The 55,677-nt window shown below is 69.5% G+C and carries 54 protein-coding genes (2 of these 54 only partly in view); 30 read left to right on the plus strand and 24 right to left on the minus strand.

The annotated features are described in order from the left end of the window. On the minus strand, positions 1-3,444 hold the 5' portion of the coding sequence (locus ACXJJ3_RS33270; RefSeq protein WP_458165829.1) for a multifunctional oxoglutarate decarboxylase/oxoglutarate dehydrogenase thiamine pyrophosphate-binding subunit/dihydrolipoyllysine-residue succinyltransferase subunit. Its footprint begins 330 nt before the window's first position; only the first 3,444 of its 3,774 coding nucleotides appear in the window; the start codon lies at positions 3,442-3,444; its stop codon lies off the left edge, out of view. Between the two features lie 470 nt (positions 3,445-3,914). On the opposite strand from ACXJJ3_RS33270, the gene ACXJJ3_RS33275 reads away from it, so the two are divergent. The 4 genes from ACXJJ3_RS33275 (at position 3,915) to ACXJJ3_RS33290 (ending at position 9,198) form a co-directional block, all read left to right on the plus strand. Further along, entirely contained in the window at positions 3,915-4,586 is a 672-nt protein-coding gene (locus ACXJJ3_RS33275) for a FadR/GntR family transcriptional regulator (RefSeq protein WP_458165830.1), read from the plus strand. A 15-nt stretch (positions 4,587-4,601) separates the two neighbouring features. Beyond that, positions 4,602-4,808: a DUF6343 family protein gene (locus ACXJJ3_RS33280; RefSeq protein ID WP_458165832.1), complete on the plus strand. Its 207-nt coding sequence runs from the start codon at positions 4,602-4,604 to the stop codon at positions 4,806-4,808. A 149-nt stretch (positions 4,809-4,957) separates the two neighbouring features. Continuing rightward, on the plus strand, positions 4,958-6,538 hold the full coding sequence (locus tag ACXJJ3_RS33285) for an ABC-F family ATP-binding cassette domain-containing protein (protein WP_458165833.1): 1,581 nt from the start codon (positions 4,958-4,960) through the stop codon (positions 6,536-6,538). A 503-nt stretch (positions 6,539-7,041) separates the two neighbouring features. Next, entirely contained in the window at positions 7,042-9,198 is a 2,157-nt protein-coding gene (locus ACXJJ3_RS33290; RefSeq protein WP_458165834.1) for a heavy metal translocating P-type ATPase, read from the plus strand. Between the two features lie 71 nt (positions 9,199-9,269). Here ACXJJ3_RS33290 and ACXJJ3_RS33295 read toward each other — a convergent pair whose 3' ends face one another. Continuing rightward, positions 9,270-9,821, minus strand: coding sequence for a DUF305 domain-containing protein (locus ACXJJ3_RS33295; RefSeq protein WP_458165835.1), 552 nt, complete (start codon positions 9,819-9,821; stop codon positions 9,270-9,272). Between the two features lie 50 nt (positions 9,822-9,871). Next, positions 9,872-10,243: a DUF6153 family protein gene (locus ACXJJ3_RS33300; RefSeq protein WP_458165836.1), complete on the minus strand. Its 372-nt coding sequence runs from the start codon at positions 10,241-10,243 to the stop codon at positions 9,872-9,874. Between the two features lie 140 nt (positions 10,244-10,383). Between ACXJJ3_RS33300 and ACXJJ3_RS33305 the strand changes: the two genes are divergently transcribed. From ACXJJ3_RS33305 to ACXJJ3_RS33335, 7 genes are all read left to right on the plus strand, one after another. Further along, entirely contained in the window at positions 10,384-11,733 is a 1,350-nt protein-coding gene (locus tag ACXJJ3_RS33305; RefSeq protein WP_458165837.1) for a purine-cytosine permease family protein, read from the plus strand. A gap of 51 nt (positions 11,734-11,784) precedes the next feature. Beyond that, positions 11,785-13,356 (plus strand): hydantoinase/oxoprolinase N-terminal domain-containing protein, encoded by a 1,572-nt coding sequence (locus ACXJJ3_RS33310; RefSeq protein WP_458165838.1) that lies wholly within the window; start codon positions 11,785-11,787, stop codon positions 13,354-13,356. Next, positions 13,353-13,556: a hypothetical protein gene (locus tag ACXJJ3_RS33315; protein WP_458165839.1), complete on the plus strand. Its 204-nt coding sequence runs from the start codon at positions 13,353-13,355 to the stop codon at positions 13,554-13,556. The genes ACXJJ3_RS33310 and ACXJJ3_RS33315 overlap by 4 nt, the downstream gene beginning before the upstream one ends. Continuing rightward, entirely contained in the window at positions 13,553-14,626 is a 1,074-nt protein-coding gene (locus ACXJJ3_RS33320) for a DUF917 domain-containing protein (protein ID WP_458165840.1), read from the plus strand. The genes ACXJJ3_RS33315 and ACXJJ3_RS33320 overlap by 4 nt, the downstream gene beginning before the upstream one ends. A 76-nt stretch (positions 14,627-14,702) precedes the next feature. Then, positions 14,703-15,806 (plus strand): DUF917 domain-containing protein, encoded by a 1,104-nt coding sequence (locus ACXJJ3_RS33325; protein ID WP_458165841.1) that lies wholly within the window; start codon positions 14,703-14,705, stop codon positions 15,804-15,806. 171 nt (positions 15,807-15,977) lie between these two features. Continuing rightward, positions 15,978-17,048, plus strand: coding sequence for a DUF917 domain-containing protein (locus ACXJJ3_RS33330; protein WP_458165842.1), 1,071 nt, complete (start codon positions 15,978-15,980; stop codon positions 17,046-17,048). Between the two features lie 140 nt (positions 17,049-17,188). Next, positions 17,189-18,571 (plus strand): PucR family transcriptional regulator, encoded by a 1,383-nt coding sequence (locus ACXJJ3_RS33335; protein ID WP_458165843.1) that lies wholly within the window; start codon positions 17,189-17,191, stop codon positions 18,569-18,571. Here ACXJJ3_RS33335 and ACXJJ3_RS33340 read toward each other — a convergent pair. Genes ACXJJ3_RS33340 through ACXJJ3_RS33350 form a run of 3 tightly spaced genes read right to left on the minus strand, consistent with a single transcriptional unit; the run spans position 18,561 to position 21,585 of the window. Next, positions 18,561-19,523, minus strand: coding sequence for an aldo/keto reductase (locus ACXJJ3_RS33340; protein ID WP_458165844.1), 963 nt, complete (start codon positions 19,521-19,523; stop codon positions 18,561-18,563). The two genes, ACXJJ3_RS33335 and ACXJJ3_RS33340, sit on opposite strands and share 11 nt — an antisense overlap. Further along, positions 19,520-20,272, minus strand: coding sequence for an SDR family NAD(P)-dependent oxidoreductase (locus ACXJJ3_RS33345; protein WP_458165845.1), 753 nt, complete (start codon positions 20,270-20,272; stop codon positions 19,520-19,522). The genes ACXJJ3_RS33340 and ACXJJ3_RS33345 overlap by 4 nt, the downstream gene beginning before the upstream one ends. Continuing rightward, positions 20,269-21,585 (minus strand): L-fuconate dehydratase, encoded by a 1,317-nt coding sequence (locus ACXJJ3_RS33350; protein ID WP_458165846.1) that lies wholly within the window; start codon positions 21,583-21,585, stop codon positions 20,269-20,271. The genes ACXJJ3_RS33345 and ACXJJ3_RS33350 overlap by 4 nt, the downstream gene beginning before the upstream one ends. Before the next feature lie 90 nt (positions 21,586-21,675). Here ACXJJ3_RS33350 and folP point away from each other — a divergent pair, with 90 nt between their 5' ends. From folP to ACXJJ3_RS33365, 3 genes are read left to right on the plus strand one after another with little or no spacing between them, the layout of a single operon-like run. Then, positions 21,676-22,557 carry a dihydropteroate synthase gene (folP, locus tag ACXJJ3_RS33355; RefSeq protein ID WP_458165847.1) on the plus strand — a complete coding sequence of 294 codons (882 nt, stop codon included), beginning with the start codon at positions 21,676-21,678 and terminating at the stop codon, positions 22,555-22,557. Then, entirely contained in the window at positions 22,554-23,297 is a 744-nt protein-coding gene (locus ACXJJ3_RS33360) for a pyrimidine reductase family protein (protein ID WP_458165849.1), read from the plus strand. Before folP ends, ACXJJ3_RS33360 begins: the two co-directional genes overlap by 4 nt. Further along, complete coding sequence (locus tag ACXJJ3_RS33365; protein ID WP_458165850.1) at positions 23,297-23,977, plus strand: class III extradiol dioxygenase subunit B-like domain-containing protein; 681 nt, start codon at positions 23,297-23,299, stop codon at positions 23,975-23,977. Before ACXJJ3_RS33360 ends, ACXJJ3_RS33365 begins: the two co-directional genes overlap by 1 nt. Here ACXJJ3_RS33365 and ACXJJ3_RS33370 read toward each other — a convergent pair. Further along, positions 23,970-24,488 carry a PadR family transcriptional regulator gene (locus ACXJJ3_RS33370; protein ID WP_458165852.1) on the minus strand — a complete coding sequence of 173 codons (519 nt, stop codon included), beginning with the start codon at positions 24,486-24,488 and terminating at the stop codon, positions 23,970-23,972. The genes ACXJJ3_RS33365 and ACXJJ3_RS33370 overlap by 8 nt on opposite strands. Positions 24,489-24,571: 83 nt before the next feature. Here ACXJJ3_RS33370 and ACXJJ3_RS33375 point away from each other — a divergent pair, with 83 nt between their 5' ends. From ACXJJ3_RS33375 to ACXJJ3_RS33385, 3 genes are read left to right on the plus strand one after another with little or no spacing between them, the layout of a single operon-like run. Then, positions 24,572-26,011 carry an FAD-dependent monooxygenase gene (locus tag ACXJJ3_RS33375; RefSeq protein WP_458165853.1) on the plus strand — a complete coding sequence of 480 codons (1,440 nt, stop codon included), beginning with the start codon at positions 24,572-24,574 and terminating at the stop codon, positions 26,009-26,011. Further along, on the plus strand, positions 26,008-26,619 hold the full coding sequence (locus ACXJJ3_RS33380; protein ID WP_458165854.1) for a hypothetical protein: 612 nt from the start codon (positions 26,008-26,010) through the stop codon (positions 26,617-26,619). The genes ACXJJ3_RS33375 and ACXJJ3_RS33380 overlap by 4 nt, the downstream gene beginning before the upstream one ends. Positions 26,620-26,652: 33 nt before the next feature. Then, complete coding sequence (locus ACXJJ3_RS33385; RefSeq protein ID WP_458165856.1) at positions 26,653-27,588, plus strand: alpha/beta hydrolase; 936 nt, start codon at positions 26,653-26,655, stop codon at positions 27,586-27,588. Positions 27,589-27,698: 110 nt separating this feature from the next. Here ACXJJ3_RS33385 and ACXJJ3_RS33390 read toward each other — a convergent pair whose 3' ends face one another. Continuing rightward, positions 27,699-28,340, minus strand: coding sequence for a hypothetical protein (locus ACXJJ3_RS33390; protein WP_458165857.1), 642 nt, complete (start codon positions 28,338-28,340; stop codon positions 27,699-27,701). Positions 28,341-28,364: 24 nt separating this feature from the next. Further along, positions 28,365-29,345 carry an ABC transporter substrate-binding protein gene (locus ACXJJ3_RS33395; RefSeq protein WP_458165858.1) on the minus strand — a complete coding sequence of 327 codons (981 nt, stop codon included), beginning with the start codon at positions 29,343-29,345 and terminating at the stop codon, positions 28,365-28,367. 175 nt (positions 29,346-29,520) lie between these two features. Between ACXJJ3_RS33395 and ACXJJ3_RS33400 the strand changes: the two genes are divergently transcribed. From ACXJJ3_RS33400 to egtD, 8 genes are all read left to right on the plus strand, one after another. Further along, a complete protein-coding gene (locus ACXJJ3_RS33400; protein ID WP_458165859.1) occupies positions 29,521-30,471 on the plus strand; it encodes a FecCD family ABC transporter permease in 951 nt (316 codons plus the stop codon). Then, positions 30,468-31,496, plus strand: a complete 1,029-nt coding sequence (locus ACXJJ3_RS33405; protein ID WP_458165860.1) for a FecCD family ABC transporter permease — start codon at positions 30,468-30,470, stop codon at positions 31,494-31,496. Before ACXJJ3_RS33400 ends, ACXJJ3_RS33405 begins: the two co-directional genes overlap by 4 nt. Further along, complete coding sequence (locus ACXJJ3_RS33410) at positions 31,496-32,281, plus strand: ABC transporter ATP-binding protein (protein WP_458165861.1); 786 nt, start codon at positions 31,496-31,498, stop codon at positions 32,279-32,281. The genes ACXJJ3_RS33405 and ACXJJ3_RS33410 overlap by 1 nt, the downstream gene beginning before the upstream one ends. A 64-nt stretch (positions 32,282-32,345) precedes the next feature. Continuing rightward, entirely contained in the window at positions 32,346-35,867 is a 3,522-nt protein-coding gene (locus ACXJJ3_RS33415) for a glycoside hydrolase domain-containing protein (RefSeq protein ID WP_458165862.1), read from the plus strand. Positions 35,868-35,986: 119 nt separating this feature from the next. Then, entirely contained in the window at positions 35,987-37,225 is a 1,239-nt protein-coding gene (locus tag ACXJJ3_RS33420) for a glutamate-cysteine ligase family protein (RefSeq protein WP_458165863.1), read from the plus strand. Next, on the plus strand, positions 37,222-38,556 hold the full coding sequence (gene egtB, locus ACXJJ3_RS33425; protein ID WP_458165864.1) for an ergothioneine biosynthesis protein EgtB: 1,335 nt from the start codon (positions 37,222-37,224) through the stop codon (positions 38,554-38,556). The genes ACXJJ3_RS33420 and egtB overlap by 4 nt, the downstream gene beginning before the upstream one ends. Beyond that, a complete protein-coding gene (gene egtC, locus ACXJJ3_RS33430) occupies positions 38,556-39,317 on the plus strand; it encodes an ergothioneine biosynthesis protein EgtC (RefSeq protein ID WP_458165866.1) in 762 nt (253 codons plus the stop codon). The genes egtB and egtC overlap by 1 nt, the downstream gene beginning before the upstream one ends. Further along, on the plus strand, positions 39,314-40,279 hold the full coding sequence (gene egtD, locus ACXJJ3_RS33435; protein ID WP_458165867.1) for an L-histidine N(alpha)-methyltransferase: 966 nt from the start codon (positions 39,314-39,316) through the stop codon (positions 40,277-40,279). Before egtC ends, egtD begins: the two co-directional genes overlap by 4 nt. A 371-nt stretch (positions 40,280-40,650) precedes the next feature. Here the strand turns inward: egtD and ACXJJ3_RS33440 are convergent, their stop codons facing one another. The 8 genes from ACXJJ3_RS33440 to ACXJJ3_RS33475 form a co-directional block, all read right to left on the minus strand. Beyond that, a complete protein-coding gene (locus ACXJJ3_RS33440) occupies positions 40,651-41,085 on the minus strand; it encodes an Imm1 family immunity protein (protein WP_458165868.1) in 435 nt (144 codons plus the stop codon). Next, positions 41,082-41,897: a DddA-like double-stranded DNA deaminase toxin gene (locus tag ACXJJ3_RS33445; RefSeq protein WP_458165869.1), complete on the minus strand. Its 816-nt coding sequence runs from the start codon at positions 41,895-41,897 to the stop codon at positions 41,082-41,084. The genes ACXJJ3_RS33440 and ACXJJ3_RS33445 overlap by 4 nt, the downstream gene beginning before the upstream one ends. An 18-nt stretch (positions 41,898-41,915) precedes the next feature. Continuing rightward, positions 41,916-42,158 (minus strand): hypothetical protein, encoded by a 243-nt coding sequence (locus tag ACXJJ3_RS33450; protein WP_458165870.1) that lies wholly within the window; start codon positions 42,156-42,158, stop codon positions 41,916-41,918. A gap of 231 nt (positions 42,159-42,389) precedes the next feature. After that, positions 42,390-42,710, minus strand: a complete 321-nt coding sequence (locus tag ACXJJ3_RS33455) for a hypothetical protein (protein WP_458165871.1) — start codon at positions 42,708-42,710, stop codon at positions 42,390-42,392. Positions 42,711-42,838: 128 nt separating this feature from the next. Further along, positions 42,839-43,027 (minus strand): hypothetical protein, encoded by a 189-nt coding sequence (locus ACXJJ3_RS33460; RefSeq protein ID WP_458165872.1) that lies wholly within the window; start codon positions 43,025-43,027, stop codon positions 42,839-42,841. 215 nt (positions 43,028-43,242) lie between these two features. Continuing rightward, positions 43,243-44,475, minus strand: coding sequence for an MFS transporter (locus ACXJJ3_RS33465; protein ID WP_458165873.1), 1,233 nt, complete (start codon positions 44,473-44,475; stop codon positions 43,243-43,245). 9 nt (positions 44,476-44,484) lie between these two features. Then, positions 44,485-44,703 carry a DUF397 domain-containing protein gene (locus ACXJJ3_RS33470; RefSeq protein WP_458165874.1) on the minus strand — a complete coding sequence of 73 codons (219 nt, stop codon included), beginning with the start codon at positions 44,701-44,703 and terminating at the stop codon, positions 44,485-44,487. 28 nt (positions 44,704-44,731) lie between these two features. Continuing rightward, complete coding sequence (locus ACXJJ3_RS33475; RefSeq protein ID WP_458165875.1) at positions 44,732-45,601, minus strand: helix-turn-helix domain-containing protein; 870 nt, start codon at positions 45,599-45,601, stop codon at positions 44,732-44,734. 72 nt (positions 45,602-45,673) lie between these two features. On the opposite strand from ACXJJ3_RS33475, the gene ACXJJ3_RS33480 reads away from it, so the two are divergent. Continuing rightward, entirely contained in the window at positions 45,674-46,486 is an 813-nt protein-coding gene (locus tag ACXJJ3_RS33480; RefSeq protein ID WP_458165876.1) for an alpha/beta fold hydrolase, read from the plus strand. Positions 46,487-46,530: 44 nt separating this feature from the next. Here ACXJJ3_RS33480 and ACXJJ3_RS33485 read toward each other — a convergent pair whose 3' ends face one another. The 3 genes from ACXJJ3_RS33485 to ACXJJ3_RS33495 are packed head-to-tail and all read right to left on the minus strand — an operon-like array spanning position 46,531 to position 49,632. Next, a complete protein-coding gene (locus ACXJJ3_RS33485) occupies positions 46,531-47,832 on the minus strand; it encodes an ABC transporter substrate-binding protein (protein ID WP_458165877.1) in 1,302 nt (433 codons plus the stop codon). A gap of 11 nt (positions 47,833-47,843) precedes the next feature. Further along, positions 47,844-48,716 (minus strand): carbohydrate ABC transporter permease, encoded by an 873-nt coding sequence (locus tag ACXJJ3_RS33490; protein ID WP_458165878.1) that lies wholly within the window; start codon positions 48,714-48,716, stop codon positions 47,844-47,846. Positions 48,717-48,735: 19 nt separating this feature from the next. Further along, complete coding sequence (locus ACXJJ3_RS33495; protein WP_458165879.1) at positions 48,736-49,632, minus strand: carbohydrate ABC transporter permease; 897 nt, start codon at positions 49,630-49,632, stop codon at positions 48,736-48,738. A gap of 129 nt (positions 49,633-49,761) precedes the next feature. Between ACXJJ3_RS33495 and ACXJJ3_RS33500 the strand changes: the two genes are divergently transcribed. Together ACXJJ3_RS33500 and ACXJJ3_RS33505 are read left to right on the plus strand one after the other, a co-directional pair. Further along, positions 49,762-50,811, plus strand: coding sequence for a LacI family DNA-binding transcriptional regulator (locus tag ACXJJ3_RS33500; protein ID WP_458165880.1), 1,050 nt, complete (start codon positions 49,762-49,764; stop codon positions 50,809-50,811). Between the two features lie 29 nt (positions 50,812-50,840). Then, entirely contained in the window at positions 50,841-51,563 is a 723-nt protein-coding gene (locus tag ACXJJ3_RS33505; RefSeq protein WP_458165881.1) for an alpha/beta fold hydrolase, read from the plus strand. Positions 51,564-51,603: 40 nt separating this feature from the next. Here ACXJJ3_RS33505 and ACXJJ3_RS33510 read toward each other — a convergent pair whose 3' ends face one another. Then, complete coding sequence (locus ACXJJ3_RS33510) at positions 51,604-52,299, minus strand: CHAP domain-containing protein (protein ID WP_458165882.1); 696 nt, start codon at positions 52,297-52,299, stop codon at positions 51,604-51,606. A gap of 108 nt (positions 52,300-52,407) precedes the next feature. Then, complete coding sequence (locus tag ACXJJ3_RS33515) at positions 52,408-52,872, minus strand: CHAP domain-containing protein (protein ID WP_458165883.1); 465 nt, start codon at positions 52,870-52,872, stop codon at positions 52,408-52,410. Between the two features lie 192 nt (positions 52,873-53,064). Here ACXJJ3_RS33515 and ACXJJ3_RS33520 point away from each other — a divergent pair, with 192 nt between their 5' ends. Beyond that, positions 53,065-53,709 (plus strand): NBR1-Ig-like domain-containing protein, encoded by a 645-nt coding sequence (locus tag ACXJJ3_RS33520; protein WP_458165884.1) that lies wholly within the window; start codon positions 53,065-53,067, stop codon positions 53,707-53,709. 101 nt (positions 53,710-53,810) lie between these two features. Here ACXJJ3_RS33520 and ACXJJ3_RS33525 read toward each other — a convergent pair whose 3' ends face one another. Both ACXJJ3_RS33525 and ACXJJ3_RS33530 read right to left on the minus strand, forming a co-directional pair. Further along, positions 53,811-54,758, minus strand: coding sequence for a type IV toxin-antitoxin system AbiEi family antitoxin domain-containing protein (locus ACXJJ3_RS33525; protein WP_458165885.1), 948 nt, complete (start codon positions 54,756-54,758; stop codon positions 53,811-53,813). A 213-nt stretch (positions 54,759-54,971) separates the two neighbouring features. Next, positions 54,972-55,475, minus strand: a complete 504-nt coding sequence (locus ACXJJ3_RS33530; protein WP_458165886.1) for a GbsR/MarR family transcriptional regulator — start codon at positions 55,473-55,475, stop codon at positions 54,972-54,974. Between the two features lie 80 nt (positions 55,476-55,555). Between ACXJJ3_RS33530 and ACXJJ3_RS33535 the strand changes: the two genes are divergently transcribed. Further along, on the plus strand, positions 55,556-55,677 hold the beginning of the coding sequence (locus ACXJJ3_RS33535) for an ABC transporter ATP-binding protein (protein WP_458165887.1). It continues 790 nt past the right edge of the window; the window shows 122 of its 912 coding nt (coding positions 1-122); it begins with the start codon at positions 55,556-55,558; the stop codon falls past the right edge of the window.

A 55,677-nucleotide genomic window follows, 5' to 3' on the forward strand; every position in this document is an offset into this window, starting at 1 on the left:
CCGGCCCGACGCCAGGATCACCCGCTCGACGGCGGGCGGGTTGGCCTCCGCCTCGGCGTCGCCGAGCACCGGCCGGAACGTGCCGTGGGTCAGCTCCTCCGGCTGCGACACCGCCTCCTTGCGCCGCAGCAGCTGCTTCGGCGTGAAGACGATCATCGGGACGTGCTCCTCGCCGAGCGTGTGCCGGCGCAGCAGGTGGAAGTACGACGCGGGCGTCGACGGCTGCGCGACGGTCATCGCGTCCTCGGCGCACAGCTGCAGGAACCGCTCGATCCGGGCCGAGGTGTGGTCCGGGCCCTGGCCCTCGTAGCCGTGCGGCAGCAGCAGTACGACGCCGGACTTCTGGCCCCACTTCGCCTCACCGGACGAGATGTACTCGTCGATGACCGACTGGGCGCCGTTCACGAAGTCGCCGAACTGCGCCTCCCAGAGCACCAGCGCCTCCGGCCGTGCCACGGAGTACCCGTACTCGAAGCCGAGTGCGGCGTACTCGCTGAGCAGCGAGTCGTAGACGAAGAAGCTCGCCTGGTCGGCGTCCAGGTGCTGCAGCGGGACGTGGTCCTGGCCGTCCACCCGGTCGATGATCGCCGCGAAGCGCTGCACGAACGTCCCGCGGCGGCTGTCCTGGCCGGCCAGCCGAACCGGCCGCCCGTCGAGCAGCAGCGAACCGAACGCGGTGATCTCCGCGCTCGCCCAGTCCAGCGGGCCCTCGGTGATCGCGTGCGCCCGGCGCTGCAGCTGCGGCTGCACCTTCGGGTGCACGGTGAAGCCCTCCGGCAGCGTGGTGTACGCGTCGGCGATCTTCTTCAGCACCTCGGGCGTGATCGCGGTCGCGTCCGGGCCTTCCGGCTTGTCCGGGTACTCCGGGGCCGTGACGTACGGCGGCGGGGTGTCGGGCTCGTTCTTCGCGTCCCGGACCTCGGCGAACACCCGCTCGAGGCGCTGCTGGAAGTCCTGCATCGCCTGCTCGGCCTCTTCGATCGTGATGTCGCCACGACCGATCAGGGCCTCGGTGTACAGCTTGCGCACCGAGCGCTTCTGCTCGATCAGGTCGTACATCAGCGGCTGCGTGAAGCTCGGGTCGTCGCCCTCGTTGTGACCGCGGCGGCGGTAGCAGACCAGGTCGATGACGACGTCCTTGTTGAACGCCTGCCGGTACTCGAACGCGAGGTCCGCGACCCGGATGCAGGCCTCGGGGTCGTCGCCGTTCACGTGGAAGATCGGCGCCTGCACCATCCGCGCGACGTCGGTGGAGTACATCGACGAGCGGGACGAGGCCGGCGAGGTGGTGAAGCCGACCTGGTTGTTCACGATCACGTGGATCGTGCCGCCGGTCCGGTAGCCGCGCAGCTGGGACAGGTTCAGCGTCTCCGCGACCACGCCCTGGCCGGCGAACGCCGCGTCGCCGTGCACCAGCACCGGCAGCACCGGGAACGCCGCACCGCGGTCGAGGATGTCCTGCTTGGCCCGGACGATGCCCTCGAGCACCGGGTCGACGGTCTCCAGGTGCGACGGGTTCGCCGCCACCGAGACGTTGATCTTGTCGCCGAACTCGGAGACGAACTCGCCCTCGGCGCCCAGGTGGTACTTGACGTCACCGGAACCCTGCACGGTCCGCGGGTCGATGTTGCCCTCGAACTCGCGGAAGATCTGGCCGTACGACTTGCCGACGATGTTCGCCAGCACGTTCAGCCGGCCGCGGTGCGCCATCCCGATCGCGACCTCGTCCAGCCCGGCGCCGGCCGCCTCCTCGCAGAGCTCGTCGAGCAGCGGGATCGTGGTCTCCGCGCCCTCGAGCGAGAACCGGCGCTGACCGACGTACTTGGTCTGCAGGAAGGTCTCGAAGGCCTCGGCCTCGTTCAGCTTGGCCAGGATCCGCAGCTGCTCCTCGCGGGGCGGCTTGGTGTGCGGGCGCTCGACCCGCTCCTGGATCCACTTGCGCTGCTCGGGGTCCTGGATGTGCATGTACTCGATACCGGTGGTCCGGCAGTACGAGTCGCGCAGGATGCCGAGGATCTCGCGGAGCTTCATGAACCGCCGGTCGCCGCCGCCGAACGAGCCGGTGGCGAACTCGCGGTCCAGGTCCCACAGCGTCAGGCCGTGGGTGGCGACGTCCAGGTCCGGGTGGCTGCGCTGCTTGTACTCCAGCGGGTCGGTGTCGGCCATGATGTGGCCGCGCACCCGGAACGCGTGGATCAGCTCGAGGATCCGGGCCTGCTTGCTGATGTCCTCCTCGTGGCTGTGCGGGAGGTCGGCGGCCCAGCGGATCGGCTCGTACGGGATCCGCAGCGACTGGAAGATCTCGTCGTAGAAGCCGTCGCCGCCGAGCAGCAGCTGGTGGATCCGGCGCAGGAACTCACCCGACTGCGCGCCCTGGATGATCCGGTGGTCGTACGTCGAGGTCAGCGTCATCACCTTGCTGACCGCGAGCTTGGCCATCGTCTCCTCGGCCGCGCCCTGGTACTCCGGCGGGTACTCCATCGCGCCGACGCCGATGATGCAGCCCTGGCCGGTCATCAGCCGCGGCACCGAGTGCTGGGTGCCGATCGTGCCCGGGTTGGTCAGGCTGATCGTGGTGCCCTGGAAGTCCGGCAGCGCGAGCTTGTTGTCCCGGGCCCTGCGGACGATGTCCTCGTAGGCCATCCAGAAGTCGGCGAACTTCATCGACTCGGCGGCCTTGATCGACGGCACCAGCAGCTGCCGGGTGCCGTCCGGCTTCTGCATGTCGATGGCCAGGCCGAGGTTGATGTGGGCCGGCTGTACGTGCGTCGGCTTGCCGTCAGTCTCGTCGTACGACGCGTTCAGCTCCGGCAGCGTCTTCAGCGCCTTGACCAGCGCCCAGCCGATCAGGTGCGTGAACGAGATCTTGCCGCCGCGGGCACGCTTCAGGTGGTTGTTGATGACGATCCGGTTGTCGATCAGCAGCTTGACCGGCACCTGCCGCACGCTGGTCGCGGTCGGGACCGTGAGGCTGGTCTCCATGTTCTGCGCGGTCCGCGCGGGCGCGCCGCGGAGGATCTGCCGCTCGGAGTCCGCGCTGGTCGCGGGGGCCGGCTTGGGCTTGGCGCTGGGCGGCTGGTTCACCGTGCCTCCGGTCGGAACGGCCGCCTTGGCGGCCGGGGCCTGTGCTGGGGCGGCCTGCGCAGGGGCCGGTGTCGCGGGTGCTGCCGGTGCTGCTGCTGCCGGGGCGGGCGCGGGGATCGTTCCGCGGCTCGGCGCCTCGGGCGTCTTGTTGTCGGACACCGCGTCCGGCCGGGGAGCGTCGGCCGGGGTGGTGGTCACCGGCTTCGCTGCACCATCGGGGTTGTACGTCTTGAAGAAGTCGTGCCACGCCGGATCCACCGAATTCGGGTCCTGCTGGTACTTCTCGTACAGCTCGTCGACCAGCCATTCGTTCGCACCGAAGGCTGCTAGGGGATTGGTGTCTGATGGCTCGGTGGCCACTTGGCAGTTCGCCTCTTCCGATTTCGGGTCCGGTACCGCAGTGCTTAATGCTGATGTTATGGGTGGTGTCCCAAGCAAAGGCTAATAGCACCCGGACCACTTCCACAGCCGGGGACCACCGGACCAGTGTGTCGAGTGGTCGGGCCTCGGCGGGACGATCGTTCGAGGCCTGAAACACTGCCCACAAAGGTGTTTCAGGCCACACGCGTTCCGCGTGGCCCGGCCGGATGCGGAGAGCGACGGTCATAGCTCCGGGACGCCTTGCAGAGGTGGCTTTCCGGCACCCGCTGCACGGTGAGCGGGACGTCGCCGGGAGCGCACTTGCGAACTGTATGCAGTTGTCCGCTCGCCACCGGTGATGATCAGCCTCGTGCAGCAGTGTGGCCAACGTCACGCTCCGGATCAGTCCACCTGGGCATGATTGGCCTTCAGGCCGCCGGCGGTGGCACCGCCGGCGGCATACTGAGCGGATGGCGCTGACGGATGAGGCGATCGTCAAGATCAAGGGGATGATCACCTCGGGGGAACTCGGCCCGGGGGATCGGCTGCCCAAGGAGGCGGACCTGGCCGCGCGGCTCGGGCTGTCCCGGAACTCGCTGCGGGAGGCGGTCAAGGCGCTCACGCTCGTGAACGTGCTGGACGTCCGGCACGGCGACGGGACCTACGTGACGAGCCTGGACTCGGCGCATCTGCTGGACGCGCTGAGCTTCATGGTCGACCTGCACCGCGACGACTCGGTGCTGCAGTTCTTCGAGGTGCGGCGGCTGCTCGAGCCCGGGGTGGCCGCGCTGGCCGCGACCCGGATCACGGCCGAACAGGTGACCGGGCTGCGGCTGCTGTGCAGCGACCTCGCGCCGGACGCGGGCGTCGAGGAACTGGTCGCGAACGACCTGCAGTTCCATCGCGGGATCGCCGAGGCGACCGGGAACCAGGTCGTCTGCTCGCTGCTCGACGGCGTCTCCGGCGCCACCCAGCGGGCCCGGATCTGGCGCGGCGTCACCCAGGCCGGCGCGGTCGAGCGGACCCTGTCCGAGCACGCCGCGATCCTGGACGCGATCGAGAGCGGTGACGCCGAGGCTGCCCGGGCCTGGATGACCGCCCACATCGCCGGCGTCGAAACCTGGCTCCGCAAAGCTCCGTAGGAGTACAGAGGAGGTATGTACGAGCCGCCTCCGCCGCGCAGCGCGTTGACGCTGCGGATCGTGCTGTCGGCGTTCGGGCTGGTGCTGTTCGCGGCGGCCGCGGTGCTGGCGGTCGTGCTCGGGTTGCCGTTCGGGTGGGTGATCGTGTTCGGGCTGCTCACCGGGGTGGCGCTGGTCGATCTCGTGGTCGTTGCCTGGCGCAAGCGCTCCGAAAACGGTTGAACGGCCCGGCCGGACTCCGTATCCTTCAGAAGTCACATTCCCGACGACAGGGGTTCGAGTTGTCGAACTGAGGTCCTCTCTGCAGCCGATCGATCGCCGCCGTTCTGGCGTGCGGTCTCGTCCGAGACCTCAGTAGGAGTCGACAACTCATGAGTTTTTCCCTGTCCTGTACCGATCTGTCCTTCGCCTGGCCCGACGGCGAGGTGCTGTTCGACGGCCTGACCTTCGTGGCCGGCCCGGTCCGCTCCGGACTGGTCGGCCGCAACGGCGCCGGCAAGTCGACGCTGCTCCGGCTGATCGCCGGCCGGCTGACCCCGCAGCACGGGTCGATCCGGGTCGCCGGCGAGCTCGGGTACCTGCCGCAGGACCTCACCCTCGACACCTCGCTGCGCGTCGACCAGGCGCTCGGCATCGACGCCGTACGGCAGGCCGTCACCGCGATCGAGTCCGGTGACGCCTCCGAGCGGAACTTCGCGATCGTCGGCGACGACTGGGACGTCGACGAACGCGCCGAGGCGCTGCTCGGCAAGCTCGGCCTGGGCGCGATCGGCCTGGACCGCAGCGTCGGCGAGCTGTCCGGTGGCGAGACGATCCTGCTCGGGCTCGCGGCCGAGCTGCTGCGGCGTCCCGACGTACTGCTGCTCGACGAGCCGACGAACAACCTCGACCTGCGGGCGCGGCGGCACCTGTACGACGCCGTCGACCAGTTCCGCGGCGCGTTGCTGATCGTGTCCCACGACCGGGAGCTGCTGGACCGGGTCGACCAGATCGGCGACCTCCGCAAGGGCGAGGTCACCTGGTACGGCGGCAACCTGACCGCGTACGAGGAGGCGGTCGCGGTCGAGCAGGAGGCCGCCGAGCGGATGCTCCGGGCGGCCGAGGCCGACGTCCGCAAGCAGAAGAAGGATCTCGTCGAGGCGCGGATGAAGATGGACCAGCGCCGGGCCCGGGGGCAGCGTGCCTTCGAGCAGGGCGGGATCCCGAAGATCATCGCGGGTGGGCTGAAGCGGTCGGCGCAGGTGTCGGCCGGCAAGCACCTCGGGATGCAGTCCGAGCGGCTCGACTCGGCGCAGGAGGCGCTCGCGGACGCCGAGGAGAAGGTCCACGACGACGAGACGATCCGCCTCGACCTGCCGAAGACCGCCGTCCCCGCGGGGCGGATCGTGCTCCGGCTGGAGGATCACGTACTGCGGACCGGGGCGCGCGTCGACCTGGAGATCCGCGGGCCGGAGCGGATCGCGCTGACCGGGCCGAACGGCGCCGGGAAGACGACCTTGCTGCAGTCGGTCGTGGCGGGGGAGCTGCCGCTGGTGCCGTTCCGGTACCTGCCTCAGCGGCTCGACCTGCTGCGGAACGACCTGTCGATCGTCGATAACCTGGCGTTGCTGGCGCCGAGTACGGAGAACCAGGAGCGGCGGGCGCGGCTGGCGCGGTTCCTGTTCCGCGGGCGGTCGGCGGATCAGCTGGTCAGTACGTTGTCGGGCGGCGAGCGGTTCCGGGCGACGCTCGCGGCGTTGCTGCTCGCGGAGCCGCCGCCGCAGTTGCTGATGCTGGACGAGCCGACGAACAACCTCGATCTGGGGAGTGTGGCGCAGTTGAAGGACGCGCTGGCGTCGTACAGCGGGGCGTTGGTGATCGCGAGCCACGACGTGCCGTTCCTGCGGGAGATCGGGATCACGCGCTGGGTGGAGCTGACGCCGGACGGGCTGTCGGACATCGAGCCGCTCTAGCCCCCCGCACCTTCCGCCCCGCCGTCACCAGCCCGAGCCACCCGCAGCCACAGCTCCCCGGCCCCCAGGGGTCCCCGCCACGAGCCAACCCCGCACACCCAGCCGCATCCCCCACCGCCCACCCACCCCACCCGTCGTACGTCCACCCGTCGTACGTCCACCCGTCGTACGTCCACCCCGTGGCTCACCCGGTCACCCACCCGATCCAGTGGCGCACCCGGTCGCGTACCCGTCGCACGTCCATCCCGCGGCCCACCCGGTCACCCACCCCTCCGTTGGGCCACCGAGCCGCCGCCCCGTGAGGCCCGCCGCCCCGGCCCGTCGGCTGCGGCGGGTCGACGCGTCCGGCTGGTCCGGTCGGCTCGGGTTGCTCGCCGAGTCGTGGCGGATGGTTCGGGCTGGTGTTCGCGAGTCGTGGATCGAGGTTGTTTTTCGCGACCGTTTCTCACGACTCGGTGGGCGGAGGGTTGAGATAGATACCCCCTGGGGGTATATTCGAGGGTATGAGCGAGCACGAGCAGCATCAGCACGGCGGTCACGAGGGACATGGCGGGCCTCATGGTCACGGTGGGCACGGGGATCATGCGGCACAGTTCAAGGACCGGTTCTGGATCAGCTTGGTGCTGGCCGTGCCGGTGGTGTTCTTCAGTCCGATGTTCGGGGACCTGCTCGGGTACATGCCGCCCGAGTTCCCCGGCTCGGGGCTGATCGCGCCCGTGCTCGGCACGGTGATCTTCCTGTACGGCGGGCAGCCGTTCCTGACCGGCGGCTGGAGCGAACTGCGGAGCCGCCGCCCCGGGATGATGCTGCTGATCTCGATGGCGATCACGGTCGCGTTCGTCGCGTCCTGGGTGACGACGCTGAAGCTCGGTGGGTTCGACCTGGACTTCTGGTGGGAGCTCGCGCTGCTGATCGTGATCATGCTGCTCGGGCACTGGCTGGAGATGCGGGCGCTCGGCGCCGCGTCCGGTGCGCTCGACGCGCTGGCGGCGCTGCTGCCCGACGCGGCCGAGAAGGTCACCGACGACGGCGTCGTCGAGGTCTCGCTGCACGAACTGCGGGCCGGGGACGTCGTGCTGGTGCGGTCGGGCGGCCGGGTGCCGGCCGACGGGACGGTGGTCGAGGGGTACGCCGAGGTCGACGAGTCGATGATCACCGGGGAGTCCCGGCCGGTGTCGCGCGCCGCCGGCGATCCGGTCGTCGCCGGGACCGTTGCCACGGACAACGCTCTGCGGGTCGAGATCACCGCGGTCGGCGACGACACCGCACTGGCCGGGATCCAGCGGCTGGTGGCCGAGGCGCAGGCGTCGTCGTCCCGGGCACAAGCGCTGGCCGATCGCGCGGCGGCGTTCCTGTTCTACTTCGCGTCGATCGCGGGACTGCTCACGTTCGTGGTGTGGGCACTGCTGGGGAAGCTGGACGACGCGGTCACCCGGACGGTGACCGTACTCGTGATCGCCTGCCCGCACGCCCTCGGCCTGGCCATCCCGCTGGTGATCGCGATCTCCACGGAACGCGCGGCGCGCGCCGGCGTACTGGTGAAGAACCGGCTGGCACTGGAGCGCATGCGGACGATCGACGCCGTCCTGTTCGACAAGACCGGCACCCTCACGAAAGGCGAGCCGGCCGTCACCGGAGTCGCCGCGGTCGGCGGGCTGTCGGAAGGCGAACTGCTGACGCTGGCCGGTGCGGTAGAAGCCGACAGCGAACACCCGTTGGCGAAGGCGATCGTCCGCGCAGCCGCCGCGCAGCCCGACGCGCAGGTGGGCGGCGCTCGCGGTGATCATCCCGGCGGAGCTGCAGGAGCGGCTGGAGTCGGGGCTGGGGCTGGGGGTGCAGCCTCGGGAGCGGTTGCCTGGGGCAACGGGCGGGTGGTGGCGACGGACTTCAGGTCGTTGACTGGGCGTGGCGTGCTGGCTGTGGTGGAGGGGGCTGAGGTTGCGGTGGGTGGGCCTGCGTATTTGCGGGAGAGTGGGCTGGCGGAGCCGGAGGTGCTGGCCGGCGAGGTGGCGGGATGGAAGGCGCGGGGCGCCGCGGTGCTGCATGTGGTGCGGGACGGCGAGGTGGTCGGGGCGATCGCGCTCGAGGACGAAGTACGGGAGGAGTCGCGGCAGGCGGTCGCGGCGCTGCATCGGCGGGGTGTCAAGGTCGCGATGATCACCGGCGACGCGCACCAGGTGGCCGACGCGGTGGCGCGTGAGCTCGGGATCGACGAGGTGTTCGCGGAGGTACTGCCGCAGGACAAGGACGCCAAGGTCGCGGAGCTGCAGGCCCGCGGGCTGAAGGTTGCGATGGTCGGCGACGGCGTGAACGACGCGCCCGCGCTGGCCCGCGCCGAGGTCGGGATCGCGATCGGCGCCGGGACGGACGTCGCGATCGAGTCGGCCGGCGTGGTGCTCGCCGCGGACGACCCGCGCGCGGTCCTGTCGGTGATCGAGCTGTCGAAGGCGAGCTACCGCAAGATGTGGCAGAACCTCGTCTGGGCGACCGGCTACAACGTCATCACGGTCCCGCTCGCGGCCGGCGTCCTCGCGTTCGCCGGGATCGTCGTCTCGCCGGCCGTCGGCGCGCTGCTGATGTCGATCTCCACGATCGTGGTAGCCCTCAACGCCCAACTACTCCGCCGCCTCGACCTCTCCCCGCACCGGCTCGCCGGGTAACGCGTTGCTGGCCGAGGGCTTTCCGGAAAGAAATCGCCGTGGAGAGACGATTTCTTTCCGGAAAGGTCCGCTCAGGCGGCCGGTAGGCGTCCGAGGAGGCGTTGCATGGTGGCGATCTCAGTGGTCTGAGCTGTCTGGATCTGCTTGGCCAAGGCGATCGCGGCGGTGTCCTTGCCGGTGGACTGTTCGGTCTTGGACATCGTGACCGCGCCCTGGTGGTGCTTGATCATCATCGTGACCCACATGCGGTCGTACATGCTCCCGGCCGCCTTCGCCAGGCCGTCCATCTCCTGTGGGTTCATCATCCCGGTCATCGTGTGACCGGCGTGTTCGCCGGGGGTCGGGACCGGCTTGCCCCAGGCGGTCAGCCAGCCGGACATCAGCTTGATCTCCGGATCCTGCGCCGCCTTGATCGCGGTCGCCAGCTTCTTGACCTCCGCGTTCGTTGCCTTCTGCAACGCCGAGTCGGCCATCTCGACGGCCTGCTGGTGGTGCGGGATCATCTGCGACGCGAAGGTCACATCGGCGTCGTTGTGACTGGATGCGGGTGTTGCGGTCTTCCCACACCCGACAGCGGCCAGTAGGACAAGCAGTACAACGGTCGTACGGTAGACGTGCGTCATCACATTCCTTGGTTGCGTTGTAGGTACGGCGGAACAAGGCGCACGTCGGCCTATATCCGCAGTACCCCCAAGGAAGACAGCACCACCCGCGGCGGTGACCGCTCACCCAGCGCCCGCGCCACGCGGTAGACCGGCACCGCAACCGCGCGCCACACCAGCAGACTCCGCAGCCCGAGCAGCACCGACAGCAGCAGCACCAACCCGGTCAGCACGCCCACGCACGCGCCACCCATGCCCGGCATCTCGTCGGCAGCCGTCACGTGGACCTCGGCCGGATGCTCCATCACGACCGTCCCCGGCATCACCATCGCCGCGTCGTGGTCCGACGTGAGGCCGTGCATCGCGAACACCCCGGCGACCACGGTGAGTACGCCGAGTACGCGCAGCAGTCGCGCTCCGCAGTCGTGTATGCGTCCAGCCATCCCGGCAAGAGTACCGACCTGGGCGAGATGCACAGTGCGCACGCGCCGGGTGTGCACACTGGACGGTGAGCCTGGAAGCCGCCAGACGTACGTTCGGTGCCAATTCCTACAGTGCAGGGCCCAGAGCTGGAGGTCCCACCATGGCCGGTTCTTCTGTTGGCGCCGACGACTACGCGCTCGCCCGGGTCCCCGAGCATGCGCGCTACTCCTGGTGGTCCGTCGCGACCCAGCGGTTCGGGCAGATCTCGGCGCTCAGCCAGTTCCTGCTCGGTGCGACGCTCGGGTTCGGGATGAGCTTCTGGCACGCGTTCTGGGCGCTGACGCTCGGCGCGGTGATCCTCGAACTGGTCGCGATCCTGATCGGGGTGATCGGCGCCCGCGAAGGGCTGCAGACGTCGGTGATCGCGCGCTGGACCGGGTTCGGTCAGGCGGGGTCGTCGCTGATCGGGCTGGCGATCGGGATCAGCCTGATCGGGTGGTTCGGGATCCAGTCCGCGGTGTCCGCGGCGGGCCTGAGCCAGCTGATCGGCGTACTCCCGACGTGGGGCTGGTCGCTGGTGTTCGGCCTGCTCGTGACGCTCGTCGTACTTCGCGGCTTCCACTCGATGGCCTGGGTCGCGTACGTGACCGTCCCGGCGTTCCTGATCCTCGTCGGCTGGTCGATCATCAGCGAGCTGCACAACCACAGCCTGGGGTCGCTGGTGAACGCGGCGCCGCCCGGCCCGCACCTGAGCCTGCTGGAGGGTACGACGCTGGTCGCCGGTGGGTTCATCGTCGGCGCGGTGATCACGCCGGACATGACCCGGTACAACCGTGGCGTCGGCGACGTGGTCAAGCAGACGATCCTCGGGGTCACGCTCGGCGAGTACGTGATCGGCCTGGTCGGCGTACTGCTCGCGCATGCCGTTGGTTCGGCCAACGTGATCACGATCGTCACCTCGTCGGTCGGCTGGGTCGGCACGCTGGTGATCATCCTCGGCACGCTGAAGATCAACGACTGGAACCTCTACAGCTCCGGCCTCGGCGTGGTGAACTTCATCGGCACGGTGTTCGGCAAGCGGGTCAACCGGGCGGTCGTCACGCTGGCGGTCGGCGTCCTCGGCAGTGTGCTCGCGGCCGGCGGGATCCTGGACAAGTTCACCGAGTTCCTGATCGTGCTGGGCGTCGCGTTCCCGCCGATCGCCGGGATCATGGTCGCGGAGTACTTCGTCGTGAAGCGCTGGCGCCCCGACCTGGAGGCGTCCCGGGCCGGCGGCACGCTGCCCCCGACCGCGCCGACCTGGGTACCGGCGACGATCGTGATCTGGGTCGGCGCCGCGCTGATCGGCAAGTACGTCGCCTGGGGCCTGCCGAGCATCAACTCGCTGCTCGTCGGCTTCCTCGCGTACGTCGTCGCCGGCAAGCTCGGCCTGATCCGCGGCATCGGCACCAGCCGCACGATGGAACCCGAACCCACCACCGACGTCAACGCCCTACCGGCAACCAACTGAGCGACCAACAGTCCCCGGCTCGAGCTGGGTGACGACACGGGAGGAACTGGAATGCGTATCGGTATCGATGTCGGTGGGACGAACACCGACGCCGTGCTGCTCGACGGCGAGGGTGCCGACGTCAACGTGCTGGCGGCGAACAAGTCCGCGACCAGTGCGGACGTGACGGCCGGCATCGTCGACACCCTGGACCGGCTGCAGGCGGAGCGATCCTTCGACCCGGCGCAGGTGCAGGGCGTGATGATCGGCACCACGCACTTCATCAACGCGCTGATCGAGGCCCGCCGCCTCGCCCCGACCGCGGCGCTCCGCCTCGGCCTGCCGGCGACCGCGTCGCTGCCGCCGCTGGTCGACTGGCCGGAGCGGCTGGTCGCGGCGATCAGCGGGCGCAGCTACCTCGCGCACGGTGGCCACGAGTTCGACGGCCGGCACATCGCGGAGCTGGACGAGGACGAGCTGCGCCGGCACGCCGACGACATGCGGCAGCACGGCGTACGGTCGGTGGCGATCTCCTCGGTGTTCTCGCCGGTGAGCAACGAGTTCGAGCTGCGCGCCGCCGAGATCCTGCGCGCCGAGCTCGGCGACGAGGTGGCGATCTCGCTGTCCCACGAGATCGGCCGGATCGGCCTGCTGGAGCGCGAGAACGCGACCATCATCAACGCCGCGCTCCGCGAACTCGCCGCCTCGATCGTCGACGGACTGGCCAGCGCCGTCGAGGGCCACGGCATCTCCGCGCCGCTGTACCTGAGCCAGAACGACGGCACGCTGATGGACGTCGACTTCGCCCGCCGGTACCCGGTCGCGACGTTCGCGTCCGGCCCGACGAACTCGATGCGCGGCGCCGCCCTGCTCTCCGGGCTGGACACCTGCGCGGTGGTCGACGTCGGCGGTACGACGAGTGACGTCGGCGTCCTCACGCACGGGTTCCCGCGGGAGGCGACGACCGAGGTGGACGTGGCCGGCGTACGGACGAACTTCCGGATGCCGGACGTGCTCAGCATCGGGATCGGCGGCGGCAGTTTGGTGGCCTCGGACAACGACCTGGTGACGGTCGGGCCGCGGTCGGTCGGGTACCGGCTGACCGAGGAGGCGCTGGTCTTCGGCGGTACGACGCTGACGGCGACCGACATCGCGGTCGCGGCCGGGCGGGCTCTCGTGGGCGACTCGGACGCGGTCGCGGACCTGGATCCGACGCTGGTGAAGGCCGCGCTGGCCCGGGTCGCCGCGGACATCGCGGACGCGGTGGAGCGGATGCGGACGTCGCCGGACCCGCTGCCGGTGGTGGCGGTCGGCGGCGGGTCGATCCTGCTGCCCGAGGACCTGCCCGGCAGCCTCCCGGTGCACCGGCCGGAGAACTTCGCGGTCGCGAACGCGATCGGCGCCGCGATCGCGCAGGTCGGCGGCGAGGTCGACCGGGTGTACGCGATCGACCCGGGCCGCCGGGACGCGGTCGTCGACGAGGCCCGCCAGGAGGCCGTCGACCGCGCGATCGCGGCCGGCGCCGACCCCGCCGCGGTCCGCATCGTCGACTTCGACGAGGTCCCGATCCCGTACCTCCCCGGCAACGCCACCCGCATCCGCTGCAAGGCGGTCGGCGACCTCCGCCTGGGGGTAGCGCGATGAACGCGGACCGTCAGGCCATCACAATCGAGCGACGAGCCGGCAGCCACGCGGAGCAGGCGACGAAACCAGCGATTGTGATGGCGTGGGCGTCCGGGCCTGGCGAGCCGGCCATCCGGCTGGGCGCCGCCGCGGACCAGCTCAGCCCCGCGGCGGCACCGCTCGGCGCGGCGCCGACCCCAGGAGTGGAGTGGTTGGGATGAAGTTGCGTGCTGAGGACTTGGGGCCGCTGGCCAGTGGGGCCGCTGTGCTCGGGACCGGTGGTGGTGGCGATCCGCACATCGGGCGGTTGCTGGCCCAGCAGGCGTTGAAGGAGTACGGGCCGGTGGAAGTGGTTGCCGTCGGCGACCTTCCGGACGACGCGTGCGTGCTGCCGGTCGCGATGATGGGTGCGCCAACGGTCATGGTGGAGAAGCTGCCGTCCGCCGACCAGATCGCGGTCGCCGTGCAGACGCTCGCGAAGTACGTCGGGAAGACGCCGACCCACCTCGCCTGTATCGAGGCCGGCGGCGTGAACTCGACCGTCCCGGTGATCGCCGCGGCGCAACTCGGGCTGCCCCTGGTGGACGGCGACGGGATGGGCCGCGCGTTCCCCGAGCTGCAGATGGTGCTGCCGACGCTGGCCGGGATCGAGGCGACGCCGATGGCGATCGTCGACGAGAAGGGCAACCGCGGCGTGTTCGACACGGTCACCAACGAGTGGGCCGAACGCCTCGCCCGCTCCGCCACCGTCGACATGGGCTGCTCCGCGATCGTCTCGCTCTACGCGATGACCGGCGCCGAGGTGCGCGGGTCGTTCGTGGCCGGGACGCTGAGCAAATGCGTCACGATCGGCCGCGCGATCGAGCAGGCCCAGCGCTCCCACGCCGACCCGGTCGCGGCGGTCGTGGACGAACTCGGCGGGCGGCTCCTGCACGTCGGCAAGGTCGTCGACGTACAACGCCGTACGACCACCGGCTTCGCTCGCGGCGACGCGGCCGTCGACGGGCTCGACGCGTCCCACGGACAGCTGCTCACACTGCGCTTCCAGAACGAGCACTTGGTCGCGGAGCTCGACGGTACGGCGGTGGCGACCACGCCGGATCTGATCATCGTGCTCGACACCGAGACCGGCGAACCGATCACCACCGAGGCACTGCGGTACGGCCACCGCGTCAGCGTGCTCGCCGCGCCGTCCGACGAACGCTGGCACTCGCCCGCGGGCATCGAGCTGGTCGGCCCGCGGTACTTCGGCTACGACCTCGACCCGATCCGCGCCCTGGAGACCGCATGACCGAGCGAAGCGAGGGCATCAGAAAGCACAGTGCGATTCGTGCCTCATGCCCGCCCGGAGCGAAGCGAGGACGGGCATGAGCTGGCAACTCGGCATCGAGCACCTGCGCGACCTTGCCCGCGGTGCGGCGATCCTCGGCACCGGTGGTGGCGGCGACCCGCTGATCGGCCGGCTGCTCGTCGAGCAGGCGATCCGTGAACACGGGCCGGTGACCGTCCTCGACCCGGACGAACTCGCCGACGACGCGTTCGTGATCCCGACCGCGCAGATGGGTGCGCCGACCGTGATCGTGGAGAAGATCCCGCGCGGCAGCGAACCGGTCGGCGCCCTCCGCGCCCTGGAGAAGCACCTCGGCCGGCGCGCCGACGCGACGATGCCGATCGAGTGCGGCGGCATCAATTCGATGATCCCGCTGCTCGTCGCGGCCCGCACCGGACTGCCGGTCGTTGACGCCGACGGGATGGGCCGGGCGTTCCCCGAGCTGCAGATGGAGACGTTCTCGGTGTACGGCGTACCGGGGTCGCCGATGGCGATCGCGGGGGAGCACGACGAGACGGTCGTGATCGACAGCGGTACCGACAACCAGCAGATGGAGTGGCTCGCGCGGGGGATCACGATCCGGCTCGGCGGGGTCGCGCACATCGCGGAGTACTCGATGACCGGCGCCGAGGTGAAGCGGACCGCCGTACCGCGGACGTTGTCGCTCGGGCTGTCGATCGGGCGCGCCGTCCGGGAGGCTCGGGCGGAGCACGCGGACCCGATCGAGGCGGTCCGGGAGGCGCTGGCGCCGACGCTGTACAGCCACCTGCGGGTGCTGTTCCGCGGGAAGGTCGTCGACGTGGAACGGCGTACCGTCGAGGGCTTCGCGCGCGGGCGGGCGCGGTTCACCGGGTTCGACGGGACGTCGCAGCTGGAGTTGCGCTTCCAGAACGAGAACCTGGTCGCGGAGGTCGACGGCGACGTGGTGTGCACGGTGCCGGACCTGATCTGCGTCCTCGAGGCCGACACCGCGGAGCCGATCACCACCGAGGGCCTCCGCTACGGCCAGCGCGTCACGGTCGTCGGCATCTCGACGCCGGACCTGATGCGAACCCCCGAGGCGCTGGCGGTCTTCGGCCCGTCGTGTTTCGGGCTGGACGTCGAGTTCGACCCGGTCGAGCGGCACGCCCTCGTCCCGTAAGCCCCCTGGCCCGCCGTGCTGACCCCTCCGCGGCGGGCCGGGGTTCCACCCCGGACCTCCAGCACTCGTCAATTGCCGCGGTACGGCGGACGCCGCGCTCAGGCGACCGCCGGGCGGGGCGGTTTGGCGCGTTTGATGGGTGCCGGCGGTCCGCGGTGGGAGGATCGGGCCATGGCGACGATCGTCCGGGAGCAGGACCTGGAGGCGCTGGTCGTCGGGGTCACGTTGCTGGGCTCCGGCGGCGGGGGCGACACGGGCGCGTTCGGGCGGATGCTGCGGCGGCGGCTCGGGACGGCGGAGCTGGAACTGCGGGACGCGGCCGACCTGCCCGGTGTCGCGGTGAGCCCGATCGGGGTGGTCGGGGCGACCAGTGTGCTGATGGAGAAGTTGCCGAGCGGCGGGGAGTTCGAGACCGCGGTACGGGCGGTCAGCCGGTGGACCGGGGTGGACGTGACCGCGCTGATGTCGCTGGAGGCCGGTGGGCTGAACGGGCTGACGCCGTTGATCGCCGCGCTGGATCTGGGGTTGCCTGTGGTCGACGTGGATCTGATGGGGCGGGCGTTGCCGCGGCTGGATCAGTTCTCGTGGGCGGTGGCCGGGCGGTCGTTGACGCCGTGTGCGCTGAGTGAGCCGAGCGGGCAGGTGATCGTGGTCGACAACGTCGACGCTGCCGGGCTGGAGCGGGCTGTGCGGAGCTTTGTTGCGCAGACGGGTGGATGGGCGGTGCTGGCGCTGGCCCCGACACCGATCGAGGCTGCGGCGGTTGATGCCGTTGAAGGGAGTCTTACGCGGGCGTTGGCGCTCGGACGGGCGCATGCCGCGCTTGAGCCCGGTGTGGGGCCGGCTGCTGTTGCTGACGGGCTGGGCGGGCGGTTGCTCGGGAGTGGGCGGGTGGAGGAGGTTGCACGGCATGTGATCGCTGACGGTGGTGCGGCGTTCGGCCGGGGGAGCCTGTGCGTGGTGGACTCCGGTAGTCGAGCCGTCATCCGTATCGAGACCGAGAACGAATACCTGCTCGCACTGGTCGACGGGTCGCCGGTAGTCACCACACCGGATCTCCTGTGCGTCCTCGACCACCGCACGCTCCAGCCGATCGCCGTCGACGCCGTACGCACCGGCGACGAGGTCGTAGTACTCGCCCTTCCCGGTCCGACCTGGTGGCGGCGGCCGGACCGGCTTCGTCACGTCAGCCCGGAGGCCTTCGGCCTGTCGTGCGAGCCGCAACTCCTGGAAGCCTCGTGACACCGCTCACCGCGATGCTCGTGTCCCCTGGCTGGAAAGAGGTGGTTCTGCTCGCCGGCCCCGCCGACGCGGAGCCTTTGCTGACGGGTTCCTTTGTGGTGTTGGGGTTGGGGGCTCGGCCTGAGGGGCTGGCTGGGCGAGTGCTGGTGGTGTTGGTGGTCGAGGACCATCGGGACTGGCGGGTGGACGCTTTGATCAGCCGGGCGTCGGCCGCGGGCGCCGGTGCGCTGTTGCTGGCTGGGACCGAGCCGCTGGGGCGTGGGGCCCAGTTGCTGGCGGAGCGGTTGCAGTTGCCGGTGCTGGGATGTCCGGATCCGCTGGCGGCGCACGAGTATCTGCGGCGCGTGACGGCTGAGCCCGAAGTACTGCGCTCCGATCTGGTCCTCCGCGCCGTGTCCGAGCTCAGGCGCACCCGTGGCGACCTCACGTCGGTACTGCGGACAACGTCCACCGTGCTGCACCGTCCGGTGACGTTGGCGGGTGCTGACGGCGGCACGCTCGCCGGAGACGGGCTGGAGCCGGACGAGCGTACGGCGTTGGTGGACGCATTGCCGCAAGTACCAGTCGCATGGGCCGCGCCTTACCGGGTGGATCTGCCTAACGGCGCCGTACTGCTTGCCGTTGCTGTGCTCAGCGTAGGCCCTGTCTGCTGGCTGGTGGCAAAACTGCCCGGCGTGGTCCCGGCTGAGGTCGCCGCCGTACCTGAGGTGCTGACTGTCGTCGCACCCGCTGTGGGGGAGCGGCTGGCGCTCCGGCGGCTGGAGTTGGAGCGGGATGCCCGTCAACGTACGTCGTTGCTCGGCGAACTGCTGCACGGCGAGCCGTCCGAGGCGACCCGGCGTCGGGCGGTCGACCTGGGGTGGCAGCTCGACGGCTGGCATACCGGGATCCGGATCGGCGCGGACGGCCAGGTGGACGCGGCCGGTCGGCGGGCGGATGTGGTGGAGGCGTTCGTCGCCGAGGGACTGCGGGCGGTCGTGGTGGAGCAGGGCGACGGGTGGTCGGCGTGGATCACTGCGGTCCGCGAGCCGACGGCGACCGAAGTACAGCAACAGGCTGCCGCCATCCGCCGCGTCCAACGGCGGCTGGTGCAGACGGTGGACACGTACGTCGGTGTCGGGCGTGTGCAGCCGGGGCCGAGCGGGATCGCCACCACGTTGGCGGAGGCGGGCGATGCGGCCGGGTTGGCCCGCGGGCGCGCGGAGACCGGGCGCTTCCTGCATGTGGACCGGTTGGGGTTGGCGCAGCTGCTGCTGGCGTGGACGCGGACGGATACGTTCCAGCCGGCCGCCCAGGCGTTGCTGGCACCGATCAAAGACCAGCCGGGCGACTTGGTGACCACACTGGCGGTCTACCTGGACACCGAGTCCTCCCTGGCGGAAACAGCCGCAGTACTGGGCATCCACCGCAACACGGCATCCGCCCGCATCACCAAGATCCAGCACCTCCTAGGCGTAGACCTAACCAACCCAGACGAACGCCTAGCCCTCCACCTGGCCTCACGCACAACACCTACGGAGTAGGGGCATCCTCCCGCAGCCAGCCGGCGGACTTGAGGTCTTGCCAGAGGGCTGGTGGGACCTCCGTCCGGGCGAGGGTTGCGTTCGTGTGGACCTCGGCGGCGTTGCGGCAGCCTACTGCGATGCCGGCGACGGCGGGGTGGGCCAGCGGGAAGGCCAGCGCCGCGGCCGGGAGTGTTGTGCCGTGGGACTCGCAGATGTCTGCCAGTTTGTTGGCCTTGTCGACGAGGGCCTGGGCGGCCGGTTCGTAGTTGAAGGTCGTGCCGGCGGCCGGCCTCGGCTGCGACAGCAGGCCCGAGTTGAAGATGCCGACAGCAACGACCTGGACGTCGTTCCGCACACAGGCCGGCAGTACGTCGTCCAGCCCGTCCGGGTCGATCAGCGAGTACCGCCCGGCCAGCATGATCACGTCGAGGTCGATCTCCTGGACGAACCGGGTCAGCATCGCCGACTGGTTCATCCCGGAACCGATCGCGCCGATCACGCCCTGCTCACGGAGCTCGATCAACGTCGGGAAGGCGGTCGCAACCGCCTCGGAGTAGTGATCGTCCGGGTCGTGCACGAACACCACGTCCAGCCGGTCGGTGCCGATCCGCCGCAGCGAGTCCTCGATGCTCTGCAGTACGCCGTCCCGGGAGAAGTCCCAGCGCCGGCGCCGCGTCGTACTGAGGTCGAAGCCCTCGTCGTCGGGCGCCGCGGTCTCCGACGAGTAGATGATGCGCCCGACCTTGCTCGACAGCACGTACGAGTCCCGCGGCTTGCCCTGCAGCGCGAGTCCGAGCCGCTCCTCGGCGAGGCCGAGCCCGTAGTGCGGCGCGGTGTCGAAGTACCGCCAGCCCTCGTCCCAGGCGGCGTTGACCGCGGCGACGGCGTCGGCCTCGTGGACCTCGCCGAGCAGGTTGCCCAACGGCGCGCCGCCGAGCCCGACCCGCTGACCTTCCGGAAAGAGCTTCATGAGCGGGCCGCCGGAAGCCGCAGGTTCTGCATACCGCCGTCGACGGCCAGCGCCGTACCGGTCGTCGACCCGGACAGCGGGCTCGCGAGGTACGCGATCGCGGCCGCGACCTCGTCCGCCGACACCAGCCGGCCCATCGGCTGCCGCGCCTCGAGCGCCGCGCGCTCCGCGGCCGGGTCCGCCGCGACGTCGAGCAGCCGCCCGACCCACGGCGTGTCCGCCGTCCCGGGGTTCACGCAGTTCACCCGGATGCCTTCACGGACGTGGTCCGCGGCCATCGCCATCGTCAGCGCCAGGACGGCGCCCTTGCTGGCGGAGTACAGCGCCCGGTGCGGCAGGCCGGCGGTCGCGGCGATCGAGCAGGTGTTGACGATCGCGGCGGAGGCCGACTTCCGCAGGTGCGGCAGCGCGGCCCGGGTGACCCGCGCGATCCCGACCACGTTCACGTCCAGCACCCGGTGCCATTCGGCGTCGTCGTTCGCGCTGACGTCGCCCTGGGCGCCGATGCCCGCGTTGTTCACCAGTACGTCGATGCCGCCGAGCTGCAGCGCCGCGGCGGCGACCGCGTCCCGGATCGAGTCGTCGTCGGTGACGTCGGCCGCGACCCCGGTCAACGGCGCGTCGACGTCCGGCTTCAGGTCGAACACGACCACCTGCGCGCCGCGTTCGGCCAGCAGCCGGGCCGCCGCGAGCCCGATCCCCGAGGCGCCACCGGTCACCACGGCCCGCAGGCCGGCGAAGTCCGTCACTTGCCCTCCTCTGCCAGTTCGGTCCAGATCTTGCCACCCGGGTACCGGAAGTCGGTCAGCGTCTCGGCATCCAGCTCCGCGCCGAACCCGGGCCGTACCGGGGCCACGTAGTGCCCGTCCCGGATCACCACCGGGTCCAGGAAGTGCTCGTGCAGGTGGTCGACGAACTCGATCACCCGGTCCTGCACCGATCCGCTGACCGCGATGTAGTCGAACATCGACATGTGCTGGACCAGCTCACACAGTCCTACCCCACCCGCGTGCGGGCACACCGGGACGCCGAACTTGGCCGCCAGCAGCAGGTTCGCGATGTTCTCGTTGACGCCCGCGACCCGGGCCGAGTCGATCTGCAGGAACGACAGTGCCTCGGCCTGCAGCAGCTGCTTGAACACCACCCGGTTCTGCACATGCTCGCCGGTGGCGACCCGGATCGGCGCGATCGCGCGGGCGATCGCGGCGTGCCCGAGGACGTCGTCCGGGCTGGTCGGCTCCTCGACCCACCAGACGTCGTACGGCGCCAGCGCCTCGATCCAGCGGATCGCGTCCGGGACGTCCCAGCGCTGGTTGGCGTCGATCGCGATCCGGATGTCCGGGCCGACCGTCTCGCGGGCCAGCCGCAGGCGGCGGATGTCGTCGGCGACGTCCGCGCCGACCTTCAGCTTGATCTGGGTGAACCCGTCCGCGACCGCCTCCCGGCACAGACGCACCAGTTTCGCGTCGTCGTACCCGAGCCAGCCCGGGGTCGTCGTGTACGCCGGGTACCCGCGCTCCCGCAGGACCGCCTCCCGCTCGGCGCGACCGGGCTCGGCCGCGCGCAGGATCTCCAGCGCCTCGTCCGGGGTCAGCGCGTCGGTCAGGTACCGGAAGTCGACCAGGGCGACGATCTGCTCCGGGGTGAGGCCGGCGAGCAGCTTCCACAGCGGTACGCCGGCCCGCTTGGCGGCCAGGTCCCACACCGCGTTCACGACCGCGCCGATCGCCATGTGCATGACGCCCTTCTCGGGGCCGAGCCAGCGCAGCTGCGAGTCGTGCACGAGCGACTTCCAGAACCCGCCGAGGTCGCCCAGCGTGGCGTCCAGGTCGAGCCCGACGACGTGGTCGCGGAGCGCCTCGATGGCTGTCGTCTGGATGTCGTTGCCGCGGCCGATCGTGAACGCGAACCCGTGCCCCTCCAGCCCGTCTCCGGCGTCGGTCCGCAGGATCACGTACGCCGCGGAGTAGTCCGGGTCGGTGTTCATCGCGTCGGACCCGTCCAGGTCCAGCGACGTGGGGAAGCGGACGTCGTACGTCTCGAACTCGGTGAATCGTGCCATGCGGGAGCCGTTCTACGCGGGCGGGTGTCGACGAGATCCTATAGGATATGTGGCCGAGGCGCACCCGGGACCGTTCGGTAGAGTCGGGTCGTGGATCCGGAACCCAGTGGAGTGCTGCGCCTCGGGCGGCGGGCGTTCGGGCCGGGGGAGTTCGCGGTGATGGCGATCGTGAACCGGACCCCGGACTCGTTCTTCGACGGCGGCGCGACGTACGCGACCCAGGCGGCGCTGACCGCCATCGACCAAGCGGTCGCTGACGGCGCGGACCTGGTCGACATCGGCGGCGTCAAGGCCGGGTACGGCGAACCCGTCGACGAGACGGAGGAACTGCGCCGGACCGTCGACTTCGTCGCAGGAGTCCGGGACCGGCATCCGGACCTGCTGATCAGCGTCGACACGTACCGCAGCGGCGTCGCCCGCCGGGTCGGCGCGGCCGGGGCGAACCTGATCAACGACACCTGGTCCGGCCACGATCCCGAGCTCGCCGGTGCCGCCGCCGAGGTCGGCGCCGGGCTCGTGTGCAGCCACGTCGGCGGGCTGAAGCCGCGCACCGACCCGCACCGGATGGCGTACGACGACGTGGTCGCGGACGTGATCCGGACGACCACCGCGCTGGCCCGCAAGGCGATCGCGGCCGGCGTCCACCCGGACGGGATCGTCATCGACCCGACCCACGACTTCGGCAAGAACACGCTGCACTCGCTCGAGGTGACGCGCCGGGTCGACGAACTGGCGGCGACCGGCTGGCCGGTGCTGGTGGCGATGTCGAACAAGGACTTCCTCGGCGAGACCCTCGACCTGCCGTCCGGGCGGCGCGGTCCCGCGACGCTCGCGGCGGTCAGCGTCGCGGCCTGGCTCGGCGCGCGGGTGTTCCGGGTGCACGACGTCGCCGGTTCCCGGCAGGCGCTCGACCTGATCGCCGTACTGCAGAAGACCGCGACCCCGGCGTACACCCGAAGGAGCCTGGTGTGATTCGAGACCGCGCGGCCGGCCGCGAGCTGACCGAGGACGAGCTGATCGCCGCGTACGCGGTTGCCGACCGGTCGGTGCCGCACCTCCGGGCGAACTTCGTCACCAGCCTGGACGGCGCGGTGACCGTGAAGGGCGTGTCCGGCGGCCTGTCCAGCAAGGACGACCAGAACATGCTCGGCCGGCTCCGGATGCTCGCGGACGTCGTGCTGGTCGGCGCGGGGACGCTGCGCGCCGAGGGGTACGGCGGTCTGCGGCTCGGGGCGAAGCGCCGCGCCTGGCGGGTCGAGCACGGCCTGCCGGAGAACCCGACGCTGGCCGCGGTGTCCGCCCGGCTCGACCTGCCGGCCGACAGCCCGGTGTTCACGGACGCGCCGACCCGGGCGATCGTCGTCACCTGCGCGGCGTCGCCGGCCGACCAGCGTGCGGCGCTGGGGGAGGTCGCCGACGTACTCGTGTGTGGTGAGGATGCGGTGGATCTCGCCGCGGCTGCGAGGGCGTTGGGGGAGCGGGGTCTGAAGCAGATCCTCTGTGAGGGCGGGCCGCATCTGCTGGGTTCGCTCACCGCCGCCGATCTGGTCGACGAGCTGTGCCTGACGGTGTCCCCACTGCTCGCCGGCCCGGGCGCGCGCCGGATCACCGACGGCGTCGCGGCCACCGAAGCGCGGCCGCTCTCCCTCCTGCACGTCCTCTCCGCCGACGACGGCTTCCTGTTCCTGCGCCACGGGCGGGTGACCGACTAGTGCCGGTCGTTGCCGCGGCGGTGTGTCCGCATCCCCCGATCATCGTCCCGGAGCTCGCCTCCGGCGCCGCCCCCGAGCTCGATGCCTTGCGCGCCGCCTGCCGCACCGCCCTCGACGCACTGTCGTCCGCGACCACCATCCTCGTCGTCGGTTCAGCCCCGGCATCGGCCACGTACGGCGGGGACGCCGGCGGCTCGTTCGGGCCGTACGGTGCTCCCGGTGTGCGGATCGGGTCCGGTCCGCGGGTGCTGCCGCTCTCGTTGACCGTCGGCGGCTGGTTGCTCGAGCGGTCGAAGGCGGCCGAGCTGCCCCGGACGTACCGCGCGGTGCCGGTCGGCGAGACCCCCGGCCGTTGCCTCGCCCTCGGTCAAGAGATTGCTGCGAGCAACGAGCGGACCGGCCTGCTGGTGATGGGCGACGGGTCCGCCCGGCGTAGCGACCACGCGCCGGTCCACCTGCACCCCCGCGCCGAGATCTTCGACGCCACGGTCGCGAAAGCCTTCCAGGACGTGGATCTCGACGTCCTCGCGGCCCTCGACCCCGATCTCGCGACCACCCTCCAGGCAGCCGGCCGCGCCCCGTGGCAGGTCCTCGCCGGCGCCCTCACAGGTCTGAACGGCGACCTGCTCTACGACGCCGCGCCGTACGGTGTCGGCTACTTCGTCGCCTCGTTCACCTAGCGTCCAGTTGCTCCAGGCCCCATTTCGCCCAGTCGCGGAGGGCCGGGAGCATCCGGAGTCCACGTTCGGCCGCGAGCCGGCCGAAGGCGAGCGGATCGGCCCGCCACTCCGGCCCGGCCTGCTCGAGTTGCGCCTGCAACGTGGCCAGCCGGCGCTCCGTCTGGTCGATGGTCTGCTGTAGGAACACCCGCGCCTCGTCCGGCTCGAGTGACCCGACCAGGAACAGCCGCAGCGCCGCCGCGCTCCGCACCACCTCGTCGGCCGGCTCGAGCATCCAGCGCCGTAGCTCCTCGTGGCCGGCGGGCGTGATCCCGTACGTCTTCCGGTTCCGGGACTGTTCGTCGACGACCTCGATCAGCCCGGCGTCCAGCATCTTCCGCAGCTCCGGATAGATGTGGCTGTGCGACGCGTGCCACGCCCACTGGCTGATCTCCTCGAACGACTTCGTCAGCTCGTACCCCGTGGCGTGGTGGTGATCCAGCAGGCCGAGCAGCCCGTGACGCAACGACATGCGGTGAACCGTAGCATGACAAATGTACCAGTTGACATGTACAAATTGACATTAATCTGGAGGCGACCGACGGGAGACGAGCGATGCTGGACGTACTGGTGGTGGGTGCCGGGCCGACCGGTCTGACGCTCGCGACCGAGCTGACCCGCTGGGGTCTCGCGGTGCGGATCGTCGACCGATCACCGGGACCGCAGCCGGGGTCGCGCGGCTTCGGGATCAAGCCGCGGACGCTGGAGATCTTCGACAGCTTCGGCGTCGCGGACGAGTTCGTCGCGGCGACCGGGACGAACGGCCGGACCCGCGTGCAGCTCGGCGGCGCGCTGCTCGCCGACTTCACGATCGCGCCCGACCCGCCGACGCCGGCCCGGCCGTTCCCGAACTATGTGTCGCTGCCGCAGTACCGGACCGAGGCGATCCTCCGCGACGGGCTCGCGCGCCGCGGTGTCGAGGTGGAGTTCGGGACCGCGATGACCGGGTTCGTCGACGAGGGGGAGTCGGTGCTCGCGACGTTCGAAGACGGGTCGCGGGAGCGCGCGCGGTACCTGGTCGGCTGCGACGGCGGCCGGAGCGCGGTCCGCAAGGCGCTGGGGATCGGTTTCGAGGGGCGGACGGACGACGTACGGGCGTTGCTCGCGGACGTCGACGTGTCCGGGCTCGCGCAGCACGCCGTGCACATCTGGGGCGGGGACGACCACATGCTGGCGCTGCGCCCGTACCGCGAAGGCGAGCCGTGGCAGGCGATCGCGTCGATCGGCGCGGACGAGGAGCCGACGCTGGAGTGGTTGCAGCGGGCGGCCGTCGAGCGCAGCGGCGTACCGGAGCTGCGGGTCAGCAATCCACGGTGGCTGTCGGTGTGGCGGTACAGCCTGCGGATGGCGGAGCGGTACCGGGCTGGACGGGTGTTCCTGGCGGGGGATGCGGCGCATGTGCACAGTCCGTTCGGGGCGTTCGGGCTGAACACGGGCGTGCAGGACGCGTACAACCTCGGCTGGAAGCTGGCGCTCGTACTGCGGGGTGCTCCGGAGGCGCTGCTCGACACGTACGAGGAGGAGCGGCTACCGGTCGGGCGGGCGATCCTCGAGGAGAGCGACAAGCGGCTCGCGTCCGCGACCACGCCGCCGCGGCTGTTGCGGCCGATCCTCCCGCACATCGTGAAGCGGTTCCTCGCCCGGCAGAACAAGCGCGGCCGCAACGACCACCCGCGGTACCACGACTCGCCGCTGACCGTTCCGGGCAAGCGCCGGCTGCGGGCGGGGGACACCGCGCCGGACGGGACCGGACGCACCGCGGAGGGGTCGGTGCGGTTGTTCGAGCTGTTCCGGGAGCGGCGGTTCACCGTGCTCGCGATCGGGGTTCCGCCGGTGGACGGCGCGATCGCGATCGATGTCGAGGGCAACAGTTACCCGCGGTCCGGGTACGTGGTGGTGCGGCCGGACGGGTACGTCGCGGCGGTCACGGGTGACGCTGCCGAGGTGGCGGCGTACCTGCGGCGCTGGACCTCGTCGCTGATACTGGCCGGGTGACGGAGGAACAGACTGCTGAGGGACAGGCCGGGTATCGGCGGTCGGCGCGGTCGCCGCGGGGTGAGGCGCGGCGGCGGGAACTGCTCGACAAGGTGGCGGACGACCTCGGGACGAACGGGCTGGTCGACTTCTCGCTGCGGCGCGCGGCGCGGGCGGCCGGGACCACGCACAAGGTGCTGCTGTACCACTTCGATGGCCCCGAGGACCTGCTGACGCAGGCGGTTCTGCAGTTGCGCGAACGCCGGATCACGCGCGCGGTGTCGGCCGCGGCCGAGCGGGGTGGGTCGCTGGCCGAGCGGGTGCGGTCGATCTGGCCGACGCTGATCGGCGAGGAGTCGTGGGTGCTCGACCAGGCGATCGGCCTGGCGATGTACGACTCCGCGCGGTACGCCGATCTGGCCCGGTCGGCGTCGCGGCAGTACCTGCCGACGTTGCTGGCGTTGTGTCCGCAGGAGTGGGCGGCGGAGCGGCGTACAGAGGTGGCGGAGCTGATCCTGGGGACGTTGCGCGGGTTCCTGATCGAGTGGCGGACGAGCGGGGACGCGGCCGGGATCGAGGCCGGGTTCGCGGCGTTGACGCGGGCTTTGGAGCGCGAAGAACAGGCGTAGACAGATTTGCGAACCACATGGTTCACTTCAGGTATGCGCGAGAAGGTGAGCTTCACGAGTGCCGGAGTGGCGTGTGCGGGTTGGCACTACCCGGGGACCAACGGCGGGTGCGTGGTGATGACCGGCGGCTTCGGGGTCACGAAGGAGCCGGGGACGGATCGGTTCGCGGAGCGGTTCGCCGCGGCCGGATTCAGTGTGCTGGCGTTCGACCACCGCAACTTCGGGGAGAGTGCGGGGGAGCCGCGGCAGGTGGCGCAGGTGCGGGACCAGCTGGAGGACTGGCGGGCGGCGATCGCGTACGCGAAGACGCTGCCCGGGGTCGAGCGCGTGGGGATCTGGGCGTTCTCGCTGCCCGGCGGGTACGTCGTGCAGCTGGCGTCGGAGGACCTGGGGTTGTCCGCCGCGATCGCCCAGTCGGCCAACGTCGACGGGCCGGCTGTCACGCGCCACGCGTCGCAGTATCAGTCGCCCGGAAGCGCCTTGCGCCTGATCGGACGCGCGCTGCTGGACGTGGTCGGCGGGTGGCTGGGCCGTCCACCGCGCCTGGTCGACCTTGCCGGTCCTACCGGTACGGTCGCCCTCCTCAACACCCCCGATGCCCAGCTGGGCAGCGAAATCCTCAGCCCCGGCAACCGCTACCCCGACTGGCAACAGTCCATCGCCGCCCGCTCCGTACTCCCGGCCGTCTTCTACCGCCCAGCGAAGTACGCCCCACACGCCCGCTGCCCGATCCTGTACGTCGTCTGCCAGGACGACAAGTCAGCCCTGGCAACCCCCACCCTGAAAGCTGCCGCCACCACCCCCAAGGCGGAGGTCCTCCAAGTCCCCGGCAACCACTACGCCCCCTTCACCACCGCCCACGACCAGGTGGTCGAGAAGGAACTGACGTTCCTCCACACCCACCTCCTCCAACCCCCCACTCCCATCCAATCGTGGCAAACGGCCCACACCCCGTCCGCCGAGTCGTGAGAATGGGCGCGCGAAATCAACCCAGGTCCACGACTCGGCGAAGAGCGTCCGAGCCATTCGCCACGACTCGACGAGCGGCCGGGCCTGTGGTGGTGTGGGGCGGGCGTTGGCTACGTGGGTTCGATCGGGACGAGTGGCCAGCGGCGGGCGGTGGCGGCCAGGTCTTCGCGGCCGGCGGCTGTTAGTTGGGCGATCAGCTGAGTACGGGCTGTTTGTACGGCGGCTACTGCATCGGCTGACGTGGCGTGGGGGCCGGACCAGTTGCAGGTGGCGTCGCCGGCGTACCAGGCGCCGGCAGGGGAACGGCGTACGTGGGAGGTGGCCAGCCGTGCCGCGGGGAGGGGGACGCCGGCCAACTGCACCACCGCGTCGACGGCGACGACCTCGGCCGACAGGTCCAGGACCGGCTGGAGTTCGACCGCGTCCGTGTGGACGAACTGGTAGCCGGCGGGAGCTCGTTCCGTCAGCCAGGCGAAGGCGTTCGCCGCCACGGCGGCCAGTTCGGCGGACATTTCCGGGTCCAGCGTCTGGACGCCGCACACCCGCGGATCGGTCGGCCGTAGCGCAGCCTGGCACCGGCGTACCAGCATCTCCTCCGGCAGCGTCTGGCGACGCCCGACGATCCGCGACAGGCCGACGATGTCGAAGTTCAGCTCGTCCGGGGTCCGCTTCCGGCCGGGCTCGAACGCGGCGCCGGCCGGCGTACAGCGGGTCGTCCACGGGCCGACGTGCCACCGCGTCAGAGCTGTCATGCAGCCGACCCTACAAGCGGGCGATCAGGCCGGCCGGACCGGAGCCGGTACGCCGAACGTCTTCGCCAGGTCGTCGAGCATCGACCACGCGCCCTGCAGGCCGACCGCGGTCATCCAGGTCAGGTCGGACACGTCGTGCACCTTCGGCGCGAGCGGCTTCCACAGCGGGTTCGCCTTGAACTGTGCCGCGGTCTTCGCGCCCAGCCCCTTCTCGTCGTCGTACGTCGTCACGAAGATCGCGTCGGCGTCGGCGTCCTTGATCCGCTCCGGGCTGATCTCCAGCGCGAAGTCGTCGACGTCCTGCGCCTTCGGCCGCCGCAGGCCGGCGTCCTTCAGCACGATCCCGGAGTAGCTCGCGTTCCGGTACAGCCGGGTCGGCCCGTCGACGAACCGGACCACCGAGATCGTCGGGTTGTGCGCCTTGGTGTTGATCGCGTCGCCGACCGTCTTCGCGGCCTTCTCGTACGCCGAGATCTCCTTCTCCGCGAGGTCCTCCGCGCCGAGCGCCTTGGCCTCCAGCCGGATGTTGTCCTTCCAGGTGGCGCCGGTGGTCTCGGACATGATCGTCGGCGCGATCGCGGACAGCTGGTCGTAGAGCTTCTCGTGCCGGACCTTCGCGGTGATGATCAGGTCCGGGTTCAGCGCGGCGATCTTCTCCAGGTTCGGCTCGGCGAGCGTGCCGACGGACTCGGCCTCGGAGCCGTACGTCTTCCGGTCGTCGCCGAGGTAGTCGGGCAGCTGCCCGTTGATCGTGCGGTAGTCGGTGTAGCCGACGACCGGGGTGTCCAGGATCAGCGTCGCGTCGACGTAGCTGGTGTCGAGCGCGACCACCCGCTTCGGCTTGCTCTTGATCTCGGTCTTGCCCATCGCGTGCTCGACGGTCCGCGGGAATCCCTCACCGGCGGCACCGGCGGCGGCCGGGTCGTCGTCGGATCCGGACGAGCCGCACGCCGTCAACGCGAGAGCGGCAGCGACGAGCAGGGCGGTGATGCGGGGCAGGCGCACGGGTGTCTCCAGGTCGGCACGAGTGGCGGGTTAAGGTAGCTCTCCACCTCAGAAGTAAGGCAAACCTAACCATATGTCCCCGCCTGCCGCCCACCCAGCCGTGTCGCGCCCTTCGGCACCCCCGCCCTCCGCGGCGCCGCTCACCCGGCGGGCGCTGGCTCTGGGCATCCTCCTCGTGCTTCTGCTGCTGGCGTTCACCGCCAGCCTGGCGCTCGGCTCGCGGTGGCTCGGCCCGGGCGCCTTGTGGCACGCCTTGACCGCCAACAACGGCTCCGACCCCGACGTCATCGTCCGCAACCTCCGCTTCCCCCGCACGGTCGTCGCCGTCCTGATCGGCCTCTGCCTGGGCATCGCCGGCACCCTCATGCAAGGCCACACCCGCAACGCTCTCGCCGAGCCCGGCATCTTCGGCGTCAGCTCCGGCGCCGCGTTCGCCGTCGTACTCGGCCTGCAGTTGGGCCTCGTCGACTCGGTCTCGGCCACCGTCTGGGTCGCCCTCGTCGGCGCCCTGATCGCAACCTTCGCCGTCCAGCAACTGGCGTCCCGAGGCAACGGCGCCTCACCGGTCGGCCTGGCACTGACCGGCGCAGCCGTAGCCGCCATGCTCGGCGCTCTGACCTCGGCAATCGTCCTGCTCGACGCCAACACCTTGGACAGCTACCGCTTCTGGGCCGTCGGCTCGGTCGCCGGCCGCGGCCTCGACGTCGCCGGCCAGGTCCTGCCGTTCGCAGCCATCGGCCTGCTCCTGGCCGCCGTCAACGCCCGCGACCTCGACCTCCTGGCCCTCGGCGACGACGTAGCCGCCGGCCTCGGTCTGTCGGTACGCCGCGCCCGCCTCGTCGGCCTCGCCGCGATCGGGCTCCTCACCGCGGCCGGTGTCGCCGCCTGCGGCCCGATCGGCTTCCTCGGTCTGCTGTCCGGCCATGTCGCGCGCCGGATCTTCGGCGCCCGCACCACCTGGCTCCTCCCGGCCGCGGGCCTGATCGGCGCGACCACGCTGGTCCTCGCGGATCTCGTCGGCCGGCTCGTCGGCGGCGCGGGCGAGGTCCAGGCGGGCGTCGTCCTCGGCATCGTCGGCGCCCCGATGTTCGTGCTCGTCGTACGGCGCCGGGCGGTGGCCCTGTGAGGTCCCGCACCGTCGTACTGAGCGTCCTCTTCGCGGCCCTCGCGGTCGCGATCGCGGTGCTGTCGTTGAGCGTCGGTACGACGAAGCTCCCGGTCGCGGACGTGGTTGATGTACTGCTCGGTGGCGGCCGTCGCGGGACCCGGCTCGTGGTACTGGAACTGCGCCTGCCGCGGGTCGCGACCGGTCTGCTGGTGGGGATCGCGTTCGCGGTGTCCGGCGCGTTGCTGCAGACGTTGTCGCGCAATCCGCTGGCCAGTCCGGACATCGTCGGCGTGAACTCGGGCGCGTCCGCCGGCGCGGTCGCGGTGATCGTGCTCGCGGGCACGGGCGGCGGCAACATCTCCGGCGTCGCCGCGAAGGTCGGGATCCCGCTGGCGGCCGTGCTCGGCGGGCTGCTCGCGACGTTGATCGTCGGCGCACTGTCGGTCCAGCGAGGCATGGTGGACGCGGGGAAAGTCGTGCTGATCGGCGTCGGGATCGCGGCCGCGGCGAACTCGCTGGTTGCCTGGTTGCTGGTGATCGGTGACGTGAACGACGCGGGCCGGGCGGCCGCCTGGCTGGCCGGTTCGCTGAACGCGCGGGCCTGGAGCGACGCGATCCCGGTCCTGATCGCGGTCGTGCTGTTGTTGCCGGTAGCAATGATGTTCAACCGGGACCTGTCCGCGTTGGTGCTCGGTGACGACGTGGCCTCGGCGCTCGGCGTCCGGGTGGCGCGAATTCGCCTGGCGCTGCTGGTAATAGCCACCGTGCTGGCCGCCATGGCGACCGCCGGGGCCGGCCCTGTCGCTTTCGTCGCGCTGGTGGCACCACAGGTCGCCCAGCGGCTCACAAGGATGGAGCGGCCGCCCTTGCTGACCACGGCGATGCTGGGCGCGCTCTTTGTCGTCCTGGCGGATCTGCTCGCGCGGAACGGTTTGCAATGGGCTCAGGTCGGCCCGTACGAGCTACCGGTCGGCGTGGTCACGGCTGCGTGCGGAGCGCCGTACCTGCTTCATCTCATCGGTCGTCAGCAGAAGGGGCGCTAATGCACGTCGAGAACCTCACCCTGGCGTACGACGCTGCTGTGCCGGTGGTGGACGGCCTGACGGTGGAGGTGCCGTCGGGTCGGCTGACCGCGATCGTGGGTCCTAACGGGTCCGGCAAGTCGACACTGCTGCGGGGGATGAGCCGGCTGCTCACACCGGTTCGAGGGCAGGTGTTGCTGGACGGGAAGGACATCCACCAACTGCCGGCGCGTGAACTGGCCAGACAGCTCGGTGTGCTGCCGCAAGGCCCGGTCACTCCGGAAGGGATCACGGCGGCCGAGCTGGTGTCCAGAGGACGGCACCCGCACCGCGGGCTCTTCGGACGACTGACCGTGGAGGACAACGCCGCCATTGACGAGGCCCTGGCCGCTGTTGAGCTCACGGAGCTCCGTGAGCGCCCGGTTGACCAGCTGTCCGGTGGGCAACGCCAGCGTGTCTGGATCGCCATGGTGCTGGCCCAAGGTACGCAGCACCTCCTGCTCGACGAGCCCACGACGTACCTGGACCTCGCACACGCGGTGGACGTGATGAACGTCGTCCACGCAGCAGCCACGACAGGGCGGACCGTTGTGGTCGTGCTGCACGACCTGACGCTGGCAGCGCAGTACGCCGACCACCTGGTCGTGATGGGCGACGGCCGGATCGCCGCGGAGGGCCGACCGGTCGACGTACTCACGGCTGCCCTCCTGGACGACGTGTTCGGGCTCAAGGCCACCGTGGTGGAAGTAGGTGGCGCGCCGGTGGTTGTGCCTGATCGGCTGCACCACCTGCCCGGGTCGGGTTAATTGGTCTATACAGGCTGGCTCGAAAGGATTGTCGGGTCCGGCGCGGCCACGGAGGCTTGGCGGCATGCGCTGGACACGAGTAGTGGTGGCGAGTGGACTGATGGTGACGACGACGGGGTTGGCGCCCTTGGCGCACGCGGCCGGCGCGACACCGGGCATGTGGACCGAGACGTCGTACAACTCGGTCTTCAAGGACAGCGGGCGGTCACCGGAGGCGGGCGACGACATCCGGCTGGACACCGCGAAGAACGACTACGAGGCAGCGCAGATCGTACTGCGCGGACCGGCCGCGTTCACCGTGAACGGCGTGGACTTCAGCGCGCTGCAGGGGACCGGCGACGCCATCGCGGCGAGCGAGATCAGCTACAACCCCGTCGGGTACGAGTACCTGGACCACAACTCGTACAACGGCTGGGAGCCGGACAACTTCGTCGTACCGACGACCCGGACCGCGCCGGGCGACTTCCCGGACCGGCTGCTGAACCAGCCGGGTATCGACGTACCGGCGAACCAGACGCAGTCGATCTGGGTCCGGGTGCACGTGCCCGCGACCGCGAAGGGCGGCATCTACAGCGGCCACGCCACCGTCCGTACGACGAACGGCAACCTGAACGTCCCGATCCGCGTGAACGCACGGAACGTGGTGATCCCGCCGGCCAACCAGAGCGAGTTCACCAACGTGATGTGGACGAACTTCCTCGGCCTGACCTCGTGGGACATGGGTCAGGGCGACACCGTGAAGCTGTTCTACGGGCACGACCGGTACTCGCCGCAGTGGTGGCAGCTGATCGACAACTGGGCCGACACAATGAAGCGGTACCGGCAGAACAGCCTGCAGCTGCCGCTGGTCAACCTGCTCACCGACGGCGGCAGCAAGGTCGATGCCACCGGCAACTACACGTTCAACTTCGACCGCTTCGACCAGGTCGTGCAGCGGTTCCTGGACAAGGGCGTGGTGAACCGGCTGGAGGGCTTCACCGGCGCCGGCCCGCAGAACCCCGACCACAACCCGCAGTACCCGCGGTACCTGCAGGAGGTGACGCCCAAGGAGACCGGGCGGCAGCTGCCGGACTTCGTGTACTGGGACTCGCCGGAGGCCGACAACTGGTACAAGCAGTTCTATCCGGCGCTGCGGCAGCACCTGGCCGACAAGGGCTGGTCGAGCATGTTCTGGATGCACGTCGGCGACGAGCCGGGGGCCGGCGGCGACCCGGGCTGGTTCGGGATCGCGAACAAGCTGCGGCAGTACTGGCCGGACGTGAAGATCGGTGACGCGGTCGTGAACGACCTGGCCGCGCGGGTCGCGCACGCCGAGGACATAGTCATCCCGAACCTGTTCACGTACACCGCGAACCCGAAGCCGTTCGACGACGAGCGCAAGGCCGGAAAGCCGCTGTGGTTCTACAACTGCAACATCCCGGCCGGCAACCACCTGAACAGGTTCATCGACCAGCCCGAGTGGGACCAGCGGCAGACCATGTGGCTCGCGTACGGCAAGGGCGCGACCGGGTACCTGCACTGGGCGTACGGCAACTGGCAGTTCAAGATGAGCGACCAGACCGTCAAGGGCGACGGCTACATCGTCCGCCCGGACACCGTGCACAACACAGTCGAGGCCTCGCCGCGGTACGAGTCGTTGAGGGACGGCATGGAGGACTGGGAGGTTCTCAACCACCTCGGCAAGACCAACCCGGGGCTGGCACACGACCTGGCGACCGCCGTGGTGCAGGCCAGCGACAAGTACTCGCCTGACGTGAGCTACATGCAGCGTGTCCGCGCTCTTGCACTCGACGCGGCGGCAGGGCTGCCCGTAACAGGTCTCAAGGCCACCAAGACCACCCTTGCGAACGGTGTGCAGCTCGACCTGGGCCGTCAGGCGCAGGTGGACGGCGTAAAGCTGCACTGGGGCGCGACCTGGGCCAGCAAGTACCACGTGCAGATCTCGTACGACGGGACGAAGTGGGCCGAGGCCGCGAACCGTACGGACGACCCTGCGGACGACCTGGCCAAACCGGGTGGCGACGACTTCCTCGGGATCAACGCGAAGACTCGGTACGTCCGCATCACGGTGGACGGGACCGCGCCGTACGACCTGCAGACCGTGGACGTGGTGGGGCATCACCTGTTGCAGCAGAACCTCGCGGGCGGGAAGACGTACACGAAGACCGCGCCGTCCACACGCTTCCCGGACGCGGGTAACGAGGCGACGGACGGCGTGCTGGGCGACAACTGGGGCGACGGGAAGCAGTTCGGGTACGAGCTGGCCAAGGTCGGCGACAGCGTGCATCCCACGGTCAACATCGACCTCGGGTGGGCGCAGACCATCGGTACGGTACGGGTGCACGCGTACGAGGAGTACCCGGACTACCGGCCCGACCAGATCACGGTCGCGACCAGTACGGACGGTACGAACTTCACCAACCGCGGCAGCGTCTCGTCGGTGAACGGCGCCTCGCGGATCTGGTACGACATCGGGATCGCGCCGACGAAGGCCCGGTGGGTCCGGCTGACGTTCGACAAGACGATGCACAACAAGTACCAGACCGGCTTGTTCGTCGACGAGATCGAGGCGTACGGCGCCGGCCATGCGGGTGACGTGGTCCCGGGCGCAACGGCGTACCAGTGGAACGACGCAGGGGGTGCCGGACACGAGGTGATCTTCGCCCCGACCGCGGCCGGCACCATGGGGCGCTGGGACTGGAGTGGGGCGGCAGGGCTGAAGCGTGACGACCTCGGCGGAGGCCCTGTCGCCGGTAAGAGCACCGGGTACGCCTGGGAGAACCAGCAGCACGCCGTGGCCCGAAGTACGACGGGAACGCTGCTGCACTGGTGGTGGATCGAGGGCGAACCAGCAGCGCACTACGCGGACTGGGGAGGTGACGCGGCCGGTGATCCGGCCGCGGTCGTCTGGTCCGGCCAGCAACACATCTTCGCCCGCTCTTCGACCGGGGGTCTCACGCACTGGTGGTGGGACCCCGCGGACGGCCAGTTGCGCCTCGACAGCTGGGGCGGTGCGCCCGGCCCGATCGTGGGTACTCCGTCGACGTACGTGTGGGACAACCAGCTGCACGTGGTCGCTCGTGGCGCAGACAATCACTTGTATCACTGGTGGTGGCAGCTGGGTTCCTTCGAACCACAGTTCGCCGACTGGGGCGGGGAGGCGTACTCCGACCCCACGACGTTCGTCTGGAACGGACAGCAGCATGTGTACACGCAAGCCGCGGACGGGCAGCTCTACCACTGGTACTGGGACGCCGGTGACGGTCTGCACCAGGTCGAATGGGGAGGCGCTCCGGCGAAGTTCGCCGGGGCGCCGTCGGCGTTCAAAACCGCGACCCAGCAGCACGTGGTCGCCCGTGGCCCCGGCAACACGCTCTACCACTGGTGGTGGGACCAGGGCACCAGCAAGGTGACCTGGGAGGACCTAGGCGGGCAGGTGTACGCCGATCCGGTGGCGTTCGCGTTCGCTGACCAGCATCAGTATTTCGCCCAGAGCGGAACCGGAACGCTGTACCACTGGTGGTGGACGCCGCAGGACGGCTGGCACCAGAACGACTGGGGCGGATCGGTGCAGGTCCCGGCCTGAAAACTGTCGGTGCCGCCGGGGAACATCGCGAGCATGAGTCGATTCGCTTCCCAGGCGTCACCGACCGGTAATTTTCTGGTCGGTTGTCCAGCCCCCGACCCGGAGCTAGGTTCGCTGACGTGACCTCGCCCGGTGGTTTCCCGGCGACGACTCCGATCGGCTCCCGGGCCGAGGCGGAGGGTTACGTCGCGATGGTCTGTTTCAAGCACGGTCCACCTCGGCTGTACGGCGTCGAGCTCGAGTGGACCGTGCATCACGCGGAAGATCCGCACCGGCCGCTCGACGCCGGCCAACTGAGCAAAGCCCTGGGCGAGCACGCCCCCGCGACCCTGGTCCGCGGCAGCCCGCAGCTGCCGTTGCGCCGGGGCGCTCTGGTCACCGTGGAGCCCGGTGGCCAGGTGGAGATCTCCGGTCCCGCGACCGACTCGATCCCACGGCTGATCGACGACACCGCCGCCGACGCCGCCGAGCTCACCTGCTTGCTTCTGGACGCCGACCTGGTCCCGGGCGGCTACGGCCTGGATCCGTTCCGGGCCCCTCGAAGGATCCTCACCGTCCCGCGCTACGCCGCGATGGAACACGCGTTCCAGCGGCTCGGACCGCACGGCCCGCGGATGATGTGCAGCACCGCCGGTCTGCAGATCTGCCTCGACGCCGGCACCGGACCGGACGCGGCGGACGGCGACCGGACCGCGCTGCGCTGGCGCGCGCTGCACGACCTCGGTCCCGCGCTCGTCGGGCTGTTCGCCAACTCCCGGCGGCGGGCCGGCTCCGACACCGGCTGGGCCTCGGCCCGGACCGAGGCCACCTTCGGTACCTGTGCCCCGTTCACCGAACCACCGCCTCTGGACGGCGACCCGGCGGCCGCGTGGGCGCGGACGGCGATGGAGGCACCGGTGCTCTGCCTGCGCCGGGGCGATACCTGGGACGCCCCGGAGGGGCTGACCTTCGGCGCCTGGGCGGATGGGCAGCTGCCCGGCGACAGGCCGACGTACGACGACCTCGACTACCACCTGTCCACGCTGTTCCCGCCGGTCCGGCCGCGCGGGTATCTCGAGGTGCGCTACCTCGACGCGCAGCCGGGGGACGGGTGGATCGCCCCGACCCTGCTGCTCACCGCGCTGATGTCCGCACCGCTCGACCAGGTGCTGGCCGCCGCCGAGCCCGCCGCCGGCCGCTGGTTCCCGGCCGCGCGCGAAGGCCTCCGGGACCGGCTGGTTCTGCGCGCCGCGCGCGACGTCGTGGCACTCGGCGCCGCGGTCCTGGACCGGACCGGCGCTGATCCCGAACTCACCGCTGCCGTCGCGACCCGGCTGCAGCGCATCGTCGACACCACCCGAGGAAGGCGAGCTTCATGAACCACCAACTGTCCGACCTGTCGCCCGAGGGCCTGCGCGCCTTCGTGGGGGAGCAGCTGGAGCGGTCCCGGGCGCGGACCGTGCAGCTGACCGACGCGGTCGACACCGACGACCTGGTCAAGCAGCACTCCAAGCTGATGTCACCACTCGTCTGGGACTACGCCCACGTCGGAAACCAGGAGGAGCTCTGGCTGGTCCGTGACGTCGGCGGCCGCGAGCCGCTGCGGCAGGACATCGACGAGCTGTACGACGCGTTCCAGCATGCGCGGGCGGACCGTCCCGCACTGCCGCTGCTCGGCCCGACGGAGACCCGCGCTTACGTCAACGAAGTACGGGACAAGGTCCTGGACGTGCTGGACCATGTGAAGTTCGACGGCGGGCGCGAGCTGGTGGACAACGCGTTCGCGTTCGGGATGATCGCGCAGCACGAGCAGCAGCACGACGAGACGATGCTCGCGACCCACCAGCTGCGGACCGGCGCGCCGGTGCTGGACGCGCCGCCGCCGCCTGCTGGGCGGGTGTTGCCGGCGGCCGAGGTGCTGGTGCCGGGCGGGGTGTTCGAGATGGGTACGTCGATCGAGCCGTGGGCGCTGGACAACGAGCGGCCGGCGCATGCCGTCGAGGTGAAGCCGTACGTGATCGACACCGTGCCGGTGACGAACGGGGACTACCTGCGGTTCGTGCTCGGTGGCGGGTACTCGGATCCACGGTGGTGGTCCGACGCCGGGTGGGCGCACGTGCGGACGGCGTCGCTGGTCGGGCCGCGGTTCTGGTCCCAGGACGACGGGGAGTGGTGGCGGCTGCGGTTCGGTCACCGCGAGCGGCTGCCGCTGGACGAGCCGGTGATGCACGTCTGCTTCTACGAGGCGGAGGCGTACGCGAAGTGGGCCGGGAAGCGGCTGCCGACCGAGGAGGAGTGGGAGTTCGCGGCGCGCTTCGACCCCGCGTCCGGGCGGACCAGGCGCTTCCCGTGGGGTGACGAGTCGCCCGGTCCGCAGCACGCGAACCTCGGCCAGCGGCACCTCGCGCCCGCACCCGTCGGGGCGTATCCGGCCGGAGCGTCGCCGCTCGGGGTCGAGCAGCTGATCGGCGACCTGTGGGAGTGGACGTCGAGCGACTTCCGCCCGTATCCCGGATTCCGTGCGTGGCCGTACGACGAGTACTCGCTGGTGTTCTTCGGGCCGGACTACAAGATCCTCCGCGGCGGCTCCTTCGGCACCGACGAGGTGGTTGCCCGCGGCACCTTCCGGAACTGGGACTACCCGATCCGCCGGCAGATCTTCGCCGGCTTCCGCTGCGCCCGCGACCCGCGCCCCGAAGAACTCCGCTGATGTGCCGCCACCTGGCCTACCTCGGCCCACCCGTCAGCCTCTCCTCGCTGATCCTCGACCCCACCCACTCCCTGTACGAACAGAGCTGGGCGCCGTCGGACATGCGCGGCGGCGGCTCGGTGAACGTGGACGGCTTCGGCCTCGGCTGGTATCCCGAGCGGGATGCCGCCGTGTCCGGCGGGCCGGTGCGCTACCGGCGGGACGTGCCGATCTGGACCGACGAGAACCTGCCCGGGCTGGCCGGCGCGATCCGGTCCGGTGCGGTCCTCGCCGCCGTACGCAACGGGACGGTCGGGATGCCGTACGGGCCGTCGGCGGTCGCGCCGTTCGCCTCGGGCGACTGGCTGTTCAGCCACAACGGGCGGATCGCCGGCTGGCCGGACGCGACACTCAAGCTGGCCGAGCAGTTGCCGGTTGCCGACCTGCTCGGCCTCGACGCGCCGACCGACTCCGTCTTCCTCTGGGCCTTGATCACGCGGCGGCTCGCCGACGGCGAACCGCCCGCCGACGCGCTCGCGGCTGTCGTCCGCGAAGTGGAGGCCGTCGCGCCGGGGTCCCGGCTCAACTTCTTGCTGACCGACGGGGAGCAGGTGATCGCGACGACCTGGACTCACGCGCTCCACGTCCGTCGCGCCGCGGACTCCGTCACCGTCGCCTCCGAACCGTTCGGCGACGGCGACTGGCACGCAGTACCCGACCGTTCGCTGCTCGTGGCCACCGCCACCACCGTGCAGATCACCCCGATGGAAGGACACCCGTGACCCTCATCGACGTACAGCTGACCCCGGACTACGCCGCCCGCGCCCTCCGCGACGACGTCCGTGCGGGGTTGTCGGCGACGCCGAAGTGGTTGCCGCCGAAGTGGTTCTACGACGCGCGGGGGAGTGAGCTGTTCGAGCAGATCACCCGCCTGCCGGAGTACTACCCGACCCGCGCCGAGCGCGAGATCCTGCGGACCCGCGCAGCCGAGATCGCGACGCTCACCAACGCACACACCCTGGTGGAGCTCGGCTCCGGCTCCTCGGAGAAGACCCGGCTGCTGCTGGACGGGCTCCGCGACCATGGCACGCTGACGAGTTTCGTACCCCTCGACGTCTCGGAGACCGCGCTCCGGGAGGCGTCCGACGCGATCAACGCCGACTACCCGACCGTCGACGTCCATGGTGTCGTCGGCGACTTCACCGCGCATCTCGACAAGCTGCCGGGCGACCCGCCGCGGCTGGTCGCGTTCCTCGGCGGCACGATCGGCAATCTGATCCCGGCCGAGCGCGAGACGTTCTACCGGGCGATCCGCGACGTCCTCGAGCCGGGCGAGTACCTGCTGCTCGGTACGGATCTGGTGAAGGACCCGGCGACGCTGGTCGCGGCGTACGACGACGCGGCGGGGGTGACGGCGGAGTTCAACAAGAACGTCCTGCGGGTGATCAACCGGCAGCTCGGCGCGGACTTCGACGTCGACGCGTTCGAGCACCTGGCGATCTGGGACCCGGAGAACGAGTGGATCGAGATGCATCTGCGGGCGACCCGCGCGATGCAGGTGCTGGTCCCGGAGATCCACCTGGAGGTCGGGTTCGCGGCCGGGGAGGAGATCAGTACCGAGATCTCCGCCAAGTTCCACCGCTCCGGCGTCGAGGCCGAACTCGACAAAGCGGGCTTCACCCCGGCCGCATGGTGGACCGACGACGAAGCCCGCTTCGCATTGTCACTGTGGGAGGCTATCTAGCGGACGCCGCCAAAAGGACACCGCTTCGCGGCGGCTGCCTGTTGGCCGCCTTCGGCGGCGTGCTGCCGCCGCCGGGCGGGACGTATGCGTCGTGGGCGACTGCTCTCGCGCGTGCGGGCCGCGCGGGTCAGGCGCTCGACGAAGCGGAAGGTCAACGCTGCAACAGCCCTGGGTTCGAGAGCCACATCGAGCTGTCACCCGTTGAGAAGCCATCGTCATCACGCGAGATTCGCCAATTTACTTGCCAGCGAGACACATCGGCTGAGTGATGAATTCTGACTACCAACGTTGCTGTCGTGATGAGCAACAGGACTGACGCCCTTGCGACTCTTGCGCTGGCTGGCGAGTGGCAGCCGAACCGGATGCAGCGATCAGACAGGGTCGCCGGGCCACTCTTGCCATGAAATGGAAGGTGGTCGTTCGCCGCTCTCGATGAACTCCTTCACCGTTTGCCGGATCTGCTCAATCGGAATCTCCGAGTCTGCGGGGAACTCCCGGTCGCTGCCGGTGTAGTAGTAGGTCAACTCGTTGTCGCCGCCGGCCTGGCCCTGGCTGTAGTAGGTGCCACCTTCGCCCATGTAGCGCAGTGCGCCGACGTCGCCGTCCTCGTTGTTAATCGCCATCAGCAGCTCGTGGTTCGGCACGCCTGCGGCGTTAAGTCCTCCCTCGACGTACATCGCGGCCACCGAGTTGCTGTAGTCCTCGGCCAGCAGACCATCTACCAACTGGTCGACGTCGTCAGGGGTTTGGAGGCGTAGCGGCGCGTCGCCGTGCTCGTGCTTGTAATAGGCCTTGACGACAGTCATGAGGTCTCCGTTTCTCCGTGGTAGATCTTCTCAAACCCGTCCGGTCCGTAGACCACGAGCTCGCTGCCGCGCGGCAGGAATCGGGGTAGCAGCTCGTCACAACCCAGCTCGCCCGGACAAGGCCGGTTGTTCAAGACGATGCGGGCTCGCCGGATATCCTCGCGGCGCATCCTCATCGCGAACTTGAGTTCGACGTCGGCGGCTGTCGAAAGCTTGTGCGGCTCGGTCACCAGTCCCAGCCGCTCGGCATAACGTTGAGCCTCTTGGTATTCGGGGTCATGACGCCCGGAGATCAGGTTGTGCTCGTTGCCATGGTCATCAACCCAGATACCTCGGGTCTTGGGACTGTAGCCACGAGTCACCACTCGTTTGGGCAGCTTCTGCAAGACCGGCTCAGGATCGAAGGAGCCCGGCTGTGGGTCTTTGGGTTGCCGGCCCTTGTTGGCTTCCGGTTGCGAGGGGTCATCGCCGCGCCGGCTGTCCGCAGGCTGGTCCCTCCCGGCTGCCGCGTCCGGCCGGGATGGAGAGCCGCTCGGCTCAGCCGTCCGCACACCGCTGACCATCTGCTCGACCCACTGCTTCGCTCGGGCTTCAGCGAGGGATAGGTAGTGGGCCGCTTCCTCGCAGCGCCGCGCGGCGTCGTCGAGCTGCGCGGCGGCCATGCGCGCGTTCGGGTTGTTGCCCTGGTTCCCGATCCAGGCCGCGGCCTCACGGCACTTCCTGGCTCGGTCATGCAGGTAGCCAACCGCCCGCGGGGCCTCGTTCAAGCAGGCGAGCAGGCGTTCGGCGACCTGCTGCAGCTCGGAGGGCATCTACGCCGCCGTGCCCGGCTAGATCTGGTCGGCGTAGCTACGGCACCCTGCTTCGGCGATCTGCAACGACTGCACCGCTTGGTCAACGGACTTGGCGGCCGCGTCGAGCATCGTCGCGATGTCCTGATCTGCCCGCGTTGCCGTGCCGCGGATCAGCATCTGCACTTGCTGGCTGGACTGTTCGAAGCGCTGCTTGAACCCGGCGAGGCTCGCCGCCCCTTGTCGGGACTGGTCAGCCAGGCCGTGCAGCTGCATCTTCATCTGTTCGACTTGGGACATATCCGCCAGGCCTCACTCTCGAAATGGGCGGAGGTTCGGTCGGCTGGATCGGTTTGGGTGGAACGGCTGGCGCAGTGCAGGGCTCGCCTCACTACACCGCGCCAGCCGGTTTGGGGTCCCTGCCTGAGCTGCCAGGGGAATACAGGGGTCGGGAGACTCAGGCAGGGACGTATTGGGGGGTGGAGCGGAAGGGCTATCCGCTCCGAGTAGCGATCAAGAGGCCGCCTGGCCAATGCGGTGCATGGCGGCCTGGTCCAAGGTGACGACCCGGGCCTCTGTCGCGGCCTCGAAGTACTCCCGGATACGGCCAGGCGCTTCCAGAACTATGAGGTGCAGCAGGCTCGGGAGGAGCACCACCGGGACGTGGTCGCGCGTGACGGCCTGGAAGAACCGCTCAAACGCCAGCAGTGGCCGGCGCGGATCCTCTTCCACGAAGACTGCCGCCAGTTCCAAGCCGGACGCCTTCGCGAACGCGGACAGCCGCTCCTTCGTGCGGTTGACCTCGGAGGTACAGACCAGCAGCTCGGCACGCACGTAGGCATAGGCGCGGGAGCGCTCGATCCCAGAGCTGTGGTTCCCGGGAGCAGCGCAGTCGCAGCGCAGCGAGTAGCAAGTACGAGTCGGGTGTCCGCGTTGCCTGACTCGCATGCGCTCCACGGTCTTCACCGCCGCTCGACGTCCGGGTTCACCGCCGGCTCGTTCGTCACCCGCAGGCTTAAGAATCGCCGCCCCATGGCTGCCTCGTACCTCGCCGCTGCGTCGGGCTCTGCCGTGTACTCGGCGATCAGGTGTTCGCCGAACCAGACACAGACCCGGTTGCGTGGTTTGTCGTTCTCCACGGTGGTCCTCATTCGCCCCGCACCTCCCGCGCGATGTCGCGCAGCATGAACGCGTACAGCACGGCAGCGACGATGCCTAGCACCAAGAACATGTTCGGTCAGCTCCTTGGGCTCGAGACCGGTCCGTGTGAGGACGGAAACGGTGCCCGAGTGAATGAGACTGCATAAGACTTGGCAACGAGTATGCAGTTTCATTCACTTGGACGCAAGTGATTGGGTGCGGCCGGTTACCGGCGCAGCACGCTGCGGCTGGCGATGACCAGGCAGATGGCCATCAGGACACCGGCGGTCCAGAAACACGCGTCAATGCCCCACCGGCTGGCCACCAGGCCGCCGAACAGGGCGCCCAGCGGTCCGGCGCCGTTGCCGAGCGTCCGGAAGGTCGTCACGACCCTGCCGAGCATGTCGCGCGGCGTGAAGTGCTGCCGGGCCGACACCACCGATACGGTGACGACCGAGGAGGCGAAGCCGGCGACCGCCAGTGCTGCGCCAGCCAGGACTGCCGACGACGTCAGCGCCAGTAGTGGCCACAGCAGCGTCCGCACCGCCATAGCCAGGAACACCGAGCGGTGGAAGTCCAGGCGTCGCAGCAGCCGCGGTGCCAGCGGACCGCCCATGATGCCGCCAATCGCCAAGGCCGCGATCAGGAAGCCGTAGTCCCGGTCTTGCAAGCCGAGACCGTCGTTGCCGGTGGCATGCAGCACCAGCAGCGCGTAGACCATCGTGGTTGTGAAGTTGGCAGCAGCAGTCAGCAGCGCCAACGTACGCAGCTGCCGATGTCCGGCCAGCCACTTCATCCCGGACCAGATCGCCGCCCGCAGTGTTTCGCGTGTCGATGCTGGATCGTCGGTCCGCGGCTGTCCTTTAAGTACGGCACTGAGTAGCGCGGCCGAGCCGACAAACGACACCGCGTCGGCCGCGAACGGTAGCCAGGGCGCCAGCACGAACGATGCTGAGCCTGCGGGCGGCCCGATCAGGGAGGCGCCGGCTGTCTCTGCCGCCGACACCCGGCCGTTGACCCGGTTGCGCAGATCGGCATCGTGGTCAGTCAGGTTGGCCACGACCGACTGAGCGGCTGCACCGTGGAAGACTGCCCCTGCCATCACGATGAAAGATCCCACCGCCAGCATTGGCACGGTGATCCGGTCGAGCAGCACCAGCACGGCGATTAGGCCGACTGCCACACCGCGCACCGAGTCAGCCACGATCAGGGTCGGGCGATGCGGCCACCGGTCGACCAACGCCCCGGCGAACGGGGATACCACTAGCCAGGGCAGCAGGGCGGCGGCCGACACTAGCCCAATGGCTAGGGGATCGCGGGTGACGGCGGCAGCCGCGAGAGGCACTGCCGCCGTCCATGCGCCGTCACCGACGCTGGAGATGGAAGCCGCGGCGATGACCGCTCGCAGCCGTCCGGGAATCGTTGGCCGGTTGCGGGCCGGAGCCGTGGCGTCTTCCATCTGTCGTGGTTAGAGGTCGAACTCGCCCTTGCGGGCGCCGTCCAGGAAGGCGGCCCACTCCTTCTTGGTGAACATCAGGACGGGGCCTTGGCGGTCGGTCGAGTCGCGGACGGCGGTCCAGCCGGTCGGCTCGGTGGCGACCTCGACGCAGGCGTTGTCGTCGGCGCTGATGTTGGCCTTGTGCCAGTTGGTGAAGGCCGACAGTTGGGGGCGGTTGGCAGACATCATGGCAGTGCTCCAATCGGTTGGTATTCGACTACGAAGCGTGGCGTGCAATCACCGTAAGCCAGCTCACCGACTCTTCCGGTGACATGGCTGCACGGAGCATTCGGTCCCACACCACGCCGTACGTCGCGAGATCATCGCTGCCGCCGAGCGCCAGACCGACTGTCGGCGTCTCCACCCGCACCACCGGCGCCTGTGCCGGATCGCGGTACGTCACCCAGACGAAACCGGTCATCGGCGACATCTCCATCGGTGCGTCGTTGAGGATGACTTGCAGCGTGATCCGCGGCGCTTTGGCGCACAGGACCAGGTGTTCCAGCTGGCCTCTCCGCAGATGGCTGTTGCCTTGTGGGACCCAGCGTGCGGCGGTCTCAGTCACCACGACGTGGTACTGCGGGCCGTCTTGGTCATCACGCAGCCGGGCGCCACGCTTCATGCGCATAGCCACGGCTTCATCGACGTCAGTGCCGGCTGAGAACCGGGCCGACTCGATGACGGCGTAGGCGTACTCCGGCGTCTGGAACGGGCCGGGTACGAGGAACGGTTGGAAGTGGCGGATGTCGCTCGCCAACTCGTCGAGCTCCAGCAGTTGGCGCTGCCGATCCTCCAGACTGCCGCGGTGGATCGCCTGCCAGCTTGAGATGTCGGTCACGACCGCCTCGGCCAGCGACATCACCCGCTCGTGATCTTCCGACGTCGCTTCAACCGCATCCAGCCATCGGGAGATGACATCCATCGCCGGACGCGCCGTCACGTTGGTCTCGATCCGCGACACCTTGGCCTGTGAGATCCCGACCCGCACCGCCAACTGGTCGCCGCTCAGACCTGCCAGGCTCCGCAGACGGCGCAGCTCCTGGCCCAGGCGGGCACGGCGCTGCGGCGGGGTTACGTCTGCAGCCATCTGCCCTCCTCGCGCCACGACGATCTATGCAGTCTCATGCATCTTAGCGGTATTTGCACTACGATCGACCCCATGGCGGCTACCCAATTCGACGTTGGCGGCTACAAGCTGGCAGCAGAGATTACCGGCGATGACTCCCCAACCGCGGTCTTTAGCTCCGGGTCGGGTGACGCCGGTCAGGCTTGGACTGCCACCATCGCCGCTCTCAAGACGCGGCCTCGGCTGGTGACTTACGCCCGCGCCGGCATCGGCGAAAGCGACGCACTGCCGCGGTCAACACCCCGCTCGTTTGGAGACGCCGCCGACGAGCTGCGTCGGTTGCTCGACGCGACCGGGCTCCCCGGGCCGTTCGTGCTGGTCGGTCACTCGATCGGGGCGGTCATCGCCCAGATCTTTGCCTCGCGCTGGCCAGACAGGCTCGCCGGGCTGGTGATGGTCGACCCGAGCGACGTCAACCTGTGGCTCGACATCGACACACCTAAGTTGGTCGTGCCAGATGGCGACCGTGACGACCACGCTTCCTTCGACGTCAAGCGCGGGGCCGAAGAGGCCGCGGCCAGCCGGCGGCGCCTTGACCTACCGAGCGTCGTCATCTCCAGCCGAGTTGGCCGCTGGCTCGACTCCAAGACGCCGGAGCTCTGGAAACCCTTCACGACTGCAGAGCTCGACGAGCGTTGGCAGCATGGTCATCGCGACCTCGCCGCGGATCTGGGTGCGGAACAGAGAGTCGCCCAGGTAGGCGGACACTACGTCCAGAACGATCAGCCTGAGCTGGTTGGTGAGGCGATCGATGGCATTGTCAGGCAGCAGACGTGCAGGCAGGTTGGCGGATCGGCTGGCGATAACCAATCAGGGGATGGCAGACCGGCGTCCGCCATCCCCTGATTCGCATTCTGATCAGCGATACGCAAGAGTATCCGCGCGGCTGGTTAGCCGCCCTGCTTGATCAACCCGTTGATCTTGTCGATGTAGTTCGGGAGGTCGGTGATCGGCTTCTTGCCGCTCAGGATGGGCTGGTAGTTGGCGGTCGTCAGATCGCCGACCTGGCTGGCCCACTGGGTGGTGAACCGGACGCCGACCGTCTTCTCCGCGCCCAGGTCCGCCTTGACCGTATCGACGACCGTCGGCTGCTGCGCCTTCGTCAGCGCGTCGAAGTAGCTCGCCTGCGCCGGCGTGTAGGCCGGCGGCGCGACCGGCGAGGCCGGCAGGACCGCGTCCCACACCTTGGTGTTGATGTACTCGAGCACCTTGAACGTCGCGTCCTGGTCCTTCGTGTACTGCGGCGTGCAGATCCCGACCGAGTCGTACAGCGTGGTCGGCGTGTCCACCTGCGGGAACGGCGCGAACCCGTACTTGATCTTCGGCTTGTCGGTCTGGAACCCGGCCGCCAGCCACTGCCCGCCGAATGTCATCGGCACCTTGCCGGCCGCGAACAGCGATTGCACGTTCGACGCGTCGTACCCGGGCGGCGCGACCGACCCGTTCTTGATCGCGGCGGTCAGCTTCTGCACGCCTTCCTTGTACTTGTCGTCGGCCTCGGCCTTCGTCGGGTGGTTCACGTTGTCGGTGAACGGCGCCCCGCCCGCGGACACGGAGTACAGGCTCATCGTGAACGGGCCGTCCGCGCTGGTCAGCTGGTCGGCGACCAGGCCGTACTTCGCCCCGTTCTTGCCGGCCAGCTTCGCGGCGTCGGCGTACATCTCGTCCCACGTCCAGCCGGCCTTCGGCAGCGGCAGGCCCGCGGCGGTGAATGCGTCGGCGTTGTACCAGACGCCGTACGTGTTCATCAGCGACGGCAGGCCGCCCATCTGGCCGTCCGCGGTCTTCCAGTTGTCCATCGCCGACGGGACGAACTTGTCGGCCTTGAAGTCGCCGTCGTTGTTCTTGATCTTGTCCGCCCAGTCGACCAGCAGGCCCTGCGACGTGTACTGCTGCTCGGTGTCGTTACCGCACCAGAACAGGTCCGGCAGCTTCTTCGCCTGAGTCAGCGACGCGAGCTTGTCGCCGTACGCCCCGCTCGGCGAGTCCAGCAGCTGCACCTTGACGTTGTCGTCCTTGAAGCCTTCCAGCGCCTTCTTGATCGCGGCGTTGGTGTCGGCCGACTCCCACGTCATCACGGTGACCGTGACCGGCCCGTTGCTGGAGCCGCCGGAACCGGAGCCACCGCCGCAGGCCGTTGCCGCCAGCAACCCCGCGCACGCCAGCGCGGCGACGCCCAATGTCCTCTTCACAAGGATTCTCCTTATTTCTGGTTCGTGCTGCCGAGAGCGCCGAGGCCCTGGATGAAGTAGCGCTGCGCGGCGAAGAAGATGATCAGCGGCGGCAGCATGTACAGGAGGTTGGTGGCCATGTAGTAGCTCCAGTCCGGCGTCTTCCCGGCGAACGGCGAGATGAACGACGCCATACCCACCGACAACGGCCACTTGCCGGAGGAGTACAGGTAGACCAGCGGATTCAGGTAGTCGTTCCAGGACGCCTGGAACGCGAGGATCGCCATCGTCAGCCAGGCCGGCCGGGTCAACGGCAGCATCACGCTGACGAAGATCCGCAGATGCCCGGCGCCGTCGATCTTCGCCGCCTCGTCGATCGAGTACGGGATGGCCAGGAAGTACTGCCGGGCCAGGAAGATGAACAGCGGGTTCCCGCCGAGGAACGCCGGCACGATCAGCGGCAGCCAGGTGTCGTACCAGCCGATGCTCTTGTACATCTGGAAGAGCGGGATCAGGCCGACGACACCGGGCAGCAGCATGCTGCCGACGAACAGGTAGAACCACACCTTGCGGCCGGGGAACCGCAACCGGGCCAGCGCGTAGCCGGCCATCATCGCGGTCATCACGCCGCCGATCACGCTCAGCGCGGTGATGATGACCGAGTTCAGGAACAGCCGCGGGAAGTGGATCGCCTTCGGCCCGTCGATGAAGTTGCTCCAGTGGAACTCGCGCGGCAGCAGCTTCGGCGGGATGTCGAACACGGCGGTCTGGCTCTTCAGCCCGATCGTGATCATCCACAGCAGCGGGACGACCATCACCGCGCAGATGAACAGCGCGACGATGTACCACGCGGTGGTTCCGACGAGCCGCGGCTTCTTCTTCGCCGGGCGTGTCACCTCGGACACACCGGAGGACAGGGAGGCTTCAGTTGTTGTCACTGTACGTCCAGAGCGAGGAGAACTTCGCGGTCAGGGCGATCACGGCGATGATGATGATGAACAGCACCCACACCTGTGCGGACGCGTACCCCAGCTGCGGGATCCGGCCCAGTGTCGGGAAGCCGTTGTTGTAGATCCCGAGCATCAGCACGTTGGTACTGAACCCGGGCCCGCCGTTGGTCAGGATCTTCGGCTGGTTGAACGTCTGCAGCGCGGCCGTGGTCTGCAGGATCACCTGCAGCAGCATGATCGGGCTGATCATCGGCATCGTGATCCGCAGGAACACCGACCACGGACCGGCGCCGTCCACCTTGGCGGCCTCGTACAGCTCGGTCGGCACCGACTGCAGCGCGGCCAGGAAGATGATCATGGTCCCGCCGACGCCCCACAGCATCACCAGCACCACGGACGGCATCGCCATCTTGGAACTCTGCAACCACAGACTGGTCGGCAGGCCGAGCCGGCCGAGGATCGCGTTCAGCAGCCCCACCTGTGGCTCGAGCATGAACTTCCAGAGCGTGATCGTCGCGACCGCGGGCAGTACGACCGGCAGGTACGCGAGCGTCCGGACCACCCGGACACCGCGGAACCGCTGGTTGCAGAACATCGCCAGCGCGAGCCCGAGGACCAGCGACAACGGGACATAGAGCAACACCAGATAGCCGGTCGCCCGCAACGACGGCCAGAAGGCCGGGTCGGTGGTGAACAGCCTCCGGAAGTTGCCGAGGCCAATGAAGACCGGGTTCGTCAACCCGTTGTACTTCGTCAGCGCTAGATAGAACGATCGGATCAGCGGATATCCCACAAAGACGAGGAACCCGATCACCGCGGGAGCGATGAACAGGTACGCCGCCTTCACGTCGGAGCCTGCATTGCGACTCATGCCACCGCGGTTCTTTCTCCGGGTAGCTCCGCCTGGAGTGGCACTACTCATCCGGCCTCCTGGACGGTAACGTTTCCAACGTTTTACTGTTGGGTGACGATGCCGTGTCCCGAAAAGGAAGTCAACCCCGTGCCCGAAACGTTTCCAACCAAGCCGGAGGTCGCTCGGCCGACGATGATCGACGTCGCCCGCCGGGCCGGCGTCGGGCTCGGAACGGTGTCGCGTGTCGTGAACGGCGGCCACGGCGTCCGGGACGAGACCGCGCAACGCGTCCGTGCCGCCATCGACGAGCTCGGGTTCCAGCGCAACGAGGTCGCCCGTGCGCTCCGGCCCGGCAAGAAGTCGACCAGTCTCGCGCTCGTCCTCGGTGACCTGACCAACCCGTTCTACGCGAGTATCGCGAAGGCGTCGCTGGAGATCGCCGGCCAGTCCGGGTTCGCGGTCGTGCTCGGCAGTGTGGACGAGGACCCGGAGGGCGAGAAGCGCGCGATCCAGGAACTCGTCAGCCGCCAGGTCGCCGGACTGATGATCGTCCCGGACCAAGGCGATCACGCGTTCCTGGAAGGCGCCGGCGTACCGGTGGTGTTCGTCGACCGGCCGGCCACCGGGATCGAGGCCGACATCGTGATGGTCGACAACGAGGGCGGCGGCCGGATCGCGGCCGAACACCTGCTCCGCCAGGGCCACGAGCGGATCGCGATCATCCTCGCGCCGTCGTACTACACGATCGGCCGCCGGTTGCGCGGCTTCCGCCGGGCGCACCGCGCGGCCGGGGTGGACGTCGACGAGTCGCTGGTCATCCAGTTGCCCGAGGGCAACGCGGAGGCCGCCGAGAAGGCGACCCGCGAGGTGATGCTGCGGCCGGATCCGCCGACCGCGATCTTCGCGTCGACGAACTTCCTGGTCGAGGGTGTGCTGCGGGCGCTCGGCGAGCTGGAGCAGGACCCGGCGGTGGTCGGGTTCGACGACTTCCGGCTCGCGGACATGCTGCCGACGCCGGTCACGGTCGTTGCCTCCGACATCGCCGAGCTCGGCCGCAGCGCGGCCCGGCTGCTGCTCGACCGCGCGTCCGGGACGGACACCCGGCCGCCGCAGCGGATCGTGCTGCCGTGCGCGCTGATCGAGCGCGGCTCCGGCGAACGCCCGCCGGTTTCTGCTGCGAAGAGAAAGTCTGAGTGACCGCCCGCCCCGCTGGCTAAGGTCGCAGCGTGTACTCCGAGACGTTCGGCACCGGCCGCCTGATCTTCTTCCTCCCCAGCTGGGGCGGCGACGGCGGCGAGGCCCGCGCCGTCCACGAACCGATCTTCGAGAAGCGGGCGGGCTGGCGGCGCGTGTACGTCGACCCGCCCGGCACGGGCAAGTCACCCGCCGACGTCTCGATCACCAATCAGGACGGGATGCTCTCGTCCATTGCAGGGCTGATCAGCGCCGTGGCGGGTGACGAACCGTTCGCCCTCGCGGGTACCTCGGCCGGAGCCCTCCACGCCCGAGGCGTCCTCAAACAGAACCCGGCGCAAGTCCTAGGACTGTTGCTCAGGGCACCTGGTGTCGTGATCGACCGCTCTCGCCGCACGCTCCCGACCGCGGAGCACCTGCAGCCGTCGGCCGCCCGCGACCGCCAGCACGAGTACTACAACGCGGCGGAGATGCTGGCGGACCTGGAGTTCCTCGGCCGCATTCAGCGCGACGTCTCGACGTACGGCCTGAGCGAGGACCCATCGGTCCGCTTCGACGGCCCGACCTTGATCGTCACCGGCCGCCAGGACACCACCGCCGGGTACGCCGACGCCTGGCCGCTCCTCGACGACTACCCGCGCGCAACGTACGCCGTACTCGACCAGGAAGACCACTTCCTCCCCGGACCGGGCTCGGCGCTGTACCGGGCACTCGTGGAGGACTGGCTGGACAGAGTCGAGCACCCGGGCGCGTGAGGGGCGGAGCGCGCGGCCGGGTGCCCGGGTTCGGGGTGGGTCAGAAGTTCGGGTAGGCCCAGCCGAGGTAGCTGTTGAAGTACGGCAGGGCGCGTTTGCCGATCGCGCCGCTGACGCTGGTGGCCCAGAAGTTTCCGTCGCCGGTCGCCACGCCGACGTGGCCGTACGGTGCGGCCAGGTCCCAGAAGACCAGGGCGCCCTTCGGCGGGTTCAGGTCACCCTTGTGCGCGACACCGCGGGCGACGGCGTCGTTCCAGTCGGCCTTGGCGGAGGCCCAGATCGCGGTCTTGCCGTACGAGTTCTCGGCGGCCATCTCGCAGTACCCCTGGAAGGCGGTCGACCCGTTGCGGGCGGCGTACCAGGCGATGGCCTTGTCGGCGCGTGGGTTGCTGGTGCACAGCGGGGCGATCAGGCCGCTGCTGCCGGTGTTGACGTAGGAGTCGGTGATGTAGCCCTTGCCGGGGACGTGGTCCCAGACGAGGCTTCGGCCGTACTTCCCCGAGACGGGTTCTCCATAGATCTGACAATCGATGTCGACCGGTCCGTTGGGTTGGTTGCCGACGGTGCCGAAGCTGGTCGCGTTCCCGGATCGGATGGCGACGCCGGTGCCGCTGTCGGTGACGACAGTTCCGGTGGCGGCGTTCGCGGTGAGGGTGCCGGTGCCGAGGGCGGTGACGCCGGCGAGGAGGGCGGTGACGGCAACACGGGCGGTGATGCGCATGAGGGCGGTACGCATGGTGTGTTCCCTTTCGTGAAGTTGTACTCGCAGGGAACCAAAAGCTGCCGGTGTTGTCGCAGTGGGCAACGGCGCCCGCGGGGCGGTCGGGCGCCGGTGCCCGCGGCCTCAGAAGTTCGGCTGGGCCCAGCCGAGGTAGTTGGAGAAGTACGGCAGGGCGCGTTTGCCGATGGCGCCGCTGACGCTGGTGGCCCAGAAGTTGCCGTCACCGGTGGCGACGCCGACGTGGCCGTAGGAGCTGATGTTCCAGAACACCAAGGCACCCTTGGGTGGGTTGGTGTCGCCCTTGTGCGCGGCGCCGCGGCGGACGGCGTCGTTCCAGTTCGCGATCGCCGACGCGTAGACGCCGGTCGTGCCGTACGCGTTCTCGACGGCCTTCTCGCAGTACCCCTGGTATGCGGTGGATCCGTTGCGGGCGGAGAACCAGTTGATCGCGTCGTCGGCGCGGGACTGCGGGCTGACGACCGTACTCGCGACCGTGGTGTTGCTGGGGGTGGCCGCTGCAGGAAGGGCGGCCCCGCCGAGGACGGTGAGGCCGAGGACTGCGGTGGCGGTGAGGCGGGTGAGCTTCATGACGGTTGCCTTTCACTCTGTGCTGCATGGGGCGGTCTGTTACTTTGTGCAGACAATCAGAGCGTGATCAGATTGTCGCAGTGGGCAACGGAAATCAGTCACTCGTATTTGGTACTTTGAGTAGATAAGTGACGGCGAGAGCGGAGAGACGCCGTGCGCCCAGCCCAGGCCCGGTACGTGATCGGAGCGCGCATGCGTGAGCTGCGCGAGGCCGCCGGAATGCCGCTGACCCGCGCCGCCGCCGCGTCGGGCTGGGACAAGGGCCACCTCTCCCGGGTCGAACGCGGCCACACCAAACCGAGCCGCGAGCTGATCGAGTGGTACGACGACTCGTTCGGCGCGAACCAGGCGCTCGTGAACCAGCTGACCGAACTCGACGCCGCCGTCCGCGCCGGCCGTGACACGTCCCAACGGGACCTCCGCCGTCACGTCCAGCCGGTACTCCTCGGCGGCTCCGTTCCGACCGACCACCATCCTGACGACCGCGCGGAACTGGTCGGCGAGACCGTCCCCGACGGAACACAGGTACGCCGCGACGAGACCTTCGAAAAGACCTGGGTGATCCGCAACAGCGGCGAACGCCCCTGGTGCGACCGCTGGCTCACCCGCCAAGGCATCCCCGGCACCCCCGGCCACCTCCGCTCCCCAACCCGAGCCCCGGTCCCGGACGCAACCCCCGGCGACATAGTCACAGTCACCATGTCCCTCCAGGCCCCACCCCAAGTAGGCGCCTCCACCGCCTACTTCAAACTCACCGACGAAGCCGGCCGCCTCTATTACCCCGGCCTGGAGTCCCCACCCATCTACTGCACAATCCTCACTGTCTACGACCTCTAGCCCCCGCCACCCGTGCCGTTGAACAGGAACTGGTGAGGCTGGAGGGGAAATAGCCTGTTCAACGCCCCGGCCACGCGGACGCGGCCCCGGTTTGCCGACCGTCAGGCGAGGTGGAAGTCCGGCCGAGCCGCATGCGAAACACGCCGGATGCGTTCGGCCGTCACATACGGGTCGTCCAGATCCGGCCAGCCGACCCGCACCACCTGGTAGCCCAGCGCGCGGAGGTTGTCCTCACGCCATTTCTCCGCCACGAGGCTCTGCGCGTCGCCGTACTTCATCGCGCCGTCGAACTCGACGATGGTCAGACCTCCGAGCAACGTGTCGACCCGAGCGATCAGCCGGCCGCGCCGGTCGCGGATCTCGACCTGCAACTCGGGCTCCGGCAATCCGTGGTTCGCCATCAGCACCCGGAGCCGCGACTCACCCACCGACTCGCTCAGCCCGTTCGCGAACCGTGCGGCCGCCCGGGCGGCCGGCGATCCTTGCCACCCGGAGTGCCGATCCGCCGTCGCCACGAGCGCTTCCCTTGTGGCCAGGCGGTTGTGCAGTGCGGCGTCCCCGAGGACGACCCCGACCTCGTACGACGTGGCACCGGCGGTCTCGGCGACGGCACGCGCCGGCGTCACCACCTGCACCCCGTCGACGACGGTCACCTCGCCGGGATCGAACCGTGACCGGTGCACCTCAGCGATGGTGTCGGTACGCGTTCGGCCACGCGGTTTGGTCACGTGGATCTTGGAAAGGTCGAGGCCCCAGGTGGGCAGGCCGTGCAGAACGGCCGCGGATTGATGGCTCACCACCGCGCCGGGCCCCATCCGGGCGATGACAGCCCGGGTCTTCAGGAGATGCAGGGCAGCGGCTCGCTCCCACGCCGGCTCATCTGCGCGGCCGGCGGTCGGTTCGACGTACACATCCCTGGACAGCCGCGACCACTGCCTGGTCCGCAGCCGTCGCCGGATTTCGCTGTCCGTGTAGCCGGACTCCATCGCGTCCGCCCGGCTGAACCAGCCGCCCCGGGCGTCGGTCAGTACAGTCAACTTCGGGTTCATGACTGGCAAGGTGCCGCTGTCGCGCTGCCGGCGGAGCATCGGATTCCCCCGCTGTGGACAACCACAACCTGGGGCGGTGCACCCGCACTGGTGGCGGTGCACAGTAAATGGCCTGTCCTGCCCCACCAGACACTGTTCAAAGTCCCGTTGGGCGGGCCGGGGCGGGGGAAGCGGGGCGGGGCGGGGGCTGGCGGGGGATGGGGTGGGTGGGTGTTAGGTGTTGTAGTGCGCGTCGAGTTCGGCGTCGAGTTCGGCTTTGCGTTTGATCCAGCGTTCGCTGAGGCCTTTGACTTCTTCGTTGATGAAGTCGATGAAGCCGAGGGAGATGCGGATGCGGCGGTGGGCCTCGGTGCCTTCGCCGGAGGCGTTGAGGACCTTGCGGAGTGATTCGGACCAGCGGCCGAGGGAGGCGTCTTCGGTCATCATCGTCTGGTACCAGGCGTCGTCCTGGACGACGTACACGTCGCGGCGGCTGCCGGGCTCGCGTTCGCGGGTGGCCAGCCGGAGCTGGAGCAGGTAGTTGACGGCGCCGGAGACGGCGGCGGGGCTGGCCTGCAGTTGTTCGGAGAGTTCGGCGGCGGTCATCCGGCCCGACACGCTGGACAGGATCGCGGCGAACGTCCGGCCGGCCATTCGCGGCCAGCCTGTGTCCGCGAGCAGGTTGCCGAACTGCTCGGTGTACCGCTTGACGGCGTCGTCGTCTCGATGTGCACTCACCGCCCCATCATCCCCTCTGACCTGTCAGAAAGCTGTTAGGAAGATTCACAAACTTCTGAACGAAGTGTACCTTGTGAAACATGACATCAGCCATCGTGGTCTCTGGACTGCACAAGTCGTACGGAAGTACGCACGCCCTCGACGGGCTCGACCTCGAGGTCAAGACCGGTGAGGTGCACGGGTTCCTCGGGCCGAACGGCGC

It is taken from the genome of Kribbella sp. WER1 (assembly GCF_054189145.1).

What these genes read in the sequence shown, in the direction of transcription:
- ACXJJ3_RS33275 (WP_458165830.1), top strand. Translation starts at nt 3,915, where the DNA reads ATGGCGCTGACGGATGAGGCGATCGTCAAGATCAAGGGGATGATCACC.
- ACXJJ3_RS33280 (WP_458165832.1), top strand. Translation starts at nt 4,602, where the DNA reads ATGTACGAGCCGCCTCCGCCGCGCAGCGCGTTGACGCTGCGGATCGTG.
- ACXJJ3_RS33285 (WP_458165833.1), top strand. Translation starts at nt 4,958, where the DNA reads ATGAGTTTTTCCCTGTCCTGTACCGATCTGTCCTTCGCCTGGCCCGAC.
- ACXJJ3_RS33290 (WP_458165834.1), top strand. Translation starts at nt 7,042, where the DNA reads ATGAGCGAGCACGAGCAGCATCAGCACGGCGGTCACGAGGGACATGGC.
- ACXJJ3_RS33295 (WP_458165835.1), bottom strand. Translation starts at nt 9,821, where the DNA reads ATGACGCACGTCTACCGTACGACCGTTGTACTGCTTGTCCTACTGGCC.
- ACXJJ3_RS33300 (WP_458165836.1), bottom strand. Translation starts at nt 10,243, where the DNA reads ATGGCTGGACGCATACACGACTGCGGAGCGCGACTGCTGCGCGTACTC.
- ACXJJ3_RS33305 (WP_458165837.1), top strand. Translation starts at nt 10,384, where the DNA reads ATGGCCGGTTCTTCTGTTGGCGCCGACGACTACGCGCTCGCCCGGGTC.
- ACXJJ3_RS33310 (WP_458165838.1), top strand. Translation starts at nt 11,785, where the DNA reads ATGCGTATCGGTATCGATGTCGGTGGGACGAACACCGACGCCGTGCTG.
- ACXJJ3_RS33315 (WP_458165839.1), top strand. Translation starts at nt 13,353, where the DNA reads ATGAACGCGGACCGTCAGGCCATCACAATCGAGCGACGAGCCGGCAGC.
- ACXJJ3_RS33320 (WP_458165840.1), top strand. Translation starts at nt 13,553, where the DNA reads ATGAAGTTGCGTGCTGAGGACTTGGGGCCGCTGGCCAGTGGGGCCGCT.
- ACXJJ3_RS33325 (WP_458165841.1), top strand. Translation starts at nt 14,703, where the DNA reads ATGAGCTGGCAACTCGGCATCGAGCACCTGCGCGACCTTGCCCGCGGT.
- ACXJJ3_RS33330 (WP_458165842.1), top strand. Translation starts at nt 15,978, where the DNA reads ATGGCGACGATCGTCCGGGAGCAGGACCTGGAGGCGCTGGTCGTCGGG.
- ACXJJ3_RS33340 (WP_458165844.1), bottom strand. Translation starts at nt 19,523, where the DNA reads ATGAAGCTCTTTCCGGAAGGTCAGCGGGTCGGGCTCGGCGGCGCGCCG.
- ACXJJ3_RS33350 (WP_458165846.1), bottom strand. Translation starts at nt 21,585, where the DNA reads ATGGCACGATTCACCGAGTTCGAGACGTACGACGTCCGCTTCCCCACG.
- ACXJJ3_RS33370 (WP_458165852.1), bottom strand. Translation starts at nt 24,488, where the DNA reads ATGTCGTTGCGTCACGGGCTGCTCGGCCTGCTGGATCACCACCACGCC.
- ACXJJ3_RS33375 (WP_458165853.1), top strand. Translation starts at nt 24,572, where the DNA reads ATGCTGGACGTACTGGTGGTGGGTGCCGGGCCGACCGGTCTGACGCTC.
- ACXJJ3_RS33385 (WP_458165856.1), top strand. Translation starts at nt 26,653, where the DNA reads ATGCGCGAGAAGGTGAGCTTCACGAGTGCCGGAGTGGCGTGTGCGGGT.
- ACXJJ3_RS33390 (WP_458165857.1), bottom strand. Translation starts at nt 28,340, where the DNA reads ATGACAGCTCTGACGCGGTGGCACGTCGGCCCGTGGACGACCCGCTGT.
- ACXJJ3_RS33410 (WP_458165861.1), top strand. Translation starts at nt 31,496, where the DNA reads ATGCACGTCGAGAACCTCACCCTGGCGTACGACGCTGCTGTGCCGGTG.
- ACXJJ3_RS33415 (WP_458165862.1), top strand. Translation starts at nt 32,346, where the DNA reads ATGCGCTGGACACGAGTAGTGGTGGCGAGTGGACTGATGGTGACGACG.
- egtB (WP_458165864.1), top strand. Translation starts at nt 37,222, where the DNA reads ATGAACCACCAACTGTCCGACCTGTCGCCCGAGGGCCTGCGCGCCTTC.
- egtC (WP_458165866.1), top strand. Translation starts at nt 38,556, where the DNA reads ATGTGCCGCCACCTGGCCTACCTCGGCCCACCCGTCAGCCTCTCCTCG.
- ACXJJ3_RS33440 (WP_458165868.1), bottom strand. Translation starts at nt 41,085, where the DNA reads ATGACTGTCGTCAAGGCCTATTACAAGCACGAGCACGGCGACGCGCCG.
- ACXJJ3_RS33445 (WP_458165869.1), bottom strand. Translation starts at nt 41,897, where the DNA reads ATGCCCTCCGAGCTGCAGCAGGTCGCCGAACGCCTGCTCGCCTGCTTG.
- ACXJJ3_RS33450 (WP_458165870.1), bottom strand. Translation starts at nt 42,158, where the DNA reads ATGAAGATGCAGCTGCACGGCCTGGCTGACCAGTCCCGACAAGGGGCG.
- ACXJJ3_RS33460 (WP_458165872.1), bottom strand. Translation starts at nt 43,027, where the DNA reads ATGAGGACCACCGTGGAGAACGACAAACCACGCAACCGGGTCTGTGTC.
- ACXJJ3_RS33465 (WP_458165873.1), bottom strand. Translation starts at nt 44,475, where the DNA reads ATGGAAGACGCCACGGCTCCGGCCCGCAACCGGCCAACGATTCCCGGA.
- ACXJJ3_RS33470 (WP_458165874.1), bottom strand. Translation starts at nt 44,703, where the DNA reads ATGATGTCTGCCAACCGCCCCCAACTGTCGGCCTTCACCAACTGGCAC.
- ACXJJ3_RS33475 (WP_458165875.1), bottom strand. Translation starts at nt 45,601, where the DNA reads ATGGCTGCAGACGTAACCCCGCCGCAGCGCCGTGCCCGCCTGGGCCAG.
- ACXJJ3_RS33480 (WP_458165876.1), top strand. Translation starts at nt 45,674, where the DNA reads ATGGCGGCTACCCAATTCGACGTTGGCGGCTACAAGCTGGCAGCAGAG.
- ACXJJ3_RS33495 (WP_458165879.1), bottom strand. Translation starts at nt 49,632, where the DNA reads ATGAGTCGCAATGCAGGCTCCGACGTGAAGGCGGCGTACCTGTTCATC.
- ACXJJ3_RS33510 (WP_458165882.1), bottom strand. Translation starts at nt 52,299, where the DNA reads ATGCGTACCGCCCTCATGCGCATCACCGCCCGTGTTGCCGTCACCGCC.
- ACXJJ3_RS33515 (WP_458165883.1), bottom strand. Translation starts at nt 52,872, where the DNA reads ATGAAGCTCACCCGCCTCACCGCCACCGCAGTCCTCGGCCTCACCGTC.
- ACXJJ3_RS33520 (WP_458165884.1), top strand. Translation starts at nt 53,065, where the DNA reads ATGCGTGAGCTGCGCGAGGCCGCCGGAATGCCGCTGACCCGCGCCGCC.
- ACXJJ3_RS33525 (WP_458165885.1), bottom strand. Translation starts at nt 54,758, where the DNA reads ATGAACCCGAAGTTGACTGTACTGACCGACGCCCGGGGCGGCTGGTTC.